The following is a 54377-nucleotide window of genomic DNA, read 5'->3' on the forward strand; positions in this document are numbered from 1 at the left end:
GCCTTGAGGGCGTCGTACGCGCTGCCCTCGTCGGTCACGATCACCAGGGTGAGCACCATGCCGGCGGCGGTGGAGCCACTGGCCCGGCGCGCCTCCATCAGCGCGGCGTTGATCTTGCTGGACGTCGTGTTGGTGAGGTCGATCTTCATGGCCGGCGCCAGCTCCTGCCGTCTCGTGCGAGCATCTCGTCCGCCTCGGCCGGGCCCCAGGTCCCCGCGGAGTACTGGGCGGGCTTGCCGTGGGTGTCCCAGTACTTCTCGATCGGGTCGAGGATCTGCCAGGAGAGCTCGACCTCCTGGTGACGCGGGAACAGGTTGGCGTCGCCGAGCAGCACATCGAGGATGAGCCGCTCGTACGCCTCCGGGCTGGACTCGGTGAAGGACTCGCCGTAGGCGAAGTCCATCGTGACGTCCCGGACCTCGAAGGAGGTGCCCGGCACCTTGGAGCCGAACCGCACCGTCACGCCCTCGTCCGGCTGGACCCGGATGACCAGGGCGTTCTGCCCCAGCTCCTCGGTCGCGTAGGAGTCGAACGGCAGGTACGGGGCGCGCTGGAAGACCACCGCGATCTCGGTGACCCGGCGGCCCAGCCGCTTGCCGGTGCGCAGGTAGAACGGGACGCCCGCCCAGCGGCGGTTGTTGATCTCCAGCTTGATCGCCGCGAAGGTGTCGGTCTTGGAGTCCGGGTCGATGCCGTCCTCGTCCAGGTAGCCGACCACCTCCTCGCCGCCCTGCCAGCCGGCCGCGTACTGGCCGCGCACGGTGTGCCGGCCGAGGTCGGCCGGGAGCTTGACGGCGCTGAGCACCTTGAGCTTCTCGGCCACCAGCGCCTTCGGGTGGAAGGACGCCGGCTCCTCGATGGCGGTGAGCGCCATCAGCTGGAGCAGGTGGTTCTGGATGACGTCGCGGGCGGAGCCGATGCCGTCGTAGTAGCCGGCCCGGCCGCCGATGCCGATGTCCTCGGCCATGGTGATCTGCACGTGGTCGACGTACGACCGGTTCCAGATCGGCTCGAACATCTGGTTGGCGAAGCGCAGCGCCAGGATGTTCTGGACCGTCTCCTTGCCCAGGTAGTGGTCGATCCGGAAGACCTCGTCCCGGGGGAAGACCTCGTGGACGATCCGGTTCAGCTCCTGGGCGCTCTCCAGGTCGTGGCCGAAGGGCTTCTCGATGACCGCGCGACGCCACGAGCCCTGCGGGGGGTCGGCCAGGCCGTGCTTCTTGAGCTGCTGGACGACGGTCGGGAAGAACTTCGGCGGGACGGACAGGTAGAAGGCGAAGTTGCCGCCGGTGCCCTGCGCCTTGTCCAGCTCGTCGATGGTCTCGCGGAGCTTGTCGAAGGCGTCGTCGTCGTCGAAGGTGCCGTGGACGAAGCGCATGCCCTTGGCGAGCTGCTGCCAGACCTCCTCCCGGAACGGGGTGCGGGCGTGGTCCTTGACCGCGTCGTGGACCTCCTTGGCGAAGTCCTCGTCGTCCCACTCGCGCCGGGCGAAGCCGACGAGAGAGAAGCCCGGCGGCAGCAGACCGCGGTTGGCCAGGTCGTAGATGGCCGGCATGAGCTTCTTGCGGGACAGGTCGCCGGTGACTCCGAAGATGACCAGACCGGACGGCCCCGCGATGCGCGGGAGCCGTCGGTCGGCCGGGTCACGAAGCGGGTTGACGGGGGCCGGCGGGAGATCGTCCGCGTCCGACTCCGAGGTCAACTCGGGGAAATCAGTGCTCACTTGTTGGGCTCCGCTTTCGTGCGCTGGCTGTGTGAGCGAACGGTCACTTCTCGCCGGCGAAGGAGGCGAGCGAGGCGGTGACGGTGTCGAGCAGCTCGTTCCAGGACTGCTCGAACTTCTCCACGCCCTCGTCCTCCAGCACCTGGACCACGTCGTCGTAGTCCACGCCGGCGGCGGCGATGGCGTCCATCACGGCCTTGGCGTCGGCGTAGTTGGGGACGATGGTGCCGCCGGTGACCACGCCGTGGTCGGCGGTGGCCTCCAGGGTGGCCTCGGGCATGGTGTTGACCGTGCCGGGGGCGACCAGCTCGGTGACGTACAGGGTGTCCGGCAGAGCCGGGTCCTTGACACCGGTGGAGGCCCACAGCGGGCGCTGCGGCTTGGCGCCGGCGGCCTCCAGCGAGCGCCAGCGGGCGCTGCCGGCGGACTTGCCGTCGACCGAGCCGAAGACCTCCTCGTACGCCTGGTAGGCGAGGCGGGCGTTGGCCAGGGCGGCCTTGGAGCGAAGGTCCCGGGCGTCGCCGCCGATCTTCTCCAGGCGCTTGTCGATCTCGGTGTCCACGCGGGAGACGAAGAAGGAGGCGACCGACTCGATCTGGGAGAGGTCCAGGCCCTTGGCCTTGGCGGCCTCCAGGCCGGTCAGGTAGGCGTCGATGACGGCCTTGTAGCGCTCCAGCGAGAAGATCAGCGTGACGTTGACGCTGATGCCCCGGCCGATCACCTCGGCGATCGCGGGCAGGCCGGCCTTGGTGGCGGGGATCTTGATGAAGACGTTCGGGCGGTCGACCAGCCACCACAGCTGCTTGGCCTCGGCCACGGTGGCCGCGGTCTCGTGCGCCAGGCGCGGGTCGACCTCGATGGAGACCCGGCCGTCGCGGCCGTTGGAGGCGTCGTAGACCGGGCGCAGCACGTCGGCCGCGTCGCGCACGTCCGAGGTGGTGATCATGCGGACGGCCTCGTCGGTGGTGACCTTGCGGACGGCGAGGTCGCGCAGCTGGCCGTCGTAGGAGTCGTCGCCGCCGCCGATGGCCTTCTGGAAGATGGTCGGGTTGGTGGTAACGCCCACCACGTGCTTGTTCTGCACCAGCTCGGCGAGGTTGCCGGTGTTCAGCCGCTTGCGGCTGAGGTCGTCCAGCCAGATCGCCACGCCTTCGTCGCTGAGGCGCTTCAGTGCGTCAGTCATGGTGCTTCAGTCCTTTTTTGTTCTGCTTCGTGGGGTAGTCAGAGGGGGCCGTGCGCCCGCGTGCGGGCGGGCGCACGGCCCAGGGGGCGTCAGCGGTTGACGGCCTCAAGGGAACGGAGGGCGTTGTGGGCCTCGGCCACCACGCGCTCGGCGGTCAGGCCGAACTCCTCGAAGAGCACCTTGTAGTCGGCGGAGGCGCCGAAGTGCTCCAGCGAGACGATCCGGCCGTGGTCGCCGACCAGCTCGCGCCAGCCCTGGCCGATGCCGGCCTCGACCGACACCCGGGCCTTGACCGACGGCGGCAGCACGCTGTCACGGTAGGCCTGGTCCTGCTCCTGGAACCACTCGAAGGACGGCACCGAGACCACCCGGGTGGCGATGCCCTCGGCCTCCAGCACCTCGCGGGCCTTGACGGCCAGCTGGACCTCGGAGCCGGTGCCCAGCAGGATCACCTGCGGGTCGCCGCTGGAGGCCTCGGCCAGGATGTAGCCGCCCTTCGCGGTGCCCTCGGCGGAGCCGAAGACCTCGCGGTCGAAGGTCGGGACGTTCTGGCGGGTGAGCGCCAGGCCGACCGGGCCGGGGTGGGTGGTCTGGCGCTCGATGACGGTGCGCCAGGCGACGGCCGTCTCGTTGGCGTCGGCCGGGCGGACCATGGCCAGGCCCGGGATGGCGCGCAGCGAGGCCATGTGCTCGACCGGCTGGTGGGTCGGGCCGTCCTCGCCGAGGCCGATCGAGTCGTGCGTCCAGACGTAGGTGACCGGCAGCTTCATCAGCGCGGCCAGGCGAACGGCCGGGCGCATGTAGTCGGCGAAGACCAGGAAGGTGCCGCCGTACACGCGGGTCTTGCCGTGCAGGGCGATGCCGTTCATGGTCGAGCCCATGGCGTGCTCGCGGATGCCGAAGTGGATCGTCCGGCCGTACGGGCTGGCGCTCTTCAGCGGGTTGCCCTCGGGGAGGAACGAGCTGTCCTCGTCGATGGTGGTGAGGTTGGACTCGGCGAGGTCGGCCGAGCCGCCCCACAGCTCCGGGATGACCGCGCCGATCGCCTTGAGGGTCTCGCCGGAGGCCTTGCGGGTGGCGACGTCCTTGCCGGCGGGGAAGACCGGGACGGTCTTCTTCCAGCCCTCGGGAAGCTCGCCGGCCTGGATGCGGTCGAACTCGGCGGCGCGCTGCGGGTCGGCGGCGCGCCAGGCCTCCAGGGACTGCTCCCACTCGGCGTGGGCGGCCTTGCCGCGCTTGATGACCTCGCGGGCGTGCTCGATCACCTTGTCGGAGACCTCGAAGGTCTTCTCCGGGTCGAAGCCCAGGACCTTCTTGGTGGCGGCGATCTCGGCGGCGCCGAGCGCGGAGCCGTGCGCCTTGGCGGTGTTCTGGGCGTCCGGGGCCGGCCAGGCGATGATCGTGCGCATCGCGATGATCGACGGACGGGTGGTCTCGGCCTTGGCCGCGGCCAGCGCGTCGGCCAGGACGGCCACGTCGATGTCGCCGTTGGCCTTCGGGGCGACCCGCTGGACGTGCCAGCCGTACGCCTCGTAGCGCTTGAGGACGTCCTCGGAGAAGGCGGTCTCGGTGTCGCCCTCGATCGAGATGTGGTTGTCGTCGTACAGGGCGACCAGGTTGCCCAGCTTCTGGTGACCGGCCAGCGAGGAGGCCTCGGCGGAGATGCCCTCCTCCAGGTCGCCGTCGGAGACGATGGCCCAGATGGTGTGGTCGAAGGGGGACTCGCCGGCGGCGGCGTCCGGGTCGAACAGGCCGCGCTCGTAGCGGGCGGCCATCGCCATGCCCACCGCGTTGGCGATGCCCTGGCCGAGCGGGCCGGTGGTGGTCTCCACGCCCGCGGTGTGGCCGTGCTCCGGGTGGCCCGGGGTGCGGCTGCCCGCGACGCGGAAGGCCTTGAGGTCGTCCAGCTCCAGGCCGTAGCCCGACAGGTACAGCTGGGTGTAGAGGGTCAGGCTCGTGTGCCCGGGGGACAGCACGAACCGGTCGCGGCCGACCCAGGAGGGGTCGGTCGGGTCGTGGCGCAGGAAACGCTGGAAGATCAGGTACGCCGCGGGGGCCAGCGACATGGCCGTCCCGGGGTGTCCGTTGCCGACCTTCTGGACGGCGTCCATGGCCAGGACCCGCGCTGTGTCAACCGTGCGCTCGTCCAGTTCGGACCACTCGAATGCGTTCGTCGGCGTCGTGCTCACCCTGTCTCAGGGCTCCTTCCGTTGTGAAGAGTGACCCCGTGAAAGGGGACCGGGTCGGCCACGGCGCTGTGGTCTCGACGCTGGGTGGTGCCGGTCACGGAGGGTAGATCCCGCTTCTGCGTGCGAGCCTACCGTCCGGCCCGGGGCTCACCCTCCGTGCTGGGACAACCAGGAAATCCGGATGGTGATTCCCACCAGGGCGGTCTGCCTGATTTTGTCCCAGGCTCTCCTGTTTTACGGCACCCTGCCGCTCCGGTGGTCAGGACGGGTTGCGGCGGCGCGCCGGAACGGCTCCGTGGCTTCACCCGGTCGGTTCACCCGGGGGTGTGCCATCGGCCTCGCCGGGGGACCCCGGAGCCGGATGGGATATATGGAGCGTCTAAGGTGGCGTGGTACGCGCAGAGCGGACGATTTGGGACCCTTCGTTCCTGTGGACGCCTGCGAGGATTCATCTTCAGTTGGGGTGTTAGTGACCGCCGTCGAAACCCGTCCCGCCGGGGTCACCGGGGCGACTCCTGCGCACCGGCCCATCGGGGCCCGTGTCGGCGCCTTCGTCGCACTGACCAAGCCACGGATCATCGAACTGCTGCTGATGAGCACGGTGCCGGTGATGTTCCTCGCCCAGCAGGGCGTCCCGAACATGCTGCTGGTGCTGAAGGTCGTGGTCGGCGGCTACCTCTCGGCGGGCGGCGCCAACGCCCTCAACATGTACATCGACCGCGACATCGACGCGGTGATGTCCCGCACCGAGCGCCGGCCGATCGTCACCGGGATGGTGTCGCCGCGCGAGGCGCTGGTGTTCGGCATCGCCCTCGCGATCGTCTCGACCCTGCTGCTGGGCTTCGGCGTCAACTGGCTCTCCTCCGGACTGGCGCTCGGCGCGCTGCTGTTCTACGTGTTCGTCTACACGCTGGGGCTCAAGCGGCGCACCTCGCAGAACATCGTCTGGGGCGGCATCGCCGGCTGCATGCCGGTGCTGATCGGCTGGTCCTCCGTCACCAACTCGCTGTCCTGGGCGGCGGTCGCGCTGTTCCTGGTGGTGTTCTTCTGGACGCCGCCGCACACCTGGGTGCTCTCGATGAAGGTGCGCGAGGACTACGAGCGGGCCGGCGTGCCGATGCTGCCGGTGGTCAAGGGCAACGTCGCGGTCGGCAAGCAGGTCGTCGCCTACTCCTGGGTGATGGTGGCGACCTCGCTGGCGGTGTGGCCGCTGGGGCACATGAGCTGGCTGTACCCCGTCGCGGCGGTGCTGCTCGGCGGGTTCTGGCTGCGCGAGGCGCACGCGCTGTACGGCCGGGCCAAGGCCGGCGTGGTGGGCGCGAAGCTGAAGGAGATGCGGCTGTTCCACTGGTCGATCACCTACCTGTCGCTGCTGTTCGTGGTGTGCGCGATCGACCCGTTCGTGAAGTAGGGCCCGTCCGACGTCGAAGAGCCCCGGTCCGGTGGACCGGGGCTCTTCGCGTTCTCACCGGGCCGGCAGCTCGGACGGGCCGACGTGGTCGTCCAGCCAGTCCCGGAGCGGCTGGGAGGCGCGCAGGAAGGCGGTGATCCGGGTGTGGGCGCCACGGGTGCCGAGCCACTTCGCGGGCGCCCACTCCTGCCAGGCGACCAGGCCCTTGTGGCGCAGCAGCTCGATCCTCGGGTGGTCCTTGGGGAAACCGCGCGGAGCGGTCTTGAGGGAGTCCCGGCCGTGCACCTGGGGGCCGTCCTGCTCCACCGCGGCGATCACCCGCTCCAGTTCGGCGCCGCTGACGTCCTCGGCGACGGCGGCGCGGTAGCGGTCCAGTTGGTCGGGGGCGAGCTGGTACATCCCGTTGCCGCAGGCCAGGCCGTCGGCGGAGAGCTGGACGTAGCCGCCGGTCTCCAGGTGGGCGCCGATGTGCGTCTTGTACGGAGACTTGTCGGCGCTGAACCGGACGTCGCGGTTGGGACGGAAGATCTTCCCAAGCCCGAACTCCGGCTCCAGCTCGGCGAGCAGCAGCTCCATCGGGGTCCGTACGTCGTTGTCGTACTGCTCCTTGTGGGCCTGCCAGAAGGTCTTGGAATTGTCGGCTTCGAGGTGCTCGTAGAAGTCGAGCGCCGCGGCCGGCCAGCCGGAGAAGGTCACGCCTCCAGTATGTGGCCCGGTGCACAGGGCGCTCCCGTCGCCAGCTCGACTACCGGTGGGTAGCATGCGGGCATGAGCAGCGCAGAGACCGCCACCGCCACCGCGCCGGACGCCCGTACCGAGCGCCGCGCCAAGCGCATCGCCAAGCACCTCAGCAGCTTCGCCCGCCAGCACGGGGGCGGCGCCGACGCGGTCGTCGAGTACGTCGGCGCAGTGGCCACCCGGATCGTCGTGGTGGGCGCGGACGGCGCCTGGGGCGACCAGGTGGCCCCGAGCTACGCCGTCGGTCGCCGGGCCGCCGAACTGGCCGGGCTGACCCTGCACGACGACTTCGAGGGCGAGCTGGCCCTCAAGGTGAAGACCGGCCCGTACGAGTGGAAGCGCATGGCCGGCATCCAGCTCGGCGGCTGATCACTTCGGCGCCCACGGCGACGGCCCGGCTCCCTCAGGCGGGGGAGCCGGGCCGTTGCCGTGGGCTCAACGGGGCAGCTCCTCGCGGTCGAGCACCCGGACGAGTCGGGCGGGTCGGTCCAGCCAGCCGGTGCCGGTGCCGATCTCCAGGACGTTCATTCCGGGTCGGACGTCGAGGTCGCGGAGCATGCGGACGACGATCGAGGGGCGGAGGCGGAGGAGGAGCGCCAAACGTCGGCTGGGTCGGGCGGATCGGCCGATGCCTGGCCGTCATTGACCTGGATGACGACGGGGGCGTCGGTGTAGGCCGCCTCGAACCAGCGCTGGTGGTCGGTCGAGAGGCCGCAGGGCTCGTAGCCGCCCTGGTCGTCCTGTTGATACGGCGATGGCGCGAGACTGCGTCGAGGAACTTCGATCGCTCGGGGTTTCGGCCCGGAAACAGAGGACGGTGTGACGGTGGTGGTTCGGCTGTTGGACGGCGAGCAGGCGGTCGAGCTGGAGGGCCAGTTGAAGGAGGTGTTCTCGGAGGCGTTCGCGGAAGCCCCCTACGGCGAGGGGCCGACCGACGTGGAGCGGGCGTTTCGCCGGTTCCGCTCGCAGGCGCGTCGGCGGGAGTTCCGGGCGGCCATCGCCTTCGACGGCGACACCGTTGTGGGCATGGCGTACGGCTACCCGCTGTCGTCGGACACCGGATGGTGGGACACCCTGATCGATCCCGTGCCCGAGAACCCCAGGCATGAGGACGGAAAGCGCACGTTCGGTCTCTTCGAGTTGGCGGTTCGGCCCCGGTGGCGGCGCCAGGGCGTCGCCACTCGCATGCATCGCGTCCTCATCGAGGGCATCGACAGCGCCCGGGTGATGCTGAACACCCGACCAGAGGCGGTTGCGGCCCGGGCGTCCTACCGAGTGTGGGGCTACCGGCGTGTCGGGTCGGCGATCCCGTGGGACGGCGCGGCTCGGCACGACGTGATGCTCCTCGATCTGATCCACCCGGTGGTGCGAGCGTGACGCCACTCCACTCGGTGTCCGTCGCGGGGGTGGTGGTGCGGGAGGACGGGCGGGTGCTGGCGATTCGGCGGGCTGACAACGGGGCTTGGGAGCCGCCGGGGGGCGTGCTGGAGCTGGGCGAGGGCATCGAGGACGGCGTGTGCCGGGAGGTCTACGAGGAGACCGGGATCCACGCCGGCGTGGAGCGGCTGACCGGTGTCTACAAGAACCTGCGTCGAGGGGTTGTCGCGCTGGTCTTCCGGTGTCGGCCTGAGGGCGGACAAGTACGGCTCTCGGATGAGTCGGTCGAGGTCGACTGGCTCACGGCGGACGAGGTCTCCGTGCGCATGGCGGAGGTCTATGCCGTGCGGGTGTTGGACGCGCTTCGGGGGGACACGTCGCCGAGTACCCGGAGCCACGACGGGCGGCGGCTGTTGTGACACGTCGAAGGCCCCCATCCGAGGATGGGGGCCTTCGACGAGGCTCAGACGGTGGCAGCCTGTGGGGTCTGGGTGGGCAGGGGCGCGGCGGGGGCCTCGACCTCGCGTACGCGCAGGGCGAGGGGGATGCGGAGGGCGGCGATCCAGGTGAGGGTGGCGCCGAGCATGTGGAGGCCGACCATCAGCTCGGGGGCGTCGGTGAAGTACTGGATGAAGCCCAGTACGCCCTGGAGGAGCAGGACCGCCAGCAGTTCCTTGGCGCGGGCCTTCGCCGCCGGCGGGGCCTTGACGGCGGCGAAGACGAAGAGCACCGCGATGGCCAGGCCGACCGACACGAACGCGAGGTCGGCGTGGAACTGGGCCAGCCTGTCGTAGTCGATCGGGATCCGGGGGACGATCTTGTTGTCCTTCGGCGTGCCCGGGTGGTGGCCGGCGCCGGTGACCAGGGTGCCGGCCGCGACCAGCAGGCCGACGACCAGGACCAGCACGTAGGAGAGCTGGTGGATCGGGCGGGCCACGGCGAGCTTGGGGACGCCGTCGCCCTCCTTCGACCGCTCCCACATCAGCAGCGCGACCCACACCAGCGCCATCGCGGCGATCATGTGCAGCGCGACGGTGTACGGGTTGAGGCCGGTCAGCACGGTGATGCCGCCGAGCACCGCGTTGCTCATCACCAGCCAGAACTGCGCCCAGCCGAGCCTGGTCATGCTGTGCCGCCAGGGGCGGTGGCAGCGGGCGGCCAGGATGGCCCAGCCGACGGCGGCGCTCAGCACGTAGGTGAGCATCCGGTTGGTGAACTCGACGACGCCGTGGAAGCCCATCTCGGCGGTCGGGGTCAGGCTGTCGGCGGTGCAGCGGGGCCACGTCGTACAGCCGAGGCCGGAGGCGGTGAGGCGGACGGCGCCGCCGGTGACGACGATCACCACGCTCATCACCAGCGCGGCGAACGCGGCGCGCCGGACCATCACGGCGGACGGCTGCCAGCGGTCGGCGAGCAGGGAGAAGGGATTAGGCACGGGGTCAATCGTAGGCGGCCTTACAGCCGATCTTGGGGCGGGGCGCGGGTGCCGCGCGGGCGCCGCCCGCACCGGGCCGGACGGGGCGCAAACCGGACTCTTCGGTCAAGGCGGTCATTGGTCTTGACCAATCACCTGCGAGGCCGAAAGAGTGCGGATTGGTCCATACCTTTTTCGGACCTCTCCCACTCCTCCCGCACAAGCGGAGACCTGCACATGCGCATACCCACGTCCGCCGCCGCGCTCGCAGTCGGCGGCTCGCTCGCACTGGCCGGCCTGATCGCCCCCGCCGCCGCCCACGCCGCCGACCCCGGCCAGGAGTGCCGCAGCCTCGGGGTCGCCAACCTCTACGGCGAGTTCATCGAGGGCGACGACACCCACACCCCCGACGCCGAGGGCGCCGTCGCGGTGGGCGGCAACGCCGACTTCACCGGCGGCTTCTCGGTCGGCCAGGAGCTGACCCCCGCCGAGGTCGACGCCCTGCCCGGCAAGAACGCGCTGGTGGTCGCCGGCCGCATCACCGGCCACAACACCCAGGTGATGAAGGGCAGCGGCGTCTACGGCTCCAAGGCCGACGGCGCCGTCGTCCAGGCCCACCAGGGCGCCATCGCCCAGGGCGCCTCCCCGATCGACTTCAAGGCCGAGTTCGCCAAGCTGCGCGCCGCCTCCACCGCGCTGGCCGCCGCGCCGCAGACCGCCGGCGCCACCGTCCAGGCCGACGGCGCCAAGCTCACGTTCACCGGCGGCGACGCGAAGTACAACAGCTTCACCGTCGACGCCGCGAAGCTCCAGGGCGCCAAGGACGTCTTCCTCAAGGTGCCGGCCGGGTCCGTCACCGTGGTCACCGTGACCGGCGGCTCGTACGACATGGCGGCCGCCGGGACCACGGGCTTCCACCTGTGGGACGAGGCCAAGGCGTCCTTCGTCCTGGACGACAAGCTGCAGAGCGCGGCCGGCGGGGCGATCCGCGCCAAGCTGCTGTGGAACTTCCCCACCGCGACCAAGGTGGTCAAGAGCAGCAAGGCCGCCTGGGCCGGCACCGTGCTGGCGCCGAACGCCGCCTTCGACCTCGGCAGCGGCGGCCCGGTCAACGGTTCGGTCATCGCGGCCTCGCTGACCGGCAAGGGCGGGGCGGAGACGCACCACTACCCGTTCGCCGGCTGCCTGCCCGGCGTCGTCGTCCCGACGCCGTCCACCACGCCCACCGTGCCGCCGGTGGTGCCGAGCGGGACGCCGTCGGCCTCCACCACGCCCGGGACGCCCGGGACTCCCGGCACCTCGGCCACGCCCGGGACCTCGGCGAGCCCCTCGGACACGCCCTCCGCCCCGGTGAGCGGCAAGCCGAGCGCGGGTGCCTCGGCCAGCCCGTCGGCCACCGCCTCGGCGGGTGTGCCGGCCGCCTCGGCCTCGGCCTCGGCGAGCCCGTCCGCCCAGGCGAACGCGGGCGGCAACCTCGCGCACACCGGCTCCGGGCCCGTCGTGCCGCTGGCGATCGGCGGCGCGGTGGTGCTCGCGGCCGGTGGCGCGATCGTGGTCGTCACCCGGCGTCGGGCGGCGAAGAAGGCCTGATCATTTCGCCGGTCGACCGGTGTTGCGCCCTTGGTGATTGAACCTGATCACCGAGGGCGCACGTATTTCAGTCAGGTGACGAAGTTCATTCAAGTTTGCCGAATCCGCGTTCCGCGAGGTGGCAGCTGTGATGGGCTGGTCATACACATCAGACGACGGACCAACAGACGAAATTCGGTCGTACGGCGGGGTGTGGAGAGGTGCGGGAGTGCCGGTAGAGTCCCCCGGACAGTCGTAGCGGGCCACCGCGAAACCTTCAACACGCCTGCTGCGCAAGACCGTTCTGAGGGGAACAGCGTAAATGGCGCGACAGCAGCGGCACATGCGGATCGGCGCGGCGGCACTCGCCGGGACGGCGGCGGCCGGAATTCTCCTGCCTCTGGCGCTGGCAACCAACGCCTCGGCGCACGTGCCGAGTTGGTCGGTGACCTGCGACAAGATCGTGATCGATCTGATCAACTACAGCCCGAAGCCCGACGTGAAGAACACCGTCAGCCTCACCATCGACGGCGAGAAGGTCCTGGACGCCAAGGCCTTCCCCGCGGAGTTCCACGGCACCTTCCCGGTGAAGGACCACACGGCCCCCGTCAAGGCGAACCTCGTGGTGAACACGACGGAGACGCCCAACGAAAAGGGCTGGAACATCAACGAGACCAAGACGATCGAGCCGTGCCACACGCCGACTCCGACGCCGACTCCCACCCCCACGCCCACCAAGACCTCGACCCCGACTCCCACCCCGACCCCGTCGCAGACCACGACTCCGACGCCGACTCCCACGCCCACCAAGACCCCGACCCCGTCGGCCTCGCCCACCGCGAGCAAGACCGCGACCGCGACGCCGACCCCGACCCCGGTCCCGACGCCCACCACCAGTGGCCCGGCGCTCGCCCAGACCGGTAGCAACGACGCCACCCCGATGATCGCGGCGGCCGGCGGCGGCGTGCTGCTGGTCGGTGGCGCGCTCGTCCTGCTGGCCCGCAAGCGTCGCGGCAGCCAGAGCTGACGTTCCGTCGGTGACGTGAGACCGCCCCCCGGCCGAAGCGGCCGGGGGGCGGTTCCCGTGCGGTGCGGCCTCACGTGCGGTGCGGCCTCGTGTACGTAGCGGTTCACGTGCGGGGCCGGGGGCTACTCCCAGCGGAAGAAGCGGGCCGCGGCGGCCAGGCCGAGGACGGCCCAGCCGGCCAGGATGCCGAGGTCGGACCAGGGCACCCCGGCGCCGTGCTGGAGGACCGACCGCAGGCCGTCCGAGAGCGCGGAGATCGGCAGCAGCTCCAGCACCGACTGCACGGCCGAGGGGAACCTGCTCAGCGGCACGATCACCCCGCCGGCCAGCAGCAGCAGGATGAACACCAGGTTGGCGGCGGCCAGCGTGGCCTCCGCCTTGAGCGTGCCGGCCATCAGCAGGCCCAGGCCGGAGAAGGCCGCGGTGCCGAGCACCAGCAGCGCGACGACCGACAGGGGGTTGCCGTGCGGGGACCAGCCGAGCGCCAGCGCGATCGCCGACAGCAGCGCGACCTGCAGCGCCTCGGTGACCAGGACGCAGCCGGTCTTGGCGGTCAGCAGTGCCCAGCGCGGGAGCGGGCTGGCGCCGAGCCGCTTCAGCACGCCGTAGCGGCGCTCGAAGCCGGTGGCGATGGCCTGCCCGGTGAAGGCGGTGGACATCACGGCCAGCGCGAGCAGGCCGGGGGCCAGGAAGTCGACCCGCTTGCCGGGCCCGTCCACCGCGACGATGTCCACGGCCGAGAACAGCACCAGCAGCACGGTCGGGATGACCACGGTGAGCAGCAGCTGTTCGCCGTTGCGCAGCAGCATCCTGGTCTCGAAGGCGGTCTGGGCGAGCAGCATCCGGCCGACCGGGGCCGCGCCGGGCTTGGGGGAGTAGTCGGTGGTCGTACTCACGAGCGCAGGTCCCGTCCGGTCAGGTCGAGGAAGACGTCTTCGAGGCTGCGGCGCTGGACGGACAGCCGTTCGGGCAGGACGCCGGAGGCCGCGCACCAGCCGGTGACGGTGGCCACCAGCTGCGGGTCGACGGGCGCCTCGACGCGGTAGCCGCCGGGGGTGGTCTCGGTGGCGGTGGCGCCCTCGGGCAGTTCCTTGAGCAGCGGGCCGAGGTCGAGCCCGGGCGGGCCGTCGAAGCGCAGGGCGTTCTCGGCGCCGCCGCGGCACAGCTCCTCGGGGCTTCCGGTGGCGATCACCCGGCCGCGGTCGATGACGGCGACCTGGTCGGCGAGCTGTTCGGCCTCGTCCATGTGGTGGGTGGTGACGACCACGGTGACGCCGTCCCGGCGCAGGTCGCGGACCAGTTCCCAGGTGGCGCGCCGGGCCTGCGGGTCGAGTCCGGCGGTGGGCTCGTCCAGGAAGACCAGCTCGGGGCGGCCGACGACGGCCATGGCCAGGGCGAGCCGCTGCTGCTGGCCGCCGGACAGGCGCCGGTAGGCGGTGCGGCCGCAGGAGCCGAGGCCGAGCCGTTCGACCAGCGCGTCGACGTCCAGCGGGTGGGCGTGCAGTGCGGCGGTGTGACGCAGCATCTCGACGGCGCGCGCGCCCGCGTACACGCCGCCCGACTGCAGCATGACGCCGATCCGGGGGCGCAGCGCGGCGTTCTGGGCGACCGGGTCGAGGCCGAGGACGCGGACGGTGCCGGCGTCGGGGCGGCGGTAGCCCTCGCAGGTCTCGATGGTGGTGGTCTTGCCGGCGCCGTTGGGGCCGAGGACGGCGGTGATCGCGCCGCGTGCGATGGTGAGGTCGAGGCCGTCCACCGCGGGCTTGTCGCCGTAGTGCTTGACCAGCCCGGCGATCTTCACCGCGGGTTCGGAGTGCATACCGGCGAGTGTAAGAGGCCCCGACGCCGGGCCCGGACGGCGCCCTCGATGATCGTTTTTGCAGGTCAGGTAAGGCTTACCTGCGTGACAGATGACACGAGTGAGGCCTGCATCACGGCTTGTCCTGTCGGAAGTAATTACGCAACACTGGTGTTGTGAAAAACATGCGCGAGCACGCCACGCCCCAGGAGGCCGAGTCGGCCCCCGGGTGCGACGTGCCCGTGACGGCGGCCGAGGTGCTGCTGGAGGGCCACCGGGCCACCCGGGACCGGGTCGCCCGGTCGATCCTCGACCACGGCCCCTCCTCCGCCGCCGACCTGGCGACCCGGCTCGGCCTCACCGCCGCCGCCGTCCGCCGCCACCTGGACGGACTAGCCGCCGCCGGCCTGGTCGAGTCCCGCGAGCAGCGGGTCTACGGCAGCCGTGGCCGGGGCCGCCCGGCCAAGGTCTTCGCCCTCACCGACGGCGGCCGGGACGCCTTCTACCAGGCGTACGACCAGCTCGCCGCCGACGCGCTGCGCTGGATCTCCGACTCGGTCGGCGGCGGCAAGGCGGGCGAGGAGGCGGTCGCCGCCTTCGCCCGGGCCCGGTTCGGCAAGCAGGGCGAGAGGTACCTGGAGCTCCTGCGGCTGGCCGAGGCGGGGGAGCGCACCGAGGCGCTCGCCCAGGCGCTGAGCGCGGACGGGTACGCTGCCACGGTGCGGCGGGTCCCGCCGGCCGTGGCGAAGGCCCCGGCAGGCGCCCAGCTCTGCCAGCACCACTGCCCGGTCGCGCACATCGCCGAGCAGTTCCCGCAGCTCTGCGAGGCGGAGACCGAGGTCTTCTCCCAGCTGCTGGGCACCCATGTGCAACGGCTGGCCACCATCGCCCACGGCGACGGGGTCTGCACCACCTATGTGCCGGCACCCGGTGCCGCATCGTCGCCTGCCCGGCGTTCCGCGGGCCGCGGCTCCGATGCAGTGCCGACTGCCGGTACGTCCACCGAAGATTCAGCGTCCGCGCGTTAGGAAGCTCGCATGACTGACACCGTTTCGCACCCCGAGCTCGAGGGCCTGGGCACCTACGAGTACGGCTGGGCCGACCCGGACACCGCCGGTGCCGCGGCCAAGCGCGGGCTCAGCGAGGAGGTCGTCCGCGACATCTCCGCGAAGAAGAACGAGTCCGAGTGGATGCTGAACCTGCGTCTCAAGGGCCTGAAGCTGTTCGGCAAGAAGCCCATGCCGACCTGGGGCTCCGACCTCTCCGGCATCGACTTCGACAACATCAAGTACTTCGTCCGCTCCACCGAGAAGCAGGCCGAGTCCTGGGAGGACCTGCCCGCGGACATCAAGGCCACCTACGACAGGCTGGGCATCCCGGAGGCCGAGAAGCAGCGCCTGGTCGCCGGTGTCGCCGCCCAGTACGAGTCCGAGGTCGTCTACCACCAGATCCGCGAGGACCTGGAGGAGCAGGGCGTCCTCTTCCTGGACACCGACACCGCGCTGCGCGAGCACCCGGAGATCTTCAAGGAGTACTTCGGCACCGTCATCCCGGCCGGCGACAACAAGTTCGCCGCGCTGAACACGGCGGTGTGGTCCGGCGGCTCGTTCATCTACGTGCCCAAGGGCGTCCACGTCGACATCCCGCTCCAGGCCTACTTCCGGATCAACACCGAGAACATGGGCCAGTTCGAGCGGACGCTGATCATCGTCGACGAGGACGCGTACGTCCACTACGTCGAGGGCTGCACCGCGCCGATCTACTCCTCCGACTCGCTGCACTCCGCGGTCGTGGAGATCATCGTCAAGAAGGGCGGCCGCTGCCGCTACACGACCATCCAGAACTGGTCGAACAACGTCTACAACCTGGTCACCAAGCGCGCCGTGGCGTACGAGGGCGCGACCATGGAGTGGGTCGACGGCAACATCGGCTCCAAGGTCACCATGAAGTACCCGGCCGTCTACCTGATGGGTGAGCACGCCAAGGGCGAGACCCTGTCGATCGCCTTCGCGGGCGAGGGCCAGCACCAGGACGCCGGCGCCAAGATGGTGCACATGGCGCCGAACACCTCCTCCAACATCGTCTCGAAGTCGGTGGCGCGCGGCGGCGGCCGGACCTCCTACCGCGGTCTGATCGAGATCGGCGAGGGCTCCAAGGGCGCCAAGTCCAACGTGCTGTGCGACGCGCTGCTGGTGGACACCATCTCCCGCTCGGACACCTACCCGTACGTGGACGTCCGCGAGGACGACGTGTCCATGGGCCACGAGGCGACGGTCTCCAAGGTCAGCGAGGACCAGCTGTTCTACCTGATGAGCCGGGGCATGACCGAGTTCGAGGCGATGGCGATGATCGTCCGCGGCTTCGTCGAGCCGATCGCGCGCGAGCTGCCGATGGAGTACGCGCTGGAGCTCAACCGGCTGATCGAGCTGCAGATGGAGGGTGCGGTCGGCTGACGTCCAGCCGCTGACCGCCCACCGACTTTTCGAGCTTTTCGAGGAAGAGAGCACTACGACAGCCATGGCTGACGTCAACACCACCACCGGCTCCACCACCGCCGGGTCGATCGAGGTCGGCACCGCCGGCGCCGGCGCCCAGCTCGCCGGCCCCGGCACCGGCCGCGCCACCGTCCAGCAGCCGATCGACGCCCGGGTCGCCGTCAAGCCCTCGTTCGAGGTCGGCGACTTCCCGGTGCCCACCGGCCGCGAGGAGGACTGGCGGTTCACCCCGATGCACCGCCTGGGCGGCCTGCACGACGGCACCGCCGCCGAGGCGGCCAAGGGCGAGGACAAGGTCGAGCTGAGCCTGCCGGACGGCGTCACCGCCGAGACCGTCGGCCGCGACGACGCCCGTCTGGGCAAGGCCGGCAAGCCCGTCGACCGGGTCGCCGCGCAGGCGTTCAGCGCCTTCGAGCAGGCGCTCGTGGTCACCGTCCCCCAGGACGCGGTGCTCACCGGGCCGGTCAAGATCGACGTGCACGGCGAGGGCGGCACCCGCTTCGCCCACGTGGTGGTCGACGTCAAGCCGTTCGCCGAGGCCGTCGTGGTGATCAACCACACCGGTACCGGCACCCGGGCCGCCAACGTCGAGCTGCTCGTCGGCGACGGTGCCAAGCTCACCTTCGTCTCCGTCCAGGACTGGGACCGCAGCGCCGTCCACGTCGCCCAGCAGACCGCGCTGGTCGGCCGGGACGCCTCGCTGAAGTCCGTGGTCGTCACCTTCGGCGGCGACGTCGTCCGGATCCACCCGCGGGTCAACTACGCCGCGCCCGGCGGCGAGGCCGAGCTGTTCGGCCTCTACTTCGCCGACGCCGGCCAGCACCTGGAGCACCGTCTGGTCATCGACCACGACACCCCGCACTGCCGCTCCAACGTGGTCTACAAGGGCGCGCTGCAGGGCCAGGACGCCCACGTCGTCTGGGTCGGCGACGTGCTGATCCGCGCCGCCGCCGAGGGCACCGACACCTACGAGCTCAACCGCAACCTGGTGCTCACCGACGGCGCCCGGGTCGACTCGATCCCCAACCTGGAGATCGAGACCGGCGAGATCGTCGGCGCCGGCCACGCCTCCGCGACCGGCCGCTTCGACGACGAGCAGCTGTTCTACCTGCGGTCCCGCGGCATCCCGGCCGACGAGGCCCGCCGCCTGGTGGTCCGCGGCTTCTTCGCCGAACTCGTCCAGCAGATCGGCGTCGCCGAGATCCAGGACCAGCTGATGGAGAAGATCGAGGCCGAGCTGGAAGCGGCGGTCTGATCCAGATGACCTTCCTCCGTGCCTGCGCGCTGAGCGACCTCCAGGAGGACGTGCCCAAGCGCGTGGACCTCAACGGCGTGCCGGTCTCCGTCGTCCGCACCGACGAGGGGGTGTTCGCGATCAACGACACCTGCTCGCACGCGAACGTCTCGCTCTCCGAGGGCGAGGTCGAGGACTGCATGATCGAGTGCTGGCTGCACGGCTCCAGCTTCGACCTGCGCACCGGCAAGCCCTCCGGCCTGCCCGCCACCAAGCCGGTCGCTGTCTACCCCGTAAAGATCGAAGGGGACGATGTGCTCGTCTCCGTCAACCAGGAGTCCTGAGTACCCATGGCAACGCTTGAAATCCGCGACCTGCACGTCTCCGTCGAGGCCGAGAACGGCCCGCGCGAGATCCTCAAGGGCGTCGACCTGACCGTGAAGCAGGGCGAGACCCACGCGATCATGGGTCCGAACGGCTCCGGCAAGTCCACCCTGGCCTACTCGCTCGCCGGCCACCCCAAGTACACCGTCACCGGCGGCTCGGTGCTGCTGGACGGCGAGGACGTCCTGGAGATGTCCGTCGACGAGCGCGCCAAGGCCGGCGTCTTCCTGGCCATGCAGTACCCGGTCGAGGTCCCGGGCGTCTCGGTGAGCAACTTCCTGCGCACCGCCGCCACCGCCGTCCGCGGCGAGGCCCCCAAGCTGCGTCTGTGGGTGAAGGAGGTCAAGGAGGCGATGGCCGCCCTCCAGATGGACCCGGCCTTCGCCGAGCGCAACGTCAACGAGGGCTTCTCCGGCGGCGAGAAGAAGCGCCACGAGATCCTCCAGCTGGAGCTCCTCAAGCCGAAGATCGCGATCCTCGACGAGACCGACTCCGGCCTGGACGTCGACGCGCTGCGGATCGTCTCCGAGGGCATCAACCGGGTCCGCTCGACCGGCGAGGTCGGCACCCTGCTGGTGACCCACTACACCCGCATCCTGCGGTACATCAAGCCCGACTACGTCCACGTCTTCGCGGGCGGCCGCATCGTCGAGTCCGGCGGTGCCGAGCTGGCCGACAAGCTGGAGAACGAGGGCTACGAGGCGTATGTGAAGGGGGGCGCGTCCGAGTGACGCATCCGTTCACGGGTCTGCTCGACACCGACGCGATCCGCAAGGACTTTCCGATCCTGCAGCGTGTGCTGCACGAGGAGAAGCCGCTCGTCTACCTGGACAACGCGGCCACCTCGCAGAAGCCGCGCCAGGTGCTGGAAGCCCTGACCGCCTACTACGAGCGGCACAACGCCAACGTCCACCGCGGCGTGCACGTGCTCGCCGAAGAGGCCACGGCGCTCTACGAGGGCGCGCGGGACAAGGTCGCGGCCTTCGTCAACGCGCCCAGCCGCAACGAGGTGATCTTCACCAAGAACGCCTCCGAGTCGCTCAACCTCGTTGCCAACATGCTCGGTTGGGCCGACGAGCCGTACCGGGTGGACGCCGACTCCGAGATCGTCATCACGGAGATGGAGCACCACTCCAACATCGTTCCGTGGCAGCTGCTGTCGCAGCGCACCGGCGCGAAGCTGAAGTGGTTCGGGCTCACCGACGAGGGCCGGCTCGACCTGTCCGACATCGACGAGCTGATCACCGAGAAGACCAAGGTGGTCTCCTTCACCCTGGTCTCCAACCTGCTCGGCACCGTCAACCCGGTCGAGACGATCGTCCGCAAGGCCCAGTCGGTCGGCGCGCTGGTCGTCATCGACGCCTCGCAGGCCGCCCCGCACATGGTGCTGGACGTCCAGGCGCTGGAAGCCGACTTCGTCGCCTTCACCGGTCACAAGATGCTCGCCCCGACCGGCATCGGCGTGCTCTGGGGCCGCCAGGAGCTGCTGGAGGACCTCCCGCCGTTCCTCGGCGGCGGCGAGATGATCGAGACCGTCACCATGGGCTCGTCCACCTACGCCCCGGCGCCGCACAAGTTCGAGGCCGGCACCCCGCCGATCGCCCAGGCGGTCGGGCTCGGCGCGGCCATCGACTACCTGTCGGACATCGGCATGGAGAAGATCGCCGCGCACGAGCACGCGATCACCGCGTACGCGGTCGAGCGCCTGCTGGAGGTCCCGGACCTGCGGATCATCGGCCCGCGCACGGCCGTCGACCGCGGCGCCGCGATCTCCTTCACCCTCGGCGACATCCACCCGCACGACGTGGGCCAGGTGCTGGACGAGCAGGGCATCGCCGTGCGCGTCGGCCACCACTGCGCGCGGCCGGTCTGCCTGCGGTACGGAATTCCGGCGACCACGCGGGCGTCGTTCTACCTGTACTCGACGCCGGGCGAGGTCGACGCACTGATCGACGGCCTGCACCACGTCCGGAACTTCTTCGGCTGACGGGACAGGGCAGGACATGAAGCTCGACTCGATGTACCAGGACATCATCCTGGACCACTACCGCAACCCCCACGGCAAGGGGCTGCGGGACGGCGACGCCGAGGTGCACCACGTCAACCCGACCTGCGGTGACGAGATCACCCTGCGGGTGCGGCTCGACGGCTCGACGGTCGCCGACGTCTCGTACGAGTCCCAGGGCTGCTCGATCAGCCAGGCCAGCGCCTCGGTGCTGAACGACCTGGTCGTGGGCAAGACCGTCGGCGAGGCGCAGACCGTCCAGGAGGCCTTCCTGGAGCTGATGCAGAGCAAGGGCCAGGGCGAGGGCGACGAGGAGGTGCTGGAGGACGCGGTCGCGTTCGCCGGCGTCTCCAAGTACCCCGCCCGGGTCAAGTGCGCCCTGCTCAGCTGGATGGCCTGGAAGGACGCCACCGCCCAGGCGCTCGCCCAGCACCCCGCCGTGAACGACTGACCCGCAGAGGAGGACAGACCATGAGTGACGAAACCCCCTCCGCTGCGGAGGACCAGCCGAACGGCGTCGTCATCGTCGGCACCACCGCCGGCACCGTGTCCGTGGAGGACCTGACCGAGGCCCTGATGGACGTCGTCGACCCCGAACTGGGCATCGACGTCGTCAACCTGGGCCTGATCTACGGCATCCACATCGACGAGTCCGACGTGGCCACCATCGACATGACGCTCACCTCGGCGGCCTGCCCGCTGACCGACGTCATCGAGGACCAGGCCAAGACCGCCACCGATGGCCTGGTCCAGGACCTGCGCATCAACTGGGTCTGGATGCCGCCGTGGGGCCCCGACAAGATCACCGACGACGGCCGCGACCAGCTCCGCGCCCTCGGCTTCAACGTCTGACGGACGGCTTTTCCGTCAACCCGCTGCCGCGCAGACCTCTCCTTCGGGGGAAAGGTTTGTGCGGCAGTGGTATATCTGCCAGCGGGCGGCCAGGCTGGAGCCGCGACCTCGGAGGGAGCGAAGTCATGTCGGTAGTTGCGTTCGCGCAGTTGCTTCTGCCTGACTCGCCGTACGCCATGTGGGTCCGGGGAGAACTCGGCGAGTATCTCCGGCTCCCGGATGACGGCACACGGGTTGAGGTGATCGGAGGGGAGATCGTTGTGTCACCAGCCCCGGTGTACCTCCATGAGGGGATCCTCACGGACATTCAGGAGTCGGTGCTGGCAGGCAAAATCGCTGACGCGAAGTTCCAATGGCGCGCCGTCCGGACGGTCAACCTGGACCTGGTCGAGATCGAGGGCGGTTACATCCCGGACATGGTGATCGTGAGCAGGGACGTCGATGCAGAGAAGCGGGCCAAGGATGTGTTGTACGTCCGCCCGGTCGATCTTGAGCTGGTGGTGGAGGTGACCTCCGCGTCCAACGCGCGCCATGACCGGCGCCCCATGTTCGGTCGACAGGTGAAGCCCACCAAATGGAGTGGTTACGCACGCACCGGGATCCCGTACTACCTGTTGGTCGACCGTGACCCGCGGCAGCCCGGCGTCACCTTGTTCGGCGAGCCGGACCGCGGCGAGGGGACCTACCAGGTGCTGGGTCAGTGGAAGTTCGGCGAGCCAGTTCGGTTGCCCAAGCCCTTTGATCTTGAGATCAACACCGGTGACTGGGCCCCTTGGGCTGAGTAGCCCTGTACGAACGCCGCCCGGGACTTCGGTCCCGGGCGGCGGCGTTTTTGGCTGCGGTAGGTCAGGACTGCCTGGGTTTGCGGGCCACGGCGAGGGCCAGGGTCGCGCAGAGGAGGGCGGCGACGGCGGCGAAGCCGCTGACGGCGGGGAGGAGGCCGTAGTGCTGGACCAGGGCGCCGACGATCACGATGGGGAGGGAACTGCCGAGGTAGACGATGACCCAGAGGGCGGAGAGCTCGGAACCGCGGCGCTCCGGGTCCATCGCGGCGGCCGCGCTGGTGAACAGGGAGCGGAAGGCGATGCCCTGGCAGGCGCCGCCGAGGATGCTGCCGATGAAGAGCAGGGCGGGCGTGCCGGTGTACTGGGCGGCGACGACCAGGGCCAGGCCGGCGGCCAGGCCGGTCATGCCGAGGGCGATCACCAGACGGTCGGAGGTCGGCGGGACGACCAACTGGGCCAGCGCGGAGGAGCCGAGCAGCAGGGCGGCCACGATCGCGCCGGTCAGGTGCGAGGAGGTGTGCAGCAGCTTGGCGGAGAAGGCCGGGGCGAGCGCCAGGTAGACGCCGAACACCGCGTACGAGATGAAGCCGGCCGAGGCGGCGAGCAGGAACTCGCGGCGGCCGGCGACCGGCAGGGCGAGCCGGCGCGGGCGCAGGTGGGCCGGGGTGGTGATGCGGGGCGGGGTGGTCGGCGGGCGGTTGCGGCCGGGCATCCGCGGGTGGACGAGGGCCAGCGGCACGCAGAGTGCCAGCAGGGCGATGGCGTGCAGCAGGAAGGGCGTCAGCAGCGGGTCCGCGCCGTTGGCGAGCAGGGCGCCGACCACCGGGCCGAGCGCGACGCCGCCGGCGGAACAGGCCAGGGTGAGCTTGGCGGCGAGCGTCGGGTGGTCGGGCAGCAGGTCGCCGAGGGCGGCCCCGGCGGCGCCGGTGGAGAGGCCGACGGCGATGCCCTGGACGGCCCGGCCGGCGGCGAGCTGCCAGAAGCTGCCCGAGGTGGCGAACACGACGTCGCCGGCGGCGGCCAGGGCGACGGCGGGCAGGATCAGGGCGCGGCGGCCGAGGTGGTCGGACCAGTGGCCGACCACGGCGAGCACGGGGACCAGCGCGAACACGTAGATCGTGAAGAGGATCGTGGTGTCGAGCGGGCCGAGGCCGAGGCGCTGCTGGAGGAGCGGGTAGATCGGCGTCGCCAGGTTGGCACCGATCAGCATCAGCAGCAGGGCGGCGGCGACGAGGCCGACGCGGACACCGCGCAACGCGTTCCAGCGGCTGACCGCGGCGAGCTGGAGCTGGGCGCGGGGCGCGAGCTCCAGGGGAAGCAGGGCCTCCGAGAGTCGGCGTCCGTCGAGCTGCGCGGTGCGCAGGCCGGAGCCGGCGGGGGAGAGGTCCGCCATGTAAGGGATCTCCTGTGGCAGGGCACCACCGGGTCGGCGGGGTGTGCCGGCGCGCCCGTCCTGAGGCGCTGTGGTGGTGGCCGCGGTGCGGGGCTCCCTGGTGGAGCGGGTGAGCTGAGTGGGCCCCTCCTGCCCGGTGTCGGGCGGGGAGGGCGAAGGGCTTCATTGCCCGGTGGCCCGCGCGGGGTGTGCACGGTGCCAATGCGAAGGATAAAGGGTGGGCGCACGGTTGCGGCGCGCGCCCCTTGAGGCCGGGCATCGGGGGTGCCCGGCCTATACGCTGAGGTGGTGGATCGGGACGCTGAGCTGATAGGCGGACCGCTGGCTGAGGGAGAACGCACAACGATGGCCGGACGACGTCGGAAGAACGCCGGGGCTTCGCCGGGGGAGAGTGCGGCCGAGCCGGTTCTGCCCGCCGACCTGGAGCTCCAGGACCTCTACGGGGCGTTCGCCGCGCACGGGCTGGACGACGAGGACCTGGACGACGCGGCGGTCCTGGTACCGCCGGTGAAGCTGCCCGCCGAGGAGGAGCTGGCCGCCCTGGCGAAGGCCGTGCCGATGTTCGGGTACGCGCTGGCGCTGGCCCGCTGGGCGGCCCCGCACCGGGTGGTGGACGAGTTCGGCGACCTGGTGGAGGAGGACCGGGCTCCCGCGGCGCAGCTGCTGGGCCTGGCCCCCGCCGAGGGGGAGGTGCCGGAGGAGGCGGAGGTCGAGGCGATGCGGGCCTGGTCGCTGGCCTGCGACCTGGACCTGGTGGAGATCGGGACGACGGCGGCCGGTGAGCACGTCGCCGTGCCGGGCCCGGATCTGGAGCCCGCCGAGGAGGGTGACCCGGAGACCGTCCTGGAGCTGTGGCTGACCGCCGCCGGGATCGTCCGGGAGCTGGCTGTGGAGGCCGACTCGCTGCCGGAGGAGGAGGCCGCGCGGGCCGCCGAGGGCGGGGAGGCCGGAGAGGCCGGGGAAGCCGGGGAGGAGGACGAGGACGCCCTGAGCGAGGTCGAGGAGGCCCGGGACGCCGCCGCCGAGCTGCTGGACGAGGCGTTGCAGGTGCTGTACGAGACCACCGCCTTCGCCGATCCGGGCAACGAGACCGTGCCGCTGGGCGTGCTGGCCGCGCTGCTGGTGGTGCCGGAGGGCGAGGAGCCGAGCGAGGAGCTGCTGGGCGACATCACCGATGTGATGGTCGCACTGGACCCGATGCTGGGTGACCTGGCCGAGCTGGGCCTGCTGGAGTACCGGCCGATCGACCCGGAGCTGTTCGACGAGGAGGAGGGCCCGGAGGGCGAGGAGCCCGCCCTCGTCGGCGAGGCGCCGCTGGACGAGGAGGAGTCGGCGCGCTTCGGGCTCGTCCGGCTCACCCCGCTCGGCCAGTACGGCATCCGGCAGTGGCTGCTGGAGGACGGCTACGACGCGCCGCTGGTCGGCGAGCTGGCCCAGGGCGACGCGGCCGAGCTGCTGCGCGCGGTGTGCGAGGCCGCCAACGTGCTGCCGGACGAGGAGCTGCGGGTCTGGATCACCGGCCGGGAGCCGGTGGCGGCGGCGCGCGAGCTGCTGGCGGCGGCGCGCGGCGACGACGCGTACGCCCCGATGCGGCGGATGCTCGGCGTCTCGGCGCTGAACATGCTGGGCACGGCCGCCGAGCCGGCCGTGCGCGACGTACTGGACGACCCCGAGCTGGGCGGCGCCGCCCGGGCCTGGCTGACCTCGAAGGGAGCGACGGACGTGCCGGTGCCGGAGCGGACGATGGCGCTGTGGACGGTGGTCGACACCTTCGCCGCCCAGCTGCTGGACAGCGGCGGCGACGCCGAGCTGCTGCGCGAGCTGATCGCGGACCTGCCGGTGACCGGCAACCCGGCGTCCTACTTCGGCGAGCTCTGGCGGGTCGACCACCCGTACACGGCGGACGTCCTGGAGGCCGTCGGGGAGCTGCACCTGGACCGGGCGGTGGCCAAGGAGGCGCGCAAGGCGGCCTTCAAGGCGCGGTCCAAGGGCTGACGGGCCGACGGGGGGGGCTTCGACGGGCTGATGGGCGGGCGGGTCAGGGGAGATCCAGGGAGCCGTCCTCGGCGAAGGGGAAGAACGGGTTGTGGGCCAGCTCCCAGAGGTGGCCGTCCGGGTCCTCGAAGTAGCCGGAGTAGCCGCCCCAGCTGGTCGGGACCGGCGGCTTGACCACCACGGCGCCGGCCTCGACCGCCGTCTTCAACGCGGCGTCCACCAGCGCGGGGGACTCCAGGTTCACCGCGAGGGTGACGCCGCGGAAGGCGGGCTCGCCGGTGGCGGGCACGCCCGCGTCGGCGGCCAGCTCCTCGGTGGGGAAGAGGCCGAGCGCCGAGTCGGCGGTGCGGAACCAGACGATCTCCGGGCTGGAGGCGGAGGACCGCCGCCAGCCCAGGCCTTCGTAGAAGCGGGCGCTGCGGTCGAGGTCGGCGACCCCGAGGGTGACGATGCTGATCCGGGCCGGGAAGCTGCTGTCTGCTGTCATGCCGCCAGGGTAGGGAGGGCGGCTGACAACCGCGCCTCCTGACACGGCCCGTGCCCGTTGGCGACCGGGCGTCCCGACGCGGCCTGCGCCGGTGCCCGGCACCCGAGCTGATGACCCGGCAGGTCCCGGGCACTAAGGTGGCGTCGGCGGTGCGGGCGCGAGGACTCGGGGGTGCGGCACAGGATGATGCGGGAGAGTGGCGGCAGGCCCCCGGAGTGGAACGTCGGGCGGACGGACCCTGCGCGCGTCCCGGACCCGAGGAGCAGGGAGGAGCGTCTCGCCGCGGTGGATGACTTCTCCCGCCGGACGGTGGCCGCGGCCGACTTCCCGGTGTACGGCGTCGTCGCGGGGCTGTCGCGCGGGGGCGGCGCGACGGGCGGCTGGGGCGAGGCGCTGGCCGCCTTCGAGACCTCCGGCGGCGAACTCGCCTGGGTCGAGGTGCAGTCCGGCGACTGGAGCTCGGTGGCCGGCCCGTACGTCAGCGTGCGCACCTACCGGCCGGGCGCGGAGCACGGCGAGGACCTGCCCGAGCTGGAGGACGTGGTCGAGGACGAACGGGACCGGGTCTACGACCACCTCGGGGTCGACGAGGGCGACGGGCCGGGCCGGGTGCGGGCGCTGCGCGAGTGGATCACGGTGGACGGCGAGCCGTACCCGGTGGAGGTGCACGAGGACCGGCCGGTGCTCTGGCCGGGCGCGTCGGCCGCCGACGGGGCAGCACCGGTCTGGGCCGGGCGGCTGCGGATCGGCGGCCTGACCGTGACGGTGTGCGGGCGCGGGGTGCCGCCCGGCGGCGTGGAGCTCGGCGGGATCGCGGACTTCGAGCCGTACCTGCGCGGCCGGGCCGAGCTGCTGGGCGAGCTGGCCGCCCGGCGGGCCCGGCAGGTCCCGGTGGAGGAGCGCGAACTGCCGCCCGCCGTCGGGCTGGAGGCGCACCGGGAGCTGATCGCGCAGAGCGTCGCCGAGTCCGCCGCCGTCGAGGCGCAGGTCCGGGCCGGGCGGACGCCGCGGCGCCCGCGCGGGGACGCCTACGAGGTGCGCTGGGAGGTGGCGGTGCGCCAGCAGATGCGGCTCGCCACCGAGACCCGGGAGGAGGCGGTGACGGCGCTGACCGCGATGGTCAACCACCTCAACCGGCTTGCCCGGCACACGCATTGGCTGATCGGCACGCCGGAGGGCGGGGCGGCCGTCGAGGAGGTCGTCCGGTACACGGTGTTCGCCAGCGAGGTGGCGAGCCTGCCGGCGCAGCGGGCCTGGGAGCAGCTCTGGCGGGAGCGGCGGGGCGGCGGGCCGGAGGTCTGGGAGGAGCACCGGCTCGCCGAGCAGCTGTGGTTGTCGGCCTGGGAGCAGTGGCGGACGACGCGGTCGGGGTGACCCTCGGCAGGTGCCGTAGGCAAAGCGGAGGTCATGTGTCGGTCATCGGTCGGCAAATGGCCGCCTGGGCGTGAGGTGGGCTTCATGCCGGGTTCATCCCCGCGGCGGAGTCTGCTGGTCGTCGACGCCCCGTCTCGACGCCCCGCCCGCCGGCCACCGGGCCCGCCCCCGGTCCGGCGGCCGATTCCTCAGGAGTTGCTGCCATGCCGCTGTCCCGCCGGGACTTCGTCAACCGTTCCACCCTCGTCGGGGCCGGCGTGCTGATCGCCGGCAGCGCGGAGGCGCTGGCCAGCGCTCCGGGCGCGATCGCCGCCCCGGCCGGCGGCGAGCTGCCGGCCGCGTCCGCGACGGGTGACACCGGTGCCGCGCGCGCCGCCGTCGGCTACGGCCCGCTGGTGCAGGACCCGGCCGGGCTGCTGTCGCTGCCCAAGGGCTTCGCGTACAAGGTCGTCAACCGCGCCGGCGTCACCCGGCTGCGCACCGGCGAGTTCACCCCGAGCAACCACGACGGCACCTCCGCCTTCGAGGACGAGCGCGGCGGCAACCTGCTGGTCGTCAACCACGAGCTGTCCGGTGCCCGCGCCAACTGGCCGTACCCGGTGCCGCTGACCGAGGGCCACGTCTACGACCCGGGCGCGGCCGGCGGCTGCACCATCGTGCACGCCAAGCGGAACGGCTCGGTCGAGCAGTGGGTCGGCATCGCCGGCACCTCCACCAACTGCGCGGGCGGCGTGACCCCGTGGGGCACCTGGCTGTCCGGCGAGGAGACCGAGGACAAGGCCGGCAAGAACGGCTTCACCAAGGACCACGGGTACATCTTCGAGGTCGACCCGTTCGACGACGACTACAACCGCGACCCGCAGCCGGTGAAGGCCTTCGGCCGGTACGCGCACGAGGCCGTCGTGGTGGACCCGAAGCGCGGCCACGTCTACCTGACCGAGGACGCCTCGAACCCCAACGGCCTGCTGTTCCGCTGGACCCCGCCGGCCGGCTTCAAGCACGGCCGCTACCAGCTGCGCAAGCTGGCCGCCGACGCGGGCGTGCTGGAGGCCTTCAAGGTCTTCGACTCCCAGGGCAAGTTCGTCGACGACCTCTCCCGCGCCACCAAGGTCGGCACCACCTACGGCGCGGACTGGGTCAAGGTTCAGGACCGCGACGCCAGGACCGTCTCGGTCCGCAAGCAGTTCAAGGACGGCGAGGTCACCCGTGCCCGCAAGCTGGAGGGCATGTGGTGGGGTGACGGCGGCTTCTACTTCGTCTCCAGCTTCGCCCGCTCGGAGAGCCCGGTGCAGCACGACGGCCAGGTCTGGTTCTACAACCCGACCCGCCGCACCATCACCCTGAAGGTGCTGCTCGGCGTCAACACCGACGTCTGGGGCGACCACGACAACTTCGACGGCCCGGACAACATCACCGTCTCGCCGTACGGCGGCATCGTGATCGCCGAGGACGGCGAGGGCGTGTCGCACCTGTTCGGCGCCACCGAGGACGGGCTGACCTACTCCGTCGCCCGCAACGAGCTGAACATCGGCACCGCCGAGAAGCCGGAGTTCAGCGAGTTCACCGGGGTGACCTTCTCGGACGACGGCAAGACCCTCTTCGCCAACATCCAGACCCCGGGCATCCAGCTGGCCATCACCGGCCCGTGGCACCGGCTGAACGAGCACAAGCGCGGCCAGGGCTACGGCGAGTGAGCCACTGAGAGTCGAGGCTGCCCGCGGTCATTCGTCCGCGGGCAGCCTCAGTTGCAGCATCGCCAGCAGGCGCTGCTGCGGCTGGGCGAGGTCGATGCCGGTCAACTGCTCGGCGCGGCGCACCCGGTAGCGCAGGGTGTTGGGGTGGATGTGCAGGGCGTCCGCGGCGACCCGGACCTCGCCGAGCGCGTCCAGCCAGGCCAGCACCGACTCGGCGAGCCGGGTGCCGTGCCGGCGGTCGTACGCGGCGAGCGCGGTGAGCCGGGGGTCGCGCAGGCCGGAGCGCTCCTGGAGCAGCGCGAGCATCTCACTGACCAGCACCTCGGCCTGGACGTCGATCAGCGCCGCCACGTCGAGGTCCACCCCGCCGCGGCCCATCGCGTCCAGGATGCGGTCCGCCTGCGCGCGGGAGTCCGGCACCTGGGCCAGGCCGTCCACGGTCGAGCCGATCGCGGCGCGCAGCGGGACGCCGAGGTGCTCCCGGGCGGCCGCCACCACCTCGTCCGCCCAGCCGCGCACGGTGGCCATCGGCAGGCCGGGCGGGAGTTCGGGCAGCAGCACGTACACCCGGGACTCGATCGGGGCGAGCAGTGCGGTGCGGTGTCGGGCGGCGGCGTGCACCGAGATCAGGCCGGTGACGTCGGAGCGGTGCAGCGCCTCGGTGGTGTGCGCGCTGTAGGCGAGCACGGTGGCCGGGCGCCGCAGGTCCAGCCCCAGGTGGGTGGCGAGCGACTGCGGGCCGGTGGAGCCCTCCAGCAGGCCGGTGAGCAGCGTCCGGGTGAGTCGCGTGTCGGCGGACAACTCGCGTCGGCGGCGCACCAGTTGGGCGGCGGCCACCCGGGCGGCGCCGACCAGGGCCTGATCGGCGAGCGGCGCCAGCGGCTGCGCCCCCTCCTGCACCCAGATGGTGCCGAGCGGCTGCGCCCCGGCCCGGATGCCGATCGCCAGGCGGCGGCGCAGGCCGAGTTCGGGGTGCGGTTCGACCGCGATCGGGGCGTCCGAGGTGCGCAGGTGCTGGAAGATGCCCCACTCGCGGAGCTTGGACAGGTACGGCTCGGGGCCCTGCCAGCCGAGGATGGAGAGCCGGCGCAGGTCGTCGACCTCGTCCGAGTCGGAGGAGCGGGAGTACGCCAGCACCCGGCTGGAGGTGTCCTCGATCGAGACGATGCCGTTGGTGAGCACGGCGACGGTCTGCGCGAGGGAGAAGAGGTCGCCCGCGTTGGGTTCGGGGGCGCCGGGGGTGTCCGGGGCGTCCGGGCCGGCGATGATCGCGCGGGCCAGCGAGTCGAGGTGCTCCCAGCGGGTCTCGCGGCGGACCGAGAGCAGGGCGACGCCCGCCTCGGTAGCGGCCTCGCGCAGTGCGTCCGCCTGGCCGGGGCCGTCCAGTTTGACCGCGACCGCCGCGGCGCCGGCCCGTCCGGCGGCACGCAGGGCGGGGAGGGCGGCGCGGCCGCGGGCGCCGATCGCGAGGACGAGTTCGCCGGGGGCGGCGGTCGGCGGGTCCTCCGGGTCGAGGATCGCGACGTCGCGGACCGGGACGTCCAGGCCCTGCGGGGCGGCCTGGAGTTCGACCAGGGGTTCGCCGAGGGACATCAGCAGCCGGCGGAGCGGGAGGCCGGAGGTGGGCGGGAGGCCGGGGACGGGCGGGAGTCCGGGGGTGGCGGGGAGGCCGGGGGTCGTCATCGGGCCTCCTTCATCCGCTCGGACAATGCCGTGTGGTTGATTTTAGCCGGGCGGACAGAGTCGTGGCCCGGCTTTCGTAAATAGTTGACTCTGACTATTCAGGATTGGATAGTCAGTACTGACCAAGAGATGAGGACGTCTCGTGGCGAAGCGACGCAAGGTGTCGAACCCGCTGGCCCTCGCGGTCCTGGCCGAACTCGTGGCCGGGCCGATGCACCCGTACGAGATGGGGCGCCGGCTCAAGGAGCACGGCAAGGACCGCAACATCAAGTACAACCGCAGCTCGCTGTACATGGTCGTGGAGCAACTGCGGAAGGCCGGGTTCGTCGCCGAACAGGAGACCGTCCGCGACACCCAGCGACCGGAGCGCACCGTCTACGCCGTCACCCCCGAGGGCCGGGCGGAGCTCACCGACTGGATGCGCGAACTCGTCGCCGAACCGCAGCACGAGTACCCCGCGTTCGGGGTCGCGCTGTCGCTGCTCATGGTGGTCCCGCCGGCCGAGGCCGTGGAACTGCTGGAACAGCGGCGGGCCGCGCTGGCCGCCGAGGTGACGGGCATCCGGGCGGCCCTGCGGAAGGCCTCGGACGACGGCGTGGCCTGGATCTTCCTGATCGAGGAGGAGCACCGGGTCGGCGCGCTGGAGGCCGAGGGCCGCTTCGTCGAGCACCTCGTCGGTCGACTCAAGGAGCCGGAGTTCATCCGGACCTGGCACGAGATCTTCGGGAGCCTGGAATGAGTACGAGCAACGGGGAGAAGAGGGCCCTCGTCATCGGCGGCGGGATCGCCGGGCCGGTGACGGCACTGGCCCTGCGCAAGGCCGGCGTCGAAGCCGTCGTCTTCGAGGCCTACGAGTCCTCCGCCGAGGGCATCGGCGGCACCTTCATGATCGCCCCCAACGGGCTCGACGCCCTGGCGACCGTCGGGCTCGGGGCGGAGGTCGGCGCGATCGGGCAGCCGATCGGCCCGATGCTGATCGAGGACGGCCGGGGCGGCGTGCTGGCCGAGTTCGCCGGCCTCCCCGACCTGCCGCCCGGCCGGGTCATGCGCCGCGCCGAACTGTACGAGGTGCTCCAGCGGCGGCTGCGCGAGAGCGGCATCGAAGTCCGGTACGGCAAACGGCTGGTCGGCGCCGAGGAGGGCGCCGACGGCATCACCGCCCGCTTCGCCGACGGCGACACCGCCACCGGCGACCTGCTGATCGGCACCGACGGCACCCGCTCCACCGTCCGCACCCTGATCGACCCGGCCGCACCCGGTGCGCGGTACACCGGCCTGCTCGGCGTCGGCGGCTACAGCCCGCACCGGCTGCCCGGCCGGGCCGGACACGGCGAGACCATGCACTTCGCCAACGGCGCCCGCGCCTTCTTCGGCTACTGGGGGCTGCCGGACGGCGCCGGGACGGCCTGGTTCAGCAACATCCCGCAGCCCGATCAGCTGACCGCCGAACAGGTCCGCGCCGTCAGCCCGGAGCAGTGGCTGCGCCGGGTCCGCGACCTGCACGCCGACGACCTGCCCGCCCGGGACGTGCTGCGCGAGGCCGCCGCCGACACCGTCGAGGTCTTCCCGCGGCTGGAGATCATGCCGTCCGTCCCGCACTGGTACCGCGGCCGGATGGTGCTGGTCGGCGACTGCGCGCACGCCCCCTCCAACAGCTCCGGCCAGGGCGTCTCGCTGGCCGTCGAGAGCGCCGTCGAACTCGCCCGCTGCCTGCGGGACCTGCCCGACCACACCGCCGCCTTCGCCGCCTACGAGGCGCTGCGCCGGCCCCGGGTCGAGAAGATCGCGGCCGACGCGGCGCGCACCAACAACCAGAAGTCCTCCGGGCCGGTCGGCCGGGCGCTGTTCCGGCTGCTCGCGCCGATCGCGATGCGGACCTTCCTGAGCCCGGAGAAGATGCTCCGCCCGGTGCACGGCCACCGGATCGACTGGGACCGGCCGGTGCTCCCGGTGGCCTCCGGCGCGACGGGCCGGCAACGGCGCGCCGTGATTGCGCCGTGACCCCTTCGTCGGGCCGGACAACGCCGTACGGGGGAATTTAGCCTTCCGGCCAATCAAGTGGCCCCAGGGGCAGGAATAGCGTTCGTGCTGTGGCCGACGTGCGACCCGCGCCGGCATCCCCCCGCATCAACGAAGGAGAGCGTGCGCTCTATGGACGCTGTGACCCAGGTCCCCGCGCCGGTGAACGAGCCGGTCCACAGCTACGCCCCGGGCAGCCCGGAACGGGCCCGTCTGGAGGCCAAGCTGAAGGAGCTGGGCGGCCAGGAGCCGGTCCAGCTGACCATGACGATCAACGGTGAGCGCCGCATGGGCGGCGGCGCCGAGATCCACGTCGTCCAGCCGCACAACCACGCGGCGAGGCTCGGCACCCTGCGCAACGCCACCCAGGCCGACGCGCAGGAGGCCATCGACACTGCCCTGGCCGCGGCCCCGGCCTGGCAGGCGCTCTCCTTCGACTCCCGCGCCGCGATCTTCCTCAAGGCCGCCGACCTGCTGGCCGGCCCCTGGCGCGAGACCCTGGCCGCCGCCACCATGCTCGGCCAGTCCAAGACCGCCCAGCAGGCCGAGATCGACACGCCCTGCGAGCTGGTCGACTTCCTGCGCTTCAACGTGCACTTCGCCCGCCAGATCATGGCCGAGCAGCCGATCTCCTCGGACGGCGTGTGGAACCGCAGCGACCACCGCCCGCTGGAGGGCTTCGTCTACGCGATCACCCCGTTCAACTTCACCGCGATCGCCGGCAACCTGCCGACCGCGCCCGCGCTGATGGGCAACGTGGTGCTCTGGAAGCCGTCCCCGACCCAGCAGTACTCCGCGCACCTGCTGATGCAGCTGCTGGAGGAGGCCGGCCTGCCCAAGGGCGTCATCAACATGGTGACCGGCGACGGCCTGGACGTCTCCGCCGTGGCGCTCAAGCACCCGGCGCTGGCCGGCATCCACTTCACCGGCTCCACCGCCACCTTCCAGCACCTGTGGCGCTCCGTCGGCGAGAACATCGCCGGCTACCGCACCTACCCGCGGATCGTCGGCGAGACCGGCGGCAAGGACTTCCTGGTCGCCCACCCGTCCGCCGACCCGGCCGTGCTGAAGACCGCGATGACCCGCGGCGCCTTCGAGTTCCAGGGCCAGAAGTGCTCGGCGCTCTCCCGCGCCTACGTCCCGGCTTCGATCTGGGCCGGTCTCAAGGACGAGTTCGCCGCCGAGGTCGAGGGCCTCACCATGGGCGACGTCACCGACCTGGCGAACTTCATGTCCGCCGTCATCGACGACCGTGCCTTCGCCAAGAACAAGGCCGCCATCGACCGCGCCCAGGCCGACCCCGCGGTCGAGGTCCTGGCCGGCGGCACCTACGACGACTCGGTCGGCTACTTCGTCCGCCCGACCGTCCTGGTCTGCGAGGACCCGGCGTCCGAGTACTTCCGCGAGGAGTACTTCGGCCCGATCCTCGCCGTGCACGTCTACCAGGACGACAAGTACGACGAGATGCTGGCCCAGATGGAGTCGGCCTCCGCCTACGGCCTGACCGGCGCGATCATCGCCCAGGACCGCGCGGCCGCCCAGGACGCCATGCACAAGCTGCGCTTCGCGGCCGGCAACTTCTACATCAACGACAAGCCGACCGGCGCCGTCGTCGGCCAGCAGCCCTTCGGCGGCGGCCGGGCCTCCGGCACCAACGACAAGGCCGGTGCCAAGCAGAACCTGGCGCGGTGGACCTCGACCCGCTCGGTCAAGGAGACCTTCGTCCCGCCGACGGACTACCGCTACCCGCACATGGGCTGAGTGCCCCTCCCGACCGTTCCGGTCGCCTGACCGTCCAGGTCACGTGGCCGCGCCGGTCACCTGACCACTCCGGTCGCCTGACCACTCGGTCACCCGCGACGCCCGGCCCCGCAGCCGGGCGCCGCCCGCCGGGGCGGCGGTGTCACATACCCGCCGCCCGCCGCCCCGGCCCCCCTTCTGCCACCCTTAGAAGCACCAGCTCCAGGAGTCACGATGCTCCGTTCCGCCCTTCTCGCGGCCTCCCGGTCGCCGCAGGTCCGCACCGTGGTCGAGAAGTTCCCGCCGACCCACGCGATAGTCGAGCGCTTCGTCGCCGGTGACGTCCTCGACGACGCCGTCACCGCGACCGACGACCTGATCGCCACCGGCCGCAAGGTCACCCTGGACCACCTCGGCGAGGACACCCAGGACGCCGCCCAGGCCGCCGGCACCGCCGAGGCCTACGAGCACCTGCTCAAGGCGCTCAAGGAGACCGGCCTCGCGGCCGGCGCCGAGGTGTCGGTCAAGCTGTCGGCCGTCGGCCAGTTCCTCCCGGTGGACGGCGAGAAGATCGCGCTGGAGAACGCCCGCCGCATCTGCGAGGCCGCCGCCGACGCCGGCACCACGGTGACCCTCGACATGGAGGATCACACCACCACCGACTCCACCCTCGGCATCGCGCGCGAGCTGCGGGCGGACTTCCCCTGGCTGGGCGTCGTGCTCCAGGCCTACCTGCGCCGCACCGAGGCCGACTGCCGCGAGTTCTCCGGCCCCGGCTCGCGCGTGCGCCTGTGCAAGGGCGCCTACAAGGAGCCCGAGTCGGTCGCCTTCCAGGGCAAGCACGAGGTCGACCTCGCGTACGTCCGCGCGCTCAAGGTCCTGATGGCCGGCGAGGGCTACCCGATGATCGCCTCGCACGACCCCAACATGATCAAGATCGCCGGCCAGCTCGCCCAGTGGAACGGCCGCAAGCGCGACTCCTTCGAGTACCAGATGCTGTTCGGCATCCGCCCCGAGGAGCAGCTGCGCCTCGCCGGCGAGGGCAACACCATGCGCGTGTACCTGCCCTACGGCCAGGAGTGGTACGGCTACTTCATGCGCCGCCTCGCCGAGCGCCCGGCCAACCTCACCTTCTTCCTGCGCGCCATGGCCACCCGCGGCTGACCCGCGCGCACCCGCACGACGACGGCCCGCACCCCCGGTGGAAGGGGGGTGCGGGCCGTTTGTCGCGTTCCCGGGACTTCTAGAGGAAGTCCTTGGTGTCCAACTCGAACTCGAACGGGGCGGGGAGGGCGAGCGGTTCGCCGAAGGCTGCCAGGTGCACCTCGGTGTACTCGTCGCGGTGGGGATTGCTGAAGAGGCTGACCTGGGCCCGCTCGCGGTCGATTGGTTGGACGCGCCAACAGAATAGGTGAGCTCGGAGTGGCACGTCGGGTGGATGGATGACGATCACTCAATGGGGTGAGGCGGAACCCCGGATTAGGATCGAGGCAGCGTGAACTGGGCTTTTGGTAAGAGGAGTTGGGGATGCTGAAGGAGTTCGCGGGGTTGTCGACGCCGTTGGTGGCGGATGCGTGTGTGCGGTTGGGGGTGGGGCTCAGGGCGGCGCCGGTGGGGGTGGCGGCGGTGGCGGCGCGGGTCGGGCCGCACCTGGTGAGCGCCGGGGACGTGGTGTTCGGCGACGCGGACGGGGTGCTGTTCGTCCCGGCCGACCGGGCCGGGGAGGTGCTGGATACGGCCGCCGGGATCGCCGGGACCGAGCGCGCGCAGGCCGGGCGGATCGCCTCCGGCGACACGCTGCGCCGGCAGACCGCCTTCGACGAGTACCTGGAGCGCCGCGCCGCCGACCCGTCGTACAGCTTCCGGCAGCACCTGCGGCGGGTCGGCGGGGCGATCGAGGAGTAGCGAACTCCCTTACAGTGCCCGGTGCATGACGTGCAGGCCGACGTATCCGTCGACGGGGTGGTGGAAGGCCTCGGGGACGGTGCCGACGATGTCGAAGCCGAGGGACCGGTAGAGCTTCACGGCGTGGTGGTTGTTGGCGACCACGGCATTGAACTGCATGGCGCGGTAGCCGTTGGCGCGAGCCCAGTCGAGGGTGTACTCGACCAGGGCCCGCCCGATGCCGCGGCCGTGGTGCGCCGGGTCGACCAGGTAGCTGGCGCTGGCCATGTGCGCGCCGTTGCCGGGGCGGTTACGGGTCATGTTGGCGGTGCCGACGACCGTGCCGGCCTCGTCCACCGCGACCACCGTGCGATGGGGTGCGGCGAGCATCCACCACTCCCGGCCGAGGTCGGAGGAGAGGTCGAGGGGGTAGGGGAACGTCTCACCGGCGGCGATGACGGTGTGGAAGAAGGGCCAGACGGCAGGCCAGTCCTCGGGGGTGGCTTCGCGGATGAGCATCCGCTCAGCATGATCCGCGACGGGAGGGCCTGCCACTGGTTTTCGATCGGTTCTCGATGCGCGGGCGTTTCCGGCGCGGCTGCTTCCGGTTCGGCCGCTTCCGGGTACGGCCGCTTCCGGTGCGGCCGGTCAGTTCAGGACGGCGTCCTCGACCAGGGCGGCCGCGTGGGCCTGGCCCTTGGCGTTGGGGTGCACCAGGGCGTAACGCAGCGGGATGATGCTGGTCAGCACGCCGTCCAGCCAGTGGTCCTGGTCGCACACGCTGTGGCCGGTGGTGGAGGGGTAGAGGTCGACGAAGGTGTCGCCGCGGGCGGCGGTCCGCTGGGCGATGATCGCGTTGAGCGGCTCCAGGATGGCCGTCCGCGCCCAGGCGAGGTCGCCGGTGGTGAAGGTGGCGAACTGCTCCAGGTCGCCGTAGGTGCAGCGGGTGGCGTCCTCGGGGACGAGGTGGGGGTAGCCGACGGCCAGCAGTCGCGCGGACGGGGCCTTGGCGTGCAGGGCGCCGAGCATCTGGTCGAAGTCGCCGCGCAGTTGGTCGAAGCGGTCGGGCAGGCTCGCGTCGAACTTGTCCTTGCAGGGCGTGCCCTGGCCGAGGACCGCGGCGCCGAGTTCGATGCAGCCCTTGAGGATCTCGGCGAAGCCGAGGGTGTTGCCGCCGATCTCGACGGTGATCACGTCGGCGCTCGGGGAGACGGCGTCGATCTGCGACGGGACCGGTGGGAAGGGGGCGCCGGGGTTGGTCCCGAGCGGCGGGAGCGGGCGGCCGGGCGGGGCCTCCTTGGTCTGGTAGACGTCCTTGACGGTGGCGCCGGAACAGCTGACGTTGCGCAGTTCGACCAGGGGGCCGAGGCCGCGGCGGATCAGCTCGGGGTAGGAGCCGGTGGTGCGGGCGCAGCCGTCGCGGGGTTCGGTCTCGGCGCCGGCGGCCTCGACGAAGCCGGCCGTGTAGGAGTCGCCGAGCGCGGCCCAGGCGAGCGTCCGGACGCGGCCGGACGGCTCGGCGGCGGCCTGGGCGGCGGACGGGGTGATCAGGCCGGCGGTGAGCGCGACGGCGGTGCCGGCGACGGCGAGGCGGGACAGGAAGCGTGGCACGGTCTCTCCCTCAACGAGTGCGCGGGAGAGCGCGATTCACCCCCCTAGAGGTAAATCGAGTCGGCGGGTGGACGACTTGATCCCTCAGGAGGGTGAATTCGCGTGTGCGGCCATGACGTTGGGCCGATCGGCCCTGGGCGTCAGGGCGGTCTCGGTGAGGGGTGGGGCGGAGCGGGGTGGGGGCGAGACGGTTCAGAGCAGGGCGGCGGACGGATCGACCATCGCCCGGGCGGTCTTGGCATCGACGTACTCGCCGAGCGCGGTCATCACCCACTCGCCGGACGACTGCCGGACCAGCTTGCACATCACCACGCCCGTGTGCGGCTCGGAGTGGGTGAGGTCGAAGCGGACCAGCTCCTCCTCCGTCCGGGCGTCCAGCAGGCGGCAGTAGGCGTTCTTGACCTCGGTGAACCGCTGGCCGGAGAAGGAGTTGACGACGAAGACCAGGCCGGTGACCTCGGCCGGCAGGCCGTCCAGATGGACGGTGATCGACTCGTCGTCGCCGGCTCCGCCGCCGGTGAGGTTGTCGCCGGAGTGGGCGATCGCGCCCTTGAAGACGGTCAGCTTCATGAACCAGGCCGTCTCCAGCTTCTTGCGCCGGGCGTCGAAGGCGAGGCAGGAGGCGTCCAGGTCGACGCTGCGGCCGCGGCCGGCGGGCTCCCAGCCGAGCGCCATCCGGACCGAGGAGAGGAACGGGCGGCCGTTCTTCACCAGGGAGACCGAACTGCCCTTGACCAGGTTGACCCGGCCCTTGTCCAGGGTGACCTTGGCGGGGGCGGCCGGGGCCGGCGGGGCGACCGGGGGCACGGGGGGCGCGGGCGGGGTGGCGGCGAGGGCGATCCGCGGGTCGACGGGGGGAGCCGGGTGAGCCGCGGGAGCCGGGTGAGCCGGGGGAGCCGGGGGAGCCGGGGGAGCCGGGGGAGCGGCCGGAGGGGTGGGCGGGGCCGCGGGGGGAGTGGCGGGGGCCGGGGCCTGGGCCTGGGCGGCCGGGGCCGCGGCCGGGGAGTCGTCGACGGAGACGCCGAAGTCGGTGGCGATGCCCGCCAGGCCGTTGGCGTAGCCCTGGCCGACCGCGCGCACCTTCCAGGCGCCGCCGCGCTGGTAGACCTCGACCACGATGAGCGCGGTCTCCTGGCCCAGCTGAGGCGGGGTGAAGGTCACCAGGGCCTGCCCGGTGTCGGCGTCGCGGACGGTGGCGGTCGGCTCCATCCCGGCGAAGGTGGAGGACTGGTCGGCGGGGCTGGCGGTCACCACGATCTTGGTGATGCCGGCCGGGACGGCCAGGGTGTCGACGGTGATCGCGTCCGGCGCTCCGGCGGCGGCCGGGCGGTGGCTGACGCCGGGGCCGTGCGGGGCGTTGAAGAAGACGAAGTCGTCGTCCGAGCGCACCTTTCCGGCGTCGGTCAGCAGCAGGCCGGAGACGTCCAGCGCCTTGGGCGCGGTGACCTCGACAGTCACCCGCGCGGCGGTCAGCGGGGCGTTGCCGCCTTGGGTCAGGACGGTGGACACGGACTCCTCCTCGGATGCGGAACGGCGGCCGGCCGGGGCCGCTGGGACCGCCGGGCCGGGTGCTGCCCACAGTAACGAACGGGCGCGTCGGGATGAGCCCGTCCGGGGCGGTGACCTGTCGGATCGTCGGACGGTACGGCCGGACGACGGGGGTGGGCGGCAGACCCCGGCGAGGTGGCGAGGCTGCGAGGTGGCAAGCCGGCGGGACGGCGCGGCCGGAGGTCAGCGGGGCGTGAAGGCCGTCGGCGTGCCGGGGCGCGGCGGGAGCCCGGGTGCCTCGGGCGCGGCGGGCCGCGGTGTGACCGGCTGCGGCGCGGCCGGCTGTGGTGCGACCGGGCCGAAGGCGCCGAGCGCGGCGACCGCCCGGGGCCGGTCGATGCCGAAGGCGGCGGCGCTCCAGCTCTCCGCCGCGGCGACCTTGCGGACCGGGCCGGACGAAGCGGGCCAACCGGACGGGAGCGAGGGGCCGGACGGGAGGGACGGGCCGGACGGGCCGGTGGGCCCCGGGGGTTCGGCGGCGGGGCGGGTGCCGCGCACGCCGAAGGCGTAGTGGCCGGGCGGGACGTCGATGCCGGCCGGGGTGGTGAAGCGGTAGACGAGGGTGCCGCGCTCCTGTTGGGCGGTGACGACCGCGCCGGGCAGGTCGGTCCAGGCGGCGCCGCTTCCGGGTGCCAACTCGCCCGGGGTGAGGCGGAATTCGGCCTGAAATGCGGTGAGCGGCTCGGTGGCGGTGAGGTCGAGCTGGTGCCGGAGGCCGTCCCGGCCGAGCGGTGTGACCGTGGCGACGCCGGTCAGGGCCTGGTCGGTGCCCGGGTCGGTGTCCGGGTCAGGGGTGCCGGCGGTCGGGCCGTCGGTGCCCGGGGCAACCGCGCCGGGCGGCGGCGGTGCGGGCTGCGCCGGGGCGGCCGGGCGGGGTCCGGGCGCGTGCGGCGTGGTCGGCGAGGGGGAGGGCGAAGAGGGGTCGGCCGGCTGCTCGGCGGCGGGCGCGACGGGCTGGGCCGACGGCGAGGGCGCGGCGGCGTCGGCCGGCGTGGCGGGCTCGCCGGTGCCGGCCGGCCGGGTGCCGGGGCCGTGGTCGGCCATGGGTTCGGCCGCGGCCTGTCCGCCGGCGGGTTCCGGGGGTGCCGACCGGGTGCCGGGCGCGCTGGGCGAGGCAGCTCCGGCGGCCGTGCCCTCCGCCGCCCCCGGGCGGTGCGCCGAGGGGCTCGGTGCGGGCGGTCGGCCGGTGGCCGGGAGGTCGGTGGGGTTCGGCGCGGTGGGGTTCGGCGCGGTGGGGTTCGGCGCGGTCGGGGCCCGGTCGGCGGCGGCCTCGGCCTGGTCGCCCGCGGCGGGGGTGGGCGGCGGGGTGGTGCCGACGCGCGCGACCCCGGCCCGCCGGCCCACGCCCTGCTGCTCGTTGAGCAGGAGGGTGGTGGCGATGCTGATGCCGACGACGGTGGACATCGCCATCGCGGCACCGGAGAAGCGCAGGGTGGGCAGCCGGAACCGGCCGCCGAACGGGCGTGGCCGCCCGTGCCGGCCGTGCCGTTCGGGTTCGTGCCGAACGTCCCGCGCAGTGTCCTCGCGCGCAGCCACCGGACCCCTCCCTCCCCGAAGTCGCCGTCGCGGTCGCGGTATTCTCCCATGCGCTGCCACCGGGTCGGCATCGGCCGCCCGGGGTCGGTCGGCCGGGGTCCGGGTGGGGCCCGCGCCGGGAGGGGGAGAGCGTACCAGCGGCTCGTCGCGGCCTGGACGGTTTTGATCCGTTTCGTGGACACCCGTTCGACAGAAGGAAGTTGACGATCCGTCTGATAAGTCGGTGAGGGCGGTCGGGCCCGCCCGGACGGGGATCGATGCAACCTCCTTGCAACCCTTGCCCGCCCGGCCGGAAGTGGCTCAGGCTGAGGTCATCCCACGCCGTCCCGGAGAGACCGTCATGCCGCCCGACCCGCTGTCCGCAGCCTCCAGTGCACCCCTCGCCGCCACCCCCACGGGCGGCGATGGGGACGGCTCCACCGCCGCTCCGGCGGCGGTGGAGGAGGTGCTGATGCTGCGGATCTCGCTGGGCGAGGAGGTGGTCGGCGAGGTGCGCACCCGGTTCCGGTTCGAGGCCGCGCGCCCGTACGAGGTGCTGCTGACCTTCCATCTGGGGCGGCCGGACGAGGCCGACTGGGTGTTCTCGCGCGAGCTGCTGCGCGACGGTCTCCAGACGCTGAGCGGCCAGGGCGACGTCAAGCTGTGGCCGGCGTACTGCCCGTGCCACGGCTCGACGCTGCACCTGGCGCTCGAATCACCGCACGGCAGCGCCCTGCTGGAGGCCTCCAAGCCCCGGGTGCGGGCGTGGCTGGACCGTACCTACGTGCTGGTCTCCGCCGAGGCGGAGCGCGCCTGCGGCCCGACCGACGCCCAGCTGGCCGCGCTGCTCGCCGGCGGCTGAGGCCCGGTCGGGGCGCCGGCGGGCCCGCGCGGCGGCGGGACGGGCACCGTAGTACCCGGCAGCCGGACCGTCCCCGTGGCCAGCCCGGCCCGCAGCCGCCGGACGGCCGGGGCCGAGGAGGCCGGCAGCAGGTCGTACGGGTCGTCCGGCCCGTCCACCGTGACCAACACCGACTCGGCGATGCGGTACGGCCGGTGGGCCAGCAGGCCGCCCAGGTAGCGGCGCAGCCGGGACAGCTCGGCGCGGACCGTCACCGTCCGGCCCGGGTCGCCGAACAGCGCCTCCGCGAGCTGCGCGGCCGTGCTGCCCTCGCGTCCGGTGGCGAGCAGGAGCAGCAGTTCGGCGTGGCGCGGGCTGAGCGGGTGCGACCAGCTACCGGCCGCGCCCCGGACGGTCAGCTCCGGGCGGTCCTGGCGGCGCAGGTCGAGCCGGAGCCGGGCGCCCTCGGCCTGCTCGGCCTGTTCGGCCGTCACCGTGCCGGAGCCGTCCGCCTCGGGTGGCCGGACCGGTCGCACCAGCCAGCCGTCCGCGAGCGGTTCCAGGGCGCACTCGCCGAGGCCCGGCACCCAGTGCACGGCGGCGGTCCCCCAGCCGCCGACCGGCACCCGCAGCCGGCCGGGCGGCGGCAGCCCGGCCGCGGCGGCGGTCCACCCGGCGGAGTCCACCACCAGGGCAGGGCCGGCCACCCGGGCGAGCACCGGCGCGGCCAGGGTGCGCAGTTGGTGCAGCGCCTCCAGCCGGTGGGCGCGCAGCTCGGTCTCGGCGAGCCGGGCGGCGGTGGCGGTGAGCTGCAGCAGGTACGGGCGGACGTTGCGGGCCGGGCCGCTGAGGTTGATCGCGCCGACCAGCCGCCCGGTGCCCGGGTCGTGCACGGGGGCGGCCACGCAGGTCCAGGAATGGTGGCTGCGCAGGTAGTGCTCGGCGGAGTGGACGTGCATCGGGCGCTGGGCGCGCAGTGCGACGGCGATGCCGTTGGTGCCGACGCTCTCCTCGATCCAGCGGGCGCCGGTGAGGAAGCCGATCCGGTCGGCGCTGCGGCGCAGGGCGCGCTCGCCCTCCTGCCAGAGCACGTGGCCGTCGGCGTCGGCGATGGCGAGGATCAGCGGGCTCTGGCCGACCGGCTGGAGCAGGGTGTCGCGCAGCACCGGCAGGACCGCGTCCAGGCCGCTGGTGCGGCGGCGCTGCTCGATCTCGGCGGGGCCGAGGTGGACGGCGGCGGCACCGGCGTCGGGGTCGAGCCCGAGGCGGCGCAGCCGGGCCCAGGAGTCGCCGATCTCGGGGCGGGGTTCGAGCAGGCCGGGGGAGCCGGGGTCGGGGTAGGGGGGCTGGGCGAGTTCGCGGGCGGCGGCTTCGGCGAGGGTGCGGTCGTGGACCCTGGCCAGCTCGGCCGTGCTCGGCGCGGTGCGGCGTTCTGGTCGTCGGGACTGCCGTCCGGTCTGCCGCACTCGCGTTGCTCCTCGCCGCCGTTCGAGGCCGCGCCGGGGTCGACGCGCTGACGAAAGCGTACGGGGGCGGTGAGTGTCTGGGGACGGGGTCTGCCAACTCGGCATACCGGACGGTATGACCGTGGACATGCCGGGGTGTGATGACTAGCGGGGGTCCTGGTGCGGGCCTGGTGTGAGCCCGGCGCGGGCCTGGTGCGAGGCCTGGCACGGGACCTGGTGAGGGCCTTGCGTAGGCCTGGTGCGGGCTCGGTGGATCGTGCCGCGGTCAGCGGTCAGCGGTCAGCGCCGGTGCCGCGCTGGGCCGCCTCGACGGTGTGGTGCAGGTCGGCGGTGGCCTCCAGGGAGGCGGCGGTGCTCAGCGCCAGGCAGGCGGCCAGCGCGATCGCGACCGCGCGCAGGCGGGTGCCGGTGGCGGTGGTCGCCGGGCGGGGCTGGAGCAGGGCGGCGACCCGGCGCGGGACCGGCCCGGAGTGGGCGGCGGGGACGAGCCGGGGCCGGGCCGGCCAGGGGGAGCGGCTGGCGGCCAGGGCGGCCCGGCCGACCGCGCGGGCGGTCACGGCGCGGTCGCCGACCCGGGCGGCCGCCACCTCGTCGGCCCAGCGCTCCAGGTGGTACCCGAGGGGCGCGCGGAGCGGCCGCAGCGCCGGGTGGAGGTCGGCGGCGTGCTCGGCGAGGGCGAGGAAGACGTGGTGGCGGGCGGTCAGGTGGGCGCGCTCGTGGGCGAGCAGGGCGGCCCGCTCGGGCCCGGTGAGGATGCGCAGCATGCCGGAGGTGACCACGATCCGGCCGGGCTCGCCGGGCCGGCCGGGGAGGGGCAGGCGCCCCGGCAGGGCGAAGGCGTCGGCGCGCTCGTCGTCGAGGACGGCGAGCGGGTGCTCGCTCGGCTGGAGCAGGGCGCGGGCGCCGGCCAGGACGGCCTGCGGGGTGCGTGCCCGGCGCATGGTGACGTGCCCGGGGCGTGTGTCCGGATGCCGGCCCTCGGTCGGCGTGGGGCAGTCCGGCGCGGGGCAGGCCGGGAGGGCGGCCCGGGCCTCGCGCAGTTCCAGCCGGTGGCGGCGGGCGGTGCGGACGGCCCGGGCGGTCAGCGCGGCGAGCACCAGACCGGCCGCGGCGGCCGCCACCGGCGCGTCGGGTGCGGCGGCGGTGAGCCAGGGCAGCGACAGGTGGCCGATCGCGGCGACCGGCGGTAGCTGGAGCAGCCCGGCGGCGGCGAGCAGGCCGAGCGAGCAGAGGGTGCCGCCGGCCAGCACGGCGGACGTCCCGGCGAGCATCCAGGCGGCGGCCCGGGGCGGCAGCGCGTCGGCGAGGCGGCGGGCCAGCGGGGCGGCCAGGAACGGCAGCAGCAGCGGGGCCCAGACGGCGATCATCACGATCCGGCCGCCCCGGGGGTGCCGTGGCCGGAGGTGCGGTGGCCGGGGGCGGGGGCGATGCCCGGGGTGGAGTCGAGACCCGGGGCGCCGTCGCCGAGCAGGTCGCGCAGCAGCTGCTCGTCCTCGGCGGAGAGGTCGGAGACGAAGCGGGCGAGCACGGTGGAGCGGTCGGCCTCGCGGCCGAGCTCGGTGTGCATCCGGCGGGCGGCGAGGCCCGCGGTGTCCTGGACGGTCGGGGTGTACGCGTAGGCGCGGCCGGCCCGGGTGCGCTCCACGGTGCCCTTGTCGTGGAGGCGGGCGAGGATCGTGGCGATGGTGGTGCGGGCGAGGTCCCCGCCGAGTGCCGACTGGACGTCCTGCGGGGTCATCGGCTGCCGGGCCGACCAGAGCGCGGCCAGCACCTCGGCCTCCAGCTCCCCGGCGGGCCGGCGGGCGGACGGTACGTCGGACATGGCGGCGCTTCCTCCAGGTTTCGTCTACAGTCATGTAGACCGTCTACGTCACTGTAGACGGTCGGGGCGGGTTCCGCTGTGAACCGCCCCCCAACGTACGGGAGGTCCGCCAGCCTTGCTTCAGTTCCTCGCCGATCCGGCCGCTCACCTCGCGGTGAACCCGCTGGACGCGTCCTCGCTGCTCGCCGCCTTCGGCGCACTCGGCATCGCCGTCGTGCTCTTCGCCGAGACCGGCCTGCTGGTGGGCTTCTTCCTGCCCGGAGACTCGCTGCTGTTCACCGCGGGGCTGCTGTGCGTGCCCGGCGCCACCAGGGGCCCGCAGCTGGAGCTCTACCAGGTGCTGCCCGCCGCCCTGGTCGGCGCGCTGGCAGGCGCCCAGGTCGGCTACCTGATCGGCAAGCGCGGCGGCCGCGCGCTGCTGCGCCGCACCGAGCGCAAGAGCCTGCTGGAGGGCGTCGAGCGGGCCGAGGAACTGCTGGGCAAGTACGGCCACGGCAAGGCGATCGTGCTCGCCCGCTTCATCCCGGTGGTCCGAACGGTGCTGAACCCGCTCTGCGGCGTGCTCGAAGTGCCGGCCCGCTCGTTCACGTTCTGGCAGGTGACCGGCGGCGCCGTCTGGACCGTCGGCGTCGTGCTCGCCGGGTACGGGCTCGGATCGTCGATCCCCAGCATCGACAGATATCTGCTCCCGATCATCGGTCTGGTAGTAGTTGTCTCCGTGCTCCCCATTGTTCTCGAACTGTTCCGCGCCCGTAAGGCGCACCGTCACGGAGGTGACAAGTGACGTCCTCCCGGGCTCTCGCCGTCTACGACGGCAGCGGCATCGACGGCAGCCTCTACACCCGGGTGAACGGGTGGGCGCAAGCCGCCCCGCACTGGCTCGACGAGCTGATCAAGGTCTGGTCGGCGCTCGGCCTCGGCCTGTTCGCGGTCTTCATGCTCTACGCCTGGTGGCGGGCGCGCGGCGCCGACTCGGCCGTGATGGCCAAGGTGCTCGCCTCGCCGGTGATCGTCGTCGTCGCGTACGGCGTCAACTCGGTGCTCAAGGGCATGGTCGAAGAAGTCCGGCCGTGCGCCCAGATCCCCGGCAGCGTCTCGCTGGAGACCTGCCCCGGCGCCGGTGACTGGTCCTTCCCCAGCAACCACACCGTGATCGCCTTCGCCGCCGCCACCGCACTCTGGTTCGCCGACCGGCGGCTCGGCTGGATCGCCGGGATCTTCGCGGTGCTGATGGGCGCCTCCCGGGTCTGGGTCGGCGTGCACTACCCGCACGACGTGGCCGTCGGCGCGCTGGTCGGCCTCCTGGTCGCGGTGGTGCTGGCGCCGCTCGCCGGCCGCTGCGGGCCGCTGGTGGACCGGATGCGGACGGGTGCGCTGCGCCCGCTGCTCGGCCCGGGCGCGGTGCCGGTGACGGCCGGCCGCCACGCCACGTACGGGACGCGGCAGCACTGAACGGCGGGTGCCGACGGCACTGTTGGCGGGTGTCGGCGGCACTGGCGGCGAGACCCGACAGCGCTGATTCCGTAGCCTCCCCGTAGCCCGTCCGACCCTTGTCTGGCCGGGGTGGCGGGTAGAGCATGTGAGCCGGGCGTGGGGCCCCTTCGCGGGGAACCCGCCCGGCTCAGTCGTGCCGGGGCGCGGGAGCGCCGGGCGTGCCAGCGGAGGGAGTGCCAATGCCGTACCGACTCGACATCACGCAGGGGGACTGGCCGGGCGAGTCGCCGCACAAGGGCGTCGAGGGCCTGCTCGCCGAGGCCATGGTGCTCACCCTCGCCACCGCCGGCCACGAGCACGGCCCGCACGCCAACCTGGCCTTCTTCGCGTACGACGACGACCTCGTCCTGTACTTCGTCAGCGAGCGCTCCACCCGGCACAGCCGCCACCTCGCCGAGGAGGCCCGGGCCGCCGCCACCGTTTTCCTGCCGCCGCCGGTCTTCGGCGAGCAGCTGCGCGGCCTGCAACTGGCCGGCGGCGCGAGCGAGGCCTGGGGGCGGCAGGCCGAGGCGGCGCTGGCCGCCTACCAGGGGCGGTACCCGTCCTTCGCACAGGACGAGCAGGTGCGGCGGCAGTTCCTCACCGGGGGCGGGGCGGCGGCGCTGTACCGGTTCCAGGTGGAGGAGCTGACGGCGGTGGACGAGCCGAACTTCGGGCGGCGCAACTACCTGCGGGCGCGGGTGCTGCGGCCGTAGGCCCTGTCCGGTCCCCAGGGTTGTCTGTACAACTTTTCGGGTGATTCATCTGCGGGACGCTGCCGGGACGCCCCCAGGACACCTGGGCGCACCAGCCTGGCCGCATGAGAGTCATCGTCGTAGGAGCAGGCGTGCTCGGCACCATGCACGCCTGGCAGGCCGTCGAACGCGGCCACGAGGTCGTCCACCTGGAGCGCGAGACCGAGGCGCGCGGCGCCTCGGTGCGCAACTTCGGCCTGGTCTGGGTCAGCGGCCGCGCGCAGGGCGAGGAACTGGACACCGCGCTGCGCGCCCGCGAACTGTGGGAAGGCATCGGCGCCCGGGTCCCCGACCTCGGCTTCCGCGCCAACGGATCGCTCACCGCGATCCGCACCCAGGCCGAACTCGCCGTCGCCGAACAGGCACTCACCCTGCCCGACGCCGCCGCCCGCGGCTACCGGCTGCTCGACGCCGACCAGACCAGGGCCGCCAACCCCGCCCTGCGCGGCGAACTCCTCGGCGCCCTGTGGTGCGAGCGCGACGCCGCCGTCGAACCCCGCACCGCCCAGCCCGCGCTGCGCGCCGCCCTCCAGGCCACCGGCCGCTACACCTTCCTGCCCGGCCGCGAGGTCCGCGACGTGATCGGCGAGAACGCCGTCCGCGACGACCACGGCGACATCCACACCGGTGACCTCGTCATCCTCTGCACCGGCGCCTGGCTCGGCGGCCTCGTCCGCGAACTCGCCCCCTCGCTGCCCGTACGCAGGGTCCGGCTGCAGATGATGCAGACCGACCCGCTCGGCGAGACCCTCACCACCTCCGTCGCCGACGGCGACAGCTTCCGCTACTACCCGGCCTTCGCCGGCACCGCCCTGGACCGCCTCCGCGACACCCAGCCGCAGCCCGACGTCGCCGCCGAACACAAGATGCAGCTGCTCATGGTCCAGCGGCGCGACGGCGGCCTCACCATCGGCGACACCCACGAGTACGACCAGCCGTTCGGCTTCGACGTCGTCGAGGACCCGTACGACCACCTGGTCGCCGTGGCCGAGGACCTGCTCGGCCGCCCCCTGCCGCGCGTCCGCCGCCGCTGGGCCGGGGTGTACGCGCAGTGCGTCGACACCACCCGGGTCGTCCACCGCGAACGACTCCGCGACGGCGTCTGGCTCGTCACCGGCCCCGGCGGCCGCGGCATGACCTGCTCCCCGGCCATCGCCGAAACCACCGCCGAACTCGCAAACCTGTAAGGGTAGTTGACATGTCCTTTGATATCCGCCTGGTCGTCCTCGACATGGCCGGCACCACCGTGGCCGACGACGGCCTCGTCGAACAGGCCTTCACCGCCGCCGCCCGAACGCTCGGCGTCGAGGCCGGCAGCCCGGGCTTCGGCCCCATGCTGGAACACGTCCGCGCCACCATGGGCGAATCCAAGATCTCCGTCTTCCGGCACCTCTTCGGGGACGAGGACAAGGCCCAGCGGGCCAACACCGCCTTCGAGGCCGCCTACCACGACCTCGTCGACGCCGGGCACTGCGCCGCCCTGCCCGGCGCCGCCGAAGCCATCGCCGAACTGCGCGGTCAGGGCCGGAAGGTCGCCCTCACCACCGGCTTCTCCCGGGCCACCCAGGACCGCATCCTCACCGCCCTCGGCTGGCAGTCCGTCGCCGACCTCACCCTCAGCCCCGCCGAGGCCGGCCGCGGCCGCCCCTACCCGGACCTCGCGCTCACCGCGCTGCTGCGGACCGGAGTCGAGTCGGTGCGGCAGATCGCCGTCGCCGGCGACACCGGCTACGACATGCTGACCGGCGTACGGGCCGGGGCGTCCGTCGTCGCCGGCGTGCTCACCGGCGCCCACGACGAGGCCCGGCTGCGCGCCGACGGAGCGACGCACGTGCTGGGCTCGGTCGCGGAACTGCCGGGGCTGCTCGGTTAGAGGCGGTCGGTCCAGCGCGCTACGGGTGGGCGGAGTCGTGGGGGGCGCCCCGGACTCCGCCCGCCCGGCTGAACGGGACCCGACGTGGGCGACTGTTGCGGACTACGGCCACGCCCAGACCGCCGACGGCCGCCATCAGGACGGCGTCCAGGCCGCCGGCGATGGCCAGGTCCTTCGAGAGGTCGATGTCGTCCGGGGTGCGCGCGGCCGCTACGCCCCTGGGGTCGTAGCGGACGGTGAGCCGGTCGCCGACCGCGTGCGAGTGAAGGCCCCCGTACACCGTGCCGTTCGGGATCGGCATGCCCCACTCGTCGGCGAGGTCGTACGTCGAGTCCGGGTGCTTCGCCTCCGGGTGATCGTGCGCCGCCGTGATCCGGGCGGAGGTGGTGACCCCGGTGGCGTTCAGGACCACCGCGTCCCGGGCCGTGATCACCTCCCCCAGCGCGCCGCCCCACAGCGCGACGGACACGATCGCCACCCAACAGCCCACCACCCCGACCAGCCGGACGACGCCCACGATCCAGGCGACCCCGACAACCAACCCGAGCAGCCACGCCAGGCCCCAGCTGACGTACGTGCTCAGCAGCACCAGCCCGAACGTCCCCACCGGCACCGCCGCCACCAGCGCGCCCGTCAGCGCGACGGTTCCGCGGCGGCTTCTCTCCCTGGCCATGGCATCCCCCCGATCTTCCTACGACGGGGTGGAAGGCTACGCCCGGATCCTGACGGCCTTCGGGCGGGGTCCCGGTCATCGGTGGCGACGCCGGATGGCGGGGTCGGTGATCCGCTTCGCGGTGTCGACCCCCTTGCCGCTCGGTCCGGTTGCGCTGCCGACGGCGCCGAGAACGAGGTCGAGGGGCATGACCGGGCCGGTCTGGAAGGTGGCGTCGTAGCCGTAGGTGAGGCCGGCGCCGGTGAGCATGCGGACGTGGTTGTCGGCGTCGGCGTGGGCGTTCAGCCCGTCGTGGATGCTGGTGAGGCCTTTGACCAGGGTGTCCAGCGCGGAGAGCACGTGGTCGTGCGGGCCGTTGTAGGCCTGGGCGAACTCCTTGCCCTGCTTGTCGTCGCCCCACGGGCTGCCGGCGTCGGCGAGGTTGTGCCTGAGCGTGTCGAGGGCGTCCTTGAGTGCCCTGCTCTGAGCCTGGAAGGTCGGCGCGGCCGCCTTCAGGTCCCCCGGCCGGATCTTGAACTCCGGGCCGCCGGCTCTCGGTCCGTCATCCGCCATGGCGTCATCCCCTCCCGTGCTGTCCGTGCGTTGAGAAGGAGCGAAGGGAGAGATTCGCGGAGGAGCGGCGGGGTTGCGGGCTACGGAGAGATCTGGGTCACGGTATCGGAGGAGTCGCGCGACGGTGTGGGTCTGCGCACGGACCAGAGCAGGGTGGCGCCGATCAGGATGTTGCAGCCGAGGAAGGTCGACAGGTAGGCGGTGGAGTCGACTTCGCCGGGGAGTTTGGGGGCGACCCGGCCGGCCGGGTCCATGCGGACGGTGATGACGTCGCCGGGCTTGAGCCGGGTGGAGCTCTCTTCGAGGTCGCCGCCGGGGATCTCGCCGGCCGGGTCGGTCGAGGCGAGGGCGTACGCCCGCCCGGAGCCGTGGAGCGAGTCGGTCGTCTTCTCGTTGAGGACCACGGCTTTCACGGTCCGGCCCGAGCCCAGGATCAGGTTGGTCCAGGCGACGGAGCCCGACAGGTACGCGACGAAGGCGACGGCGGCGATGCCTGCGCCCCATGCGAACGCCTTCCGCTGGAACGCGGGGTTGCTGTCGGCGTCGCGTCGTAGGGCGAGGGCGAGCAGCATGACCACGGGGTAGGCGAAGCCCACGATGGTGGCGATGAACGAGTTGACGTACACGTCCAGCGCGATGACGCCGATGAGGATGGCGGTGGAGAGGGCGATGAGGGCCAGTGCGCCGCGGAGGCGGCGGAGCCCGTCGCGCGGGTCCTGGCCGTGGGGGAAGGCCGTCATCCGAAGGCCTTCCGGATGTTGTCCCACTGGTCGGGCGGCAGCGCGTCGGCGCTCTCGTCCCGGGGCGGGTGGAAGGAGATTCCGCGGAACGCGGTGGCCAGCAGCGGCAGCCATTCGTCCCAGTGGTCGAGGTCCTCGGTGGTGAAGACGGCGGCGACCACGTGCGGGCTCCACGGGTGCGGGATCAGCAGTTCGAGCTGGCGCACCGTGTTGACGGTGGACTCGGGCACGCCGAACACCGCGCCGGGCACCGGGACGGCCAGGTCGCGGGCGGCGAGCGCGGCGCGGCCGGTCGGCAGGTCCACCACGCCGACGTCGGCGTCCGGCCAGGCTTCGGCCAGCTGTTCGGCGACCCGGGCGGGGTAGCTGCCGGGCGCGCCGAGGTCCTGCGGGCGGACGAAGACGGTGAGCATGCCGTGGATGGGCTCGCCGTCCTCGGCCCGGACCAGGCAGCTGGAGACGTGGACCGCGCCCTCGCGCAGTTGGGCCTGCAGCGCGGTCTCGGCGGCGATCACGGTGCTGAGCTTCTGCTCGGGCCGGGCGTCGGGGAAGGCCGCGTCCAGGCCCTCCGCCGTGCGGGCCATCCGGTCGCCGAGGTCCTCGTCGAGGTCGAGGGGGGTGAAGCCCGCGGGCAGGGTGAGCCAGAGCGGCGGAATCCCGGTGGTCTCAACGGCCATAGCCGGCCGCCCATCCGCCCATGCCGAGCAGGTTGCCGACGGCGGACACGGTGCCGATGACGGCGGAGCCCTTGCCGCCGGCGGTGCCGACTCCGACGGACCCGATGACGTTGTTGCCGCCGGTGGTGTAGTTGACCGCGTTGGTGAGGCCGTCGCTCGGACTGTCCTTGCTGAGGGCGTACGCCGTCGGGACGTTGAGCCCGAAGGTGGTGGCGGCCTGGACGCCGTCGGAGACGTTCATCGCGGTGGCCTTGGAGACCCCGAGCTTGATGGCGGGCTTCTCGATCGCGGTGGTGAAGATCGGGTTGGCCGGGTCGACGGCGCGGGCGGCGGCCCGGACCTCGGTCGTACCGGCGCTCATGGCGCCGCGCACGCTCGTACCGGCGGCGCGCGCCCCCCGGGTGGCGTTCAGGCCCTTGGCCGCGACGCCCACTCCGGGAATCGCGCCGATCACGTCGCCGCCCAGCGTCAGCCAGTTGCCGATGTTCTTCTGCGGCGGCCACAGCTTGCCCTCAAGGGCGTACTTGGTCGCGTGCGTGCCTGCCGCGGCGGCGCTCAGCAGGAGGGCCGGCAGCGCGAAGGCGGGGAAGAAGATCGCCGCGACGCCGCAGATGCCGGCGGCCACGGTGAGCATGTCGGCGCCGTGGTTCTTGAGCCAGTTGCCGACCTTGCTGAGCCAGCCGGGCTCCGGCGGGGCCTTGCTGTCGGCGGCCTTGCGGATGGCGGCCGCGGTCTTGTGGGCGTCGGACTTGTGGCCCCCGGCGAGTTCGTGGGCCTGGTTCTGGAGCTGGGTGAGGTCGCTCGCGGCGCTGGAGACCAGTTTGGCGGCCGCGTCCAGGTGGTCCTTCGCCTTGGTGTAGCGCTGTTCGGCGGCGGCGAGGCCGGCGTCGTCGGGGAAGGTCTGGCCGGCGAGCTTGAGGTCGGGGTCGGCGGCCGCGGCGGTGTGCGCCTGTTCGGCCTGCTCCTTCTGCTGCTTGGCGGCGACCGCGGAGCGGGCCAACTCGGCGGCCTTGGGCTGGTGTTCGGTCAGTGCCTGGTACCAGACGTCGAGGGCCTGGTAGGCGGCGGTGATCGAGTCGGCGGCGTCCTGGAGGTACGCGGGGAGCTTGCCGAACTGGCCGGCGAAGGCCTTGGCGGCCTCGCCGGTCCACTGGCCCTGGTTGGCGGAGAGCTGCGAGAGCGTGGTGTGGACGTCGGTCAGGTGCTGGCCGACCCGGCGCAGGCTTCCGCTGAGGCCGGTGACGGCGGCGGTGTCGCCGGGGGTCGGGTTGAAGCCGAGGCCGGACCAGTCGGGCGTGGGGTCGGTCATGAGCGCCCCTGGGGGGTGAGGGCCTTGGTGGTGTCCTGTTCGGTGCTGTCGTAGCCCTGCTGCACCTTCTCCAGGCCGTCGTCAAGGATCTTGACGCATTCCCGGACCTTCTTCAGCCCGTACTCCCACGTGCCCTGGAAGTGTCCGCAGGCCTCGTCGAGGAAGTCGTAGCCCAGTCCGCTGCGACTCGCTTCCTTGAGCGCCTTGAGTCCCTGGTCGAGTTCGTCGCCGCAGCCTTTGAGGTCCTTGGCCAGCTTGGCGAGGAACTCGGTGCTGACCGTGAAGTCGGCCACTGCTCCCCCGATGTGTCGATGGCGTGACCGGCCGAGCATAGCCGCAGTCGGTGCGCGGGCGATCTGTTGTGACGGGTGCTTCACGGTGCGATGACGGGACCTTGACGATGCGCCGGCGCGCGGCGGCGTCGGGGTCAGCGGCGCCAGAAGCCGCGCTTCTTCGGGGTGACGAGCTTCGCCACCGCGGCGACGAACAGTTCGGCGACGGGGGAGGGGCCCTCGCCGTGGTTGAGGTGGCCTTCGGACGACCACTCGCCGAGGACGGTGCCGGGGCTGCTGTCGAAGGGGTTGAGCGCGTGCTCCAGGGTCACGTAGCGGACGGTCTTGGTGCCCTGGGGGTGGACGGCGGCGACGAAGTGGGCCTCGGTGGCGCTGGTCGGGGTGGGGAGGGTGACGAGCAGCAGGGGGTGGCCGTCGGCCCGCAGGTGCTGGCAGTCCAGACCGTGGCTGGGCAGCCGGTCCTCGGGCGGGAGGGTCTGGCCGAGGTTGTCCCAGATGCCGGTGAGGACGGGCAGGAGGCTGCCGCCGGCGTCCGGGACGGTCAGCCGGGGGCCGAATTCGAGGACCTGGCGGGCGAGCTCGCGGTGGACGAAGCGGTAGTGGTGGGGTCGTGGGTCGCTCATGGGGCCCACGGTAGCGAACCACTCGGAGCGGGCGGTCGGCACATCCGACTTCCCGCTCCGAAAGGGTAGTTGACCAGCGCCGCGGGCGGGGGGCGGCCCGTCAGTGACTGTTCTTGAGGTTGAGCACGACCACTCCGACGATCACCAGGGCGA

The 54377-nt window shown here is 72.5% G+C and carries 57 protein-coding genes (2 of these 57 cut by a window edge); 29 read left to right on the forward strand and 28 right to left on the reverse strand.

Translation table 11 applies throughout. From position 1 onward, the window contains the following. The 4 genes from opcA to tkt all read right to left on the reverse strand — a co-directional run. Positions 1-149: the start of a glucose-6-phosphate dehydrogenase assembly protein OpcA gene (opcA, locus tag AB0O82_RS05445; RefSeq protein WP_363580441.1), read on the reverse strand. The gene continues 964 nt to the left of window position 1, outside the view; 149 of the gene's 1113 nt are visible here — the first part of the coding sequence; its start codon is at positions 147-149; its stop codon lies beyond the left edge, outside the window. After that, positions 146-1702 (reverse strand): glucose-6-phosphate dehydrogenase, encoded by a 1557-nt coding sequence (gene zwf, locus AB0O82_RS05450; protein WP_363580670.1) that lies wholly within the window; start codon positions 1700-1702, stop codon positions 146-148. The genes opcA and zwf overlap by 4 nt, the downstream gene beginning before the upstream one ends. A gap of 64 nt (positions 1703-1766) precedes the next feature. After that, positions 1767-2906 (reverse strand): transaldolase, encoded by a 1140-nt coding sequence (gene tal / locus AB0O82_RS05455; RefSeq protein ID WP_063349514.1) that lies wholly within the window; start codon positions 2904-2906, stop codon positions 1767-1769. Positions 2907-2995: 89 nt separating this feature from the next. Continuing rightward, entirely contained in the window at positions 2996-5095 is a 2100-nt protein-coding gene (tkt, locus tag AB0O82_RS05460) for a transketolase (RefSeq protein ID WP_363580443.1), read from the reverse strand. Between the two features lie 463 nt (positions 5096-5558). Here tkt and AB0O82_RS05465 point away from each other — a divergent pair, with 463 nt between their 5' ends. Beyond that, positions 5559-6506: a heme o synthase gene (locus AB0O82_RS05465; RefSeq protein WP_363580445.1), complete on the forward strand. Its 948-nt coding sequence runs from the start codon at positions 5559-5561 to the stop codon at positions 6504-6506. A 54-nt stretch (positions 6507-6560) separates the two neighbouring features. Here the strand turns inward: AB0O82_RS05465 and AB0O82_RS05470 are convergent, their stop codons facing one another. Beyond that, entirely contained in the window at positions 6561-7202 is a 642-nt protein-coding gene (locus AB0O82_RS05470) for a DUF2461 domain-containing protein (protein ID WP_363580447.1), read from the reverse strand. Between the two features lie 72 nt (positions 7203-7274). Between AB0O82_RS05470 and AB0O82_RS05475 the strand changes: the two genes are divergently transcribed. Beyond that, on the forward strand, positions 7275-7613 hold the full coding sequence (locus tag AB0O82_RS05475; protein ID WP_350880471.1) for a hypothetical protein: 339 nt from the start codon (positions 7275-7277) through the stop codon (positions 7611-7613). A 66-nt stretch (positions 7614-7679) separates the two neighbouring features. Here the strand turns inward: AB0O82_RS05475 and AB0O82_RS05480 are convergent, their stop codons facing one another. Further along, complete coding sequence (locus AB0O82_RS05480) at positions 7680-7802, reverse strand: hypothetical protein (RefSeq protein ID WP_363580449.1); 123 nt, start codon at positions 7800-7802, stop codon at positions 7680-7682. A gap of 261 nt (positions 7803-8063) precedes the next feature. Between AB0O82_RS05480 and AB0O82_RS05485 the strand changes: the two genes are divergently transcribed. Beyond that, positions 8064-8621 carry a GNAT family N-acetyltransferase gene (locus AB0O82_RS05485; protein ID WP_363580451.1) on the forward strand — a complete coding sequence of 186 codons (558 nt, stop codon included), beginning with the start codon at positions 8064-8066 and terminating at the stop codon, positions 8619-8621. Between the two features lie 14 nt (positions 8622-8635). Beyond that, positions 8636-9040 (forward strand): NUDIX domain-containing protein, encoded by a 405-nt coding sequence (locus tag AB0O82_RS05490; protein WP_363580672.1) that lies wholly within the window; start codon positions 8636-8638, stop codon positions 9038-9040. A gap of 44 nt (positions 9041-9084) precedes the next feature. On the opposite strand, the gene AB0O82_RS05495 is transcribed toward AB0O82_RS05490, so the two are convergent. Then, positions 9085-10005: a COX15/CtaA family protein gene (locus tag AB0O82_RS05495; RefSeq protein ID WP_363580674.1), complete on the reverse strand. Its 921-nt coding sequence runs from the start codon at positions 10003-10005 to the stop codon at positions 9085-9087. A gap of 267 nt (positions 10006-10272) precedes the next feature. Here AB0O82_RS05495 and AB0O82_RS05500 point away from each other — a divergent pair, with 267 nt between their 5' ends. Continuing rightward, the gene (locus AB0O82_RS05500; protein ID WP_363580453.1) at positions 10273-11625 is read left to right on the forward strand and encodes a choice-of-anchor A family protein; all 1353 of its coding nucleotides are present in this window, start codon (positions 10273-10275) and stop codon (positions 11623-11625) included. Positions 11626-11926: 301 nt separating this feature from the next. Beyond that, positions 11927-12631 carry an LAETG motif-containing sortase-dependent surface protein gene (locus AB0O82_RS05505; protein ID WP_363580455.1) on the forward strand — a complete coding sequence of 235 codons (705 nt, stop codon included), beginning with the start codon at positions 11927-11929 and terminating at the stop codon, positions 12629-12631. 122 nt (positions 12632-12753) lie between these two features. Here AB0O82_RS05505 and AB0O82_RS05510 read toward each other — a convergent pair whose 3' ends face one another. Beyond that, positions 12754-13473, reverse strand: a complete 720-nt coding sequence (locus tag AB0O82_RS05510; protein ID WP_363580676.1) for an ABC transporter permease — start codon at positions 13471-13473, stop codon at positions 12754-12756. Between the two features lie 50 nt (positions 13474-13523). Beyond that, positions 13524-14450 (reverse strand): ABC transporter ATP-binding protein, encoded by a 927-nt coding sequence (locus AB0O82_RS05515; RefSeq protein ID WP_363580457.1) that lies wholly within the window; start codon positions 14448-14450, stop codon positions 13524-13526. 164 nt (positions 14451-14614) lie between these two features. On the opposite strand from AB0O82_RS05515, the gene AB0O82_RS05520 reads away from it, so the two are divergent. The 9 genes from AB0O82_RS05520 (at position 14615) to AB0O82_RS05560 (ending at position 22184) form a co-directional block, all read left to right on the forward strand. After that, the gene (locus AB0O82_RS05520; protein WP_350880459.1) at positions 14615-15457 is read left to right on the forward strand and encodes a helix-turn-helix domain-containing protein; all 843 of its coding nucleotides are present in this window, start codon (positions 14615-14617) and stop codon (positions 15455-15457) included. Between the two features lie 9 nt (positions 15458-15466). Further along, positions 15467-16882, forward strand: a complete 1416-nt coding sequence (gene sufB / locus AB0O82_RS05525) for a Fe-S cluster assembly protein SufB (protein ID WP_063349524.1) — start codon at positions 15467-15469, stop codon at positions 16880-16882. A gap of 64 nt (positions 16883-16946) precedes the next feature. Beyond that, positions 16947-18179 carry a Fe-S cluster assembly protein SufD gene (gene sufD / locus AB0O82_RS05530; protein WP_363580460.1) on the forward strand — a complete coding sequence of 411 codons (1233 nt, stop codon included), beginning with the start codon at positions 16947-16949 and terminating at the stop codon, positions 18177-18179. Between the two features lie 5 nt (positions 18180-18184). After that, the gene (locus AB0O82_RS05535) at positions 18185-18502 is read left to right on the forward strand and encodes a bifunctional 3-phenylpropionate/cinnamic acid dioxygenase ferredoxin subunit (protein ID WP_063349526.1); all 318 of its coding nucleotides are present in this window, start codon (positions 18185-18187) and stop codon (positions 18500-18502) included. 6 nt (positions 18503-18508) lie between these two features. Continuing rightward, a complete protein-coding gene (gene sufC / locus AB0O82_RS05540; RefSeq protein ID WP_030290237.1) occupies positions 18509-19273 on the forward strand; it encodes a Fe-S cluster assembly ATPase SufC in 765 nt (254 codons plus the stop codon). Next, on the forward strand, positions 19270-20529 hold the full coding sequence (locus tag AB0O82_RS05545; protein WP_350880453.1) for a cysteine desulfurase: 1260 nt from the start codon (positions 19270-19272) through the stop codon (positions 20527-20529). The genes sufC and AB0O82_RS05545 overlap by 4 nt, the downstream gene beginning before the upstream one ends. Before the next feature lie 16 nt (positions 20530-20545). Next, positions 20546-20998 carry a Fe-S cluster assembly sulfur transfer protein SufU gene (sufU, locus tag AB0O82_RS05550; RefSeq protein WP_063349529.1) on the forward strand — a complete coding sequence of 151 codons (453 nt, stop codon included), beginning with the start codon at positions 20546-20548 and terminating at the stop codon, positions 20996-20998. Positions 20999-21018: 20 nt separating this feature from the next. Beyond that, positions 21019-21399, forward strand: coding sequence for a metal-sulfur cluster assembly factor (locus AB0O82_RS05555; protein WP_350880450.1), 381 nt, complete (start codon positions 21019-21021; stop codon positions 21397-21399). A 125-nt stretch (positions 21400-21524) separates the two neighbouring features. After that, positions 21525-22184, forward strand: a complete 660-nt coding sequence (locus AB0O82_RS05560) for a Uma2 family endonuclease (protein WP_363580463.1) — start codon at positions 21525-21527, stop codon at positions 22182-22184. 61 nt (positions 22185-22245) lie between these two features. On the opposite strand, the gene AB0O82_RS05565 is transcribed toward AB0O82_RS05560, so the two are convergent. Next, positions 22246-23577, reverse strand: a complete 1332-nt coding sequence (locus AB0O82_RS05565; RefSeq protein WP_363580465.1) for an MFS transporter — start codon at positions 23575-23577, stop codon at positions 22246-22248. A 345-nt stretch (positions 23578-23922) separates the two neighbouring features. On the opposite strand from AB0O82_RS05565, the gene AB0O82_RS05570 reads away from it, so the two are divergent. Next, positions 23923-25572, forward strand: a complete 1650-nt coding sequence (locus AB0O82_RS05570) for a hypothetical protein (RefSeq protein WP_363580467.1) — start codon at positions 23923-23925, stop codon at positions 25570-25572. A 43-nt stretch (positions 25573-25615) separates the two neighbouring features. On the opposite strand, the gene AB0O82_RS05575 is transcribed toward AB0O82_RS05570, so the two are convergent. Beyond that, entirely contained in the window at positions 25616-26059 is a 444-nt protein-coding gene (locus AB0O82_RS05575) for a VOC family protein (protein ID WP_363580469.1), read from the reverse strand. A gap of 285 nt (positions 26060-26344) precedes the next feature. On the opposite strand from AB0O82_RS05575, the gene AB0O82_RS05580 reads away from it, so the two are divergent. Next, positions 26345-27433, forward strand: coding sequence for a hypothetical protein (locus AB0O82_RS05580; RefSeq protein WP_363580471.1), 1089 nt, complete (start codon positions 26345-26347; stop codon positions 27431-27433). Positions 27434-27636: 203 nt separating this feature from the next. Next, the gene (locus tag AB0O82_RS05585) at positions 27637-29127 is read left to right on the forward strand and encodes an alkaline phosphatase PhoX (RefSeq protein WP_363580473.1); all 1491 of its coding nucleotides are present in this window, start codon (positions 27637-27639) and stop codon (positions 29125-29127) included. A 27-nt stretch (positions 29128-29154) separates the two neighbouring features. On the opposite strand, the gene AB0O82_RS05590 is transcribed toward AB0O82_RS05585, so the two are convergent. Continuing rightward, complete coding sequence (locus tag AB0O82_RS05590) at positions 29155-30810, reverse strand: helix-turn-helix domain-containing protein (RefSeq protein WP_363580475.1); 1656 nt, start codon at positions 30808-30810, stop codon at positions 29155-29157. Positions 30811-30952: 142 nt separating this feature from the next. On the opposite strand from AB0O82_RS05590, the gene AB0O82_RS05595 reads away from it, so the two are divergent. The 4 genes from AB0O82_RS05595 (at position 30953) to AB0O82_RS05610 (ending at position 35733) form a co-directional block, all read left to right on the forward strand. Further along, positions 30953-31549 (forward strand): PadR family transcriptional regulator, encoded by a 597-nt coding sequence (locus tag AB0O82_RS05595; RefSeq protein WP_363580477.1) that lies wholly within the window; start codon positions 30953-30955, stop codon positions 31547-31549. Continuing rightward, on the forward strand, positions 31546-32811 hold the full coding sequence (locus AB0O82_RS05600) for an FAD-dependent monooxygenase (RefSeq protein ID WP_363580479.1): 1266 nt from the start codon (positions 31546-31548) through the stop codon (positions 32809-32811). The genes AB0O82_RS05595 and AB0O82_RS05600 overlap by 4 nt, the downstream gene beginning before the upstream one ends. A 150-nt stretch (positions 32812-32961) precedes the next feature. Then, positions 32962-34590, forward strand: coding sequence for an L-glutamate gamma-semialdehyde dehydrogenase (gene pruA / locus AB0O82_RS05605; RefSeq protein WP_363580481.1), 1629 nt, complete (start codon positions 32962-32964; stop codon positions 34588-34590). A gap of 213 nt (positions 34591-34803) precedes the next feature. Continuing rightward, positions 34804-35733: a proline dehydrogenase family protein gene (locus tag AB0O82_RS05610; protein ID WP_363580483.1), complete on the forward strand. Its 930-nt coding sequence runs from the start codon at positions 34804-34806 to the stop codon at positions 35731-35733. Between the two features lie 79 nt (positions 35734-35812). Here AB0O82_RS05610 and AB0O82_RS05615 read toward each other — a convergent pair whose 3' ends face one another. Then, positions 35813-35998 carry a hypothetical protein gene (locus AB0O82_RS05615; RefSeq protein WP_363580485.1) on the reverse strand — a complete coding sequence of 62 codons (186 nt, stop codon included), beginning with the start codon at positions 35996-35998 and terminating at the stop codon, positions 35813-35815. Between the two features lie 98 nt (positions 35999-36096). Here AB0O82_RS05615 and AB0O82_RS05620 point away from each other — a divergent pair, with 98 nt between their 5' ends. Further along, on the forward strand, positions 36097-36474 hold the full coding sequence (locus AB0O82_RS05620; RefSeq protein WP_363580487.1) for a hypothetical protein: 378 nt from the start codon (positions 36097-36099) through the stop codon (positions 36472-36474). A gap of 9 nt (positions 36475-36483) precedes the next feature. Here the strand turns inward: AB0O82_RS05620 and AB0O82_RS05625 are convergent, their stop codons facing one another. The 4 genes from AB0O82_RS05625 to AB0O82_RS05640 all read right to left on the reverse strand — a co-directional run bounded on the left by AB0O82_RS05625 (position 36484) and on the right by AB0O82_RS05640 (position 41148). Continuing rightward, positions 36484-36972 (reverse strand): GNAT family N-acetyltransferase, encoded by a 489-nt coding sequence (locus AB0O82_RS05625; protein WP_363580489.1) that lies wholly within the window; start codon positions 36970-36972, stop codon positions 36484-36486. Positions 36973-37101: 129 nt separating this feature from the next. Continuing rightward, positions 37102-38064 (reverse strand): SGNH/GDSL hydrolase family protein, encoded by a 963-nt coding sequence (locus AB0O82_RS05630; RefSeq protein ID WP_363580491.1) that lies wholly within the window; start codon positions 38062-38064, stop codon positions 37102-37104. 192 nt (positions 38065-38256) lie between these two features. After that, complete coding sequence (locus AB0O82_RS05635; protein WP_363580679.1) at positions 38257-39561, reverse strand: TerD family protein; 1305 nt, start codon at positions 39559-39561, stop codon at positions 38257-38259. 234 nt (positions 39562-39795) lie between these two features. Beyond that, complete coding sequence (locus AB0O82_RS05640) at positions 39796-41148, reverse strand: hypothetical protein (protein ID WP_363580493.1); 1353 nt, start codon at positions 41146-41148, stop codon at positions 39796-39798. Between the two features lie 340 nt (positions 41149-41488). Between AB0O82_RS05640 and AB0O82_RS05645 the strand changes: the two genes are divergently transcribed. Beyond that, on the forward strand, positions 41489-41989 hold the full coding sequence (locus tag AB0O82_RS05645) for an SsgA family sporulation/cell division regulator (RefSeq protein WP_363580495.1): 501 nt from the start codon (positions 41489-41491) through the stop codon (positions 41987-41989). On the opposite strand, the gene AB0O82_RS05650 is transcribed toward AB0O82_RS05645, so the two are convergent. The 3 genes from AB0O82_RS05650 to AB0O82_RS05660 form a co-directional block, all read right to left on the reverse strand. Continuing rightward, positions 41908-43434 carry a GAF domain-containing protein gene (locus AB0O82_RS05650; protein WP_363580497.1) on the reverse strand — a complete coding sequence of 509 codons (1527 nt, stop codon included), beginning with the start codon at positions 43432-43434 and terminating at the stop codon, positions 41908-41910. The genes AB0O82_RS05645 and AB0O82_RS05650 overlap by 82 nt on opposite strands. A 272-nt stretch (positions 43435-43706) precedes the next feature. Beyond that, positions 43707-44801: a M56 family metallopeptidase gene (locus AB0O82_RS05655; RefSeq protein WP_363580499.1), complete on the reverse strand. Its 1095-nt coding sequence runs from the start codon at positions 44799-44801 to the stop codon at positions 43707-43709. After that, complete coding sequence (locus AB0O82_RS05660) at positions 44801-45256, reverse strand: BlaI/MecI/CopY family transcriptional regulator (RefSeq protein WP_363580501.1); 456 nt, start codon at positions 45254-45256, stop codon at positions 44801-44803. Before AB0O82_RS05660 ends, AB0O82_RS05655 begins: the two co-directional genes overlap by 1 nt. A gap of 115 nt (positions 45257-45371) precedes the next feature. Between AB0O82_RS05660 and AB0O82_RS05665 the strand changes: the two genes are divergently transcribed. From AB0O82_RS05665 to AB0O82_RS05685, 5 genes are all read left to right on the forward strand, one after another. Then, complete coding sequence (locus AB0O82_RS05665; RefSeq protein WP_363580503.1) at positions 45372-46040, forward strand: DedA family protein; 669 nt, start codon at positions 45372-45374, stop codon at positions 46038-46040. Next, on the forward strand, positions 46037-46708 hold the full coding sequence (locus AB0O82_RS05670) for a phosphatase PAP2 family protein (RefSeq protein WP_363580505.1): 672 nt from the start codon (positions 46037-46039) through the stop codon (positions 46706-46708). The genes AB0O82_RS05665 and AB0O82_RS05670 overlap by 4 nt, the downstream gene beginning before the upstream one ends. Before the next feature lie 221 nt (positions 46709-46929). Next, positions 46930-47445 carry a pyridoxamine 5'-phosphate oxidase family protein gene (locus AB0O82_RS05675; RefSeq protein ID WP_363580507.1) on the forward strand — a complete coding sequence of 172 codons (516 nt, stop codon included), beginning with the start codon at positions 46930-46932 and terminating at the stop codon, positions 47443-47445. 104 nt (positions 47446-47549) lie between these two features. Next, positions 47550-48671 carry a TIGR03364 family FAD-dependent oxidoreductase gene (locus AB0O82_RS05680; RefSeq protein WP_363580509.1) on the forward strand — a complete coding sequence of 374 codons (1122 nt, stop codon included), beginning with the start codon at positions 47550-47552 and terminating at the stop codon, positions 48669-48671. Between the two features lie 11 nt (positions 48672-48682). Then, complete coding sequence (locus AB0O82_RS05685) at positions 48683-49357, forward strand: phosphonatase-like hydrolase (RefSeq protein WP_363580511.1); 675 nt, start codon at positions 48683-48685, stop codon at positions 49355-49357. 19 nt (positions 49358-49376) lie between these two features. Here the strand turns inward: AB0O82_RS05685 and AB0O82_RS05690 are convergent, their stop codons facing one another. From AB0O82_RS05690 to AB0O82_RS05725, 8 genes are all read right to left on the reverse strand, one after another. Further along, entirely contained in the window at positions 49377-50030 is a 654-nt protein-coding gene (locus AB0O82_RS05690) for a hypothetical protein (RefSeq protein ID WP_363580513.1), read from the reverse strand. Positions 50031-50105: 75 nt separating this feature from the next. Next, positions 50106-50582 (reverse strand): WXG100 family type VII secretion target, encoded by a 477-nt coding sequence (locus AB0O82_RS05695; RefSeq protein WP_363580515.1) that lies wholly within the window; start codon positions 50580-50582, stop codon positions 50106-50108. An 80-nt stretch (positions 50583-50662) separates the two neighbouring features. Beyond that, a complete protein-coding gene (locus tag AB0O82_RS05700) occupies positions 50663-51322 on the reverse strand; it encodes a hypothetical protein (RefSeq protein WP_363580517.1) in 660 nt (219 codons plus the stop codon). After that, entirely contained in the window at positions 51319-51999 is a 681-nt protein-coding gene (locus AB0O82_RS05705; protein ID WP_363580519.1) for a hypothetical protein, read from the reverse strand. Before AB0O82_RS05705 ends, AB0O82_RS05700 begins: the two co-directional genes overlap by 4 nt. Next, positions 51989-53308 carry a putative T7SS-secreted protein gene (locus AB0O82_RS05710; protein WP_363580521.1) on the reverse strand — a complete coding sequence of 440 codons (1320 nt, stop codon included), beginning with the start codon at positions 53306-53308 and terminating at the stop codon, positions 51989-51991. The genes AB0O82_RS05705 and AB0O82_RS05710 overlap by 11 nt, the downstream gene beginning before the upstream one ends. Then, on the reverse strand, positions 53305-53601 hold the full coding sequence (locus AB0O82_RS05715) for a hypothetical protein (protein WP_363580523.1): 297 nt from the start codon (positions 53599-53601) through the stop codon (positions 53305-53307). Before AB0O82_RS05715 ends, AB0O82_RS05710 begins: the two co-directional genes overlap by 4 nt. 134 nt (positions 53602-53735) lie before the next feature. Further along, positions 53736-54224: a hypothetical protein gene (locus AB0O82_RS05720; protein WP_363580525.1), complete on the reverse strand. Its 489-nt coding sequence runs from the start codon at positions 54222-54224 to the stop codon at positions 53736-53738. A 100-nt stretch (positions 54225-54324) separates the two neighbouring features. Beyond that, a protein-coding gene (locus AB0O82_RS05725; RefSeq protein WP_363580527.1) for a multidrug efflux SMR transporter crosses the window boundary here: on the reverse strand, positions 54325-54377 show its end. The gene runs 268 nt beyond the window's last position; the window shows 53 of its 321 coding nt (coding positions 269-321); its start codon lies off the right edge, out of view; it ends in the stop codon at positions 54325-54327.

The organism is Kitasatospora sp. NPDC088264 (assembly GCF_040685715.1).
Taxonomy (GTDB): Bacteria; Actinomycetota; Actinomycetes; order Streptomycetales; family Streptomycetaceae; genus Kitasatospora.

What these genes read in the sequence shown, in the direction of transcription:
- tal (WP_063349514.1), bottom strand. Translation starts at nt 2,906, where the DNA reads ATGACTGACGCACTGAAGCGCCTCAGCGACGAAGGCGTGGCGATCTGG.
- AB0O82_RS05475 (WP_350880471.1), top strand. Translation starts at nt 7,275, where the DNA reads ATGAGCAGCGCAGAGACCGCCACCGCCACCGCGCCGGACGCCCGTACC.
- AB0O82_RS05480 (WP_363580449.1), bottom strand. Translation starts at nt 7,802, where the DNA reads ATGCTCCGCGACCTCGACGTCCGACCCGGAATGAACGTCCTGGAGATC.
- AB0O82_RS05495 (WP_363580674.1), bottom strand. Translation starts at nt 10,005, where the DNA reads ATGGTCCGGCGCGCCGCGTTCGCCGCGCTGGTGATGAGCGTGGTGATC.
- AB0O82_RS05500 (WP_363580453.1), top strand. Translation starts at nt 10,273, where the DNA reads ATGCGCATACCCACGTCCGCCGCCGCGCTCGCAGTCGGCGGCTCGCTC.
- AB0O82_RS05505 (WP_363580455.1), top strand. Translation starts at nt 11,927, where the DNA reads ATGGCGCGACAGCAGCGGCACATGCGGATCGGCGCGGCGGCACTCGCC.
- AB0O82_RS05510 (WP_363580676.1), bottom strand. Translation starts at nt 13,473, where the DNA reads ATGCTGCTCGCCCAGACCGCCTTCGAGACCAGGATGCTGCTGCGCAAC.
- AB0O82_RS05515 (WP_363580457.1), bottom strand. Translation starts at nt 14,450, where the DNA reads ATGCACTCCGAACCCGCGGTGAAGATCGCCGGGCTGGTCAAGCACTAC.
- AB0O82_RS05520 (WP_350880459.1), top strand. Translation starts at nt 14,615, where the DNA reads ATGCGCGAGCACGCCACGCCCCAGGAGGCCGAGTCGGCCCCCGGGTGC.
- sufB (WP_063349524.1), top strand. Translation starts at nt 15,467, where the DNA reads ATGACTGACACCGTTTCGCACCCCGAGCTCGAGGGCCTGGGCACCTAC.
- sufD (WP_363580460.1), top strand. Translation starts at nt 16,947, where the DNA reads ATGGCTGACGTCAACACCACCACCGGCTCCACCACCGCCGGGTCGATC.
- AB0O82_RS05535 (WP_063349526.1), top strand. Translation starts at nt 18,185, where the DNA reads ATGACCTTCCTCCGTGCCTGCGCGCTGAGCGACCTCCAGGAGGACGTG.
- sufC (WP_030290237.1), top strand. Translation starts at nt 18,509, where the DNA reads ATGGCAACGCTTGAAATCCGCGACCTGCACGTCTCCGTCGAGGCCGAG.
- sufU (WP_063349529.1), top strand. Translation starts at nt 20,546, where the DNA reads ATGAAGCTCGACTCGATGTACCAGGACATCATCCTGGACCACTACCGC.
- AB0O82_RS05555 (WP_350880450.1), top strand. Translation starts at nt 21,019, where the DNA reads ATGAGTGACGAAACCCCCTCCGCTGCGGAGGACCAGCCGAACGGCGTC.
- AB0O82_RS05560 (WP_363580463.1), top strand. Translation starts at nt 21,525, where the DNA reads ATGTCGGTAGTTGCGTTCGCGCAGTTGCTTCTGCCTGACTCGCCGTAC.
- AB0O82_RS05565 (WP_363580465.1), bottom strand. Translation starts at nt 23,577, where the DNA reads ATGGCGGACCTCTCCCCCGCCGGCTCCGGCCTGCGCACCGCGCAGCTC.
- AB0O82_RS05570 (WP_363580467.1), top strand. Translation starts at nt 23,923, where the DNA reads ATGGCCGGACGACGTCGGAAGAACGCCGGGGCTTCGCCGGGGGAGAGT.
- AB0O82_RS05575 (WP_363580469.1), bottom strand. Translation starts at nt 26,059, where the DNA reads ATGACAGCAGACAGCAGCTTCCCGGCCCGGATCAGCATCGTCACCCTC.
- AB0O82_RS05585 (WP_363580473.1), top strand. Translation starts at nt 27,637, where the DNA reads ATGCCGCTGTCCCGCCGGGACTTCGTCAACCGTTCCACCCTCGTCGGG.
- AB0O82_RS05590 (WP_363580475.1), bottom strand. Translation starts at nt 30,810, where the DNA reads ATGACGACCCCCGGCCTCCCCGCCACCCCCGGACTCCCGCCCGTCCCC.
- AB0O82_RS05600 (WP_363580479.1), top strand. Translation starts at nt 31,546, where the DNA reads ATGAGTACGAGCAACGGGGAGAAGAGGGCCCTCGTCATCGGCGGCGGG.
- pruA (WP_363580481.1), top strand. Translation starts at nt 32,962, where the DNA reads ATGGACGCTGTGACCCAGGTCCCCGCGCCGGTGAACGAGCCGGTCCAC.
- AB0O82_RS05610 (WP_363580483.1), top strand. Translation starts at nt 34,804, where the DNA reads ATGCTCCGTTCCGCCCTTCTCGCGGCCTCCCGGTCGCCGCAGGTCCGC.
- AB0O82_RS05620 (WP_363580487.1), top strand. Translation starts at nt 36,097, where the DNA reads ATGCTGAAGGAGTTCGCGGGGTTGTCGACGCCGTTGGTGGCGGATGCG.
- AB0O82_RS05625 (WP_363580489.1), bottom strand. Translation starts at nt 36,972, where the DNA reads ATGCTCATCCGCGAAGCCACCCCCGAGGACTGGCCTGCCGTCTGGCCC.
- AB0O82_RS05645 (WP_363580495.1), top strand. Translation starts at nt 41,489, where the DNA reads ATGCCGCCCGACCCGCTGTCCGCAGCCTCCAGTGCACCCCTCGCCGCC.
- AB0O82_RS05655 (WP_363580499.1), bottom strand. Translation starts at nt 44,801, where the DNA reads ATGATCGCCGTCTGGGCCCCGCTGCTGCTGCCGTTCCTGGCCGCCCCG.
- AB0O82_RS05660 (WP_363580501.1), bottom strand. Translation starts at nt 45,256, where the DNA reads ATGTCCGACGTACCGTCCGCCCGCCGGCCCGCCGGGGAGCTGGAGGCC.
- AB0O82_RS05675 (WP_363580507.1), top strand. Translation starts at nt 46,930, where the DNA reads ATGCCGTACCGACTCGACATCACGCAGGGGGACTGGCCGGGCGAGTCG.
- AB0O82_RS05680 (WP_363580509.1), top strand. Translation starts at nt 47,550, where the DNA reads ATGAGAGTCATCGTCGTAGGAGCAGGCGTGCTCGGCACCATGCACGCC.
- AB0O82_RS05685 (WP_363580511.1), top strand. Translation starts at nt 48,683, where the DNA reads ATGTCCTTTGATATCCGCCTGGTCGTCCTCGACATGGCCGGCACCACC.
- AB0O82_RS05690 (WP_363580513.1), bottom strand. Translation starts at nt 50,030, where the DNA reads ATGGCCAGGGAGAGAAGCCGCCGCGGAACCGTCGCGCTGACGGGCGCG.
- AB0O82_RS05695 (WP_363580515.1), bottom strand. Translation starts at nt 50,582, where the DNA reads ATGGCGGATGACGGACCGAGAGCCGGCGGCCCGGAGTTCAAGATCCGG.
- AB0O82_RS05700 (WP_363580517.1), bottom strand. Translation starts at nt 51,322, where the DNA reads ATGACGGCCTTCCCCCACGGCCAGGACCCGCGCGACGGGCTCCGCCGC.
- AB0O82_RS05705 (WP_363580519.1), bottom strand. Translation starts at nt 51,999, where the DNA reads ATGGCCGTTGAGACCACCGGGATTCCGCCGCTCTGGCTCACCCTGCCC.
- AB0O82_RS05710 (WP_363580521.1), bottom strand. Translation starts at nt 53,308, where the DNA reads ATGACCGACCCCACGCCCGACTGGTCCGGCCTCGGCTTCAACCCGACC.
- AB0O82_RS05720 (WP_363580525.1), bottom strand. Translation starts at nt 54,224, where the DNA reads ATGAGCGACCCACGACCCCACCACTACCGCTTCGTCCACCGCGAGCTC.